Consider the following 57,671-nt stretch of genomic DNA (forward strand, 5'->3'; position numbering starts at 1 on the left):
TGCCATTTTTTTCTCCTCTTTTTATGTTCTTATATGCAAAAAACCCTGATGACCACATACACGTGTGTGTACGCGGCCTTCAGGGTTTTGATGGGTGACAGCCGGTGTCCCATTTTATGGTCGTTAATTCATTTAATGCTTTATAATTCCAGAGCGCCGTGGCGCTCATAAAAACGCCGCAGCGCTCCGATAACCTCTGGGTCGTACTGGCCGCCGCTCTGCAGCTCCAGTCTGGCTAATATCTGGCAGGGCCTCAGCCCGTCCAGCGCCAGATGGTCCCAGATGTTGGCCACAGCGCATACCCGGCCTGCCAGAGGAATATCCCTCCCTTTGGCCGATTCATGCTGGCATTCGCCATAATGGTCATGATGATAACGGCAGATATCTGCCGCGATGCTTGTAAAGATGGTTGCCTGGCCGCTTTTTTGGTTAAAAAGCTGATGCAGGCGTTTAAAAAAAATCTCGCCAATCTCAGTGTGGCCTGTCCCATATTCGCCGGGAATTTTTCCCATATCGTGATAATTCAGGGGAGACAGGTCTCCCCAGTTCCAAAGGTCTAACAGGTCCTGCCTGTCCATTTCCTTTAATATTGTCTCCATACGCTGACCTGTCCGCAGGCTATGGGCCCGGATTTCTGGGTCCATAGCGTTTGCGGCAGTTTCAAGGGCCTGGCGCAGCCCAAGATAAGCTTGGTTCGTTTGCTCCATTATATTTCCTTTTTAGCTGTTTATTCCAATTTCCCAACGGGGCGCTTTGGCTATTGCCGTCTGTTTTTGCGGTACCATATCAGGCTGACCATAAACGCTGCCGCGATGGCCATTAAACATCCGGCCAATCCCAACAGCTGCCCAGCTGTAAAATACAGTCCGGTCACAGGGTTCACTACTGTTGTCACTCTGGTCAATGGATTGTCACTGGTGATGGTAAACCGCACACGCTCCATTTCGCTCAGCTCGCTGACATTTCCGGCATGGTCCCACACCTTAAAGGAAATGTCATAGGCCCGCGCGTCCTCAACGGTGATGGTATTCTCACCCTTCTGATTCCAGAGCTGCGGCTCCGTCCAGGTTTTGCCGCCGTCAAGGGTGTAGGACCATGCCTTCAGGCCGCTGGTCTCAATGCCCTCGATACTGTCATTTGCCAGGACGGTTAATGTCTGCGGCTCCAGAGCTTCCCCGTTTTCAGGCGCTCCGGTGATGGCCAGCCCCTTGGGCGCTGTCTGGTCAATTTTTATAAAATCCTCTCTCTGTGTCTTATTGCCTGCATTATCGGTAATGACATGCAGCATTTGATGAACGCCGTCCTCGCTCAGCTCTCCGGTCACACGGTATTCCGGCACAAGGCCCTCTGCAAATACCGCTTCCCCGAGCATCACCGGCTCGCCGTTATCCATGGTCTGTTTAATGCTGTGAATCCCCGCCTCCGGACAGCTGACAAGGAGCTCGTAGGAAACCGGTTGGTTATACCAGCCGCCGCTTGCTGCCTCGCCGTTGATCCAAAGGTTCGGTACTTCAATTTTGCGGGTGAGTACCCACTGGCTGCTCTCTTTGCCGATGGCAAACAGCCCGGTCTCATTGCCGGCCGTGTCCTCTGCATGGCAGGTGACCTTGGCGTCTGTGTCCATTGGGATTTCAAAGCTGGCTTTTCCATCCTTCACAGGTGCTTGTGCACTTTGGCCGCCAATATTGTAGGTAAGGGCTTCGCAGCCGCTGGCCGCATCGGTTACCGGTACGGTTACCTGGACAGCCTCGTTATAGAAATTGCCAAAGCTGAGCCAGTGGATAAGTTTTTCAATGGGCTTATTGCCTATGTCCTTAAAGCTGGCTTCGCCGATTTCCGGCGCTTCTGTGTCAATATAGAACACTTTTTCAATATAGTTTTGATCCCCTTCCTTCGCTTCATTTCCGGCCGCATCCTTCGCGTAGACGCGCAGGATGTTCTCGCCTTCTTTAAGCCATTCTCTCAGCTCAGTTTCACTGTCAAACACCACTGGCTCACCGTTGAGGGTGAAGGTATGGGTCACCGGGGCTTTTCCTGCCGTTTCCATTTCTGGAACCAGGCGCACGCTCGGTTTTCTGTCCTTGTACCAGTGCACGTTTTCGTGCACATTTCCGTTGGCCTCGTCCATCTGGACGGCCGCAAAGGCTGGCGCTTCACTATCCTTTTTGATGGATTCATAGGGGCTTTCCTTCTGGTTACCAGCCATGTCCGTCACACGGACTGCAATGAGGTTCTGCTGTCCGGCTGCTCTTGCCGCCTGAGGCTGGCTGTAGACGCCATCCTCCTCAATTTCAAGGATATTTTCATCTCCCCATGCTTCGGGGGCGGTCCAGGTCTGGCCGCCGTCCAGGGTGTATTGCCAGGTGTCGATGTCGCTTTCACCCACTGCCATATTGGCCTTGAGCCTTACGGTTTCCTCGCTGCGCCAGCGGTCCGGGTCCACCGGGTCGCCGCTAAGCTCAGTAATATAAGCTGCCAGCTCCTGACCGTGGTCCAGCTTAAAGCTGTAGCTGCGTTCTGCGGTATTGCCCGCGTTGTCGGCGGCTTTCACTGTCAGCGTGTTTACGCCGTCCTCGGTAATGTTTATCTCAATATTTTCACTGTCCTTTCGTTCATGCTCAGACGGCATGACCGTCTGCTCGGGTTCGTCATTTAACTGCCAGCTCACAGCCGCCAGGCCGCTGTCCATATCCTCGATACGGACGCTGACAGGAATATCCTGGGTGTACCAGCCCGCCGCGTTGGCAGTCACGCTGGTGACAGCGTCACCGATGATGGGGCCGCTGTTTTCCGTTGTCCACTGGGCGGTTTCTCCTCCGCCCTTTACCGGCAGCGTCTCAGACACATTGCCTGCGATGTCTTTGGCCCAAACCGCAAGGGTCTGGTCCTTCACACCGTTCACCGGCAGGGTAAAGACAGCTTTGCCATCGTTCGCCACTACCTCTGTGGAAATGCCGTCAACACTGTAGGCAAGCGAATGATTACCGCTCATGGCGTCCTCGACGGGCACCGTAACACGGATGGTGTCGTTAAAGAAATTGCCAAAGCTGAGCCAGTGAATAGCCGCCTTGACCCAGTTGTCCACGCCCTTTTGCTGTTCAAACAGAATATCCTGTTCTTTTACTTCAGGAGCGGTCTGGTCTTTTCTCACCTCTGCGGCGCTGTCGAGCTGCGACAGATTGCCGGCCGCATCCCAGACCCTGAAGGTAACAGCATAGACGCCGTCCCCGGCGATCGGGATGTTGTTTTCACCCGTGCCGTCCCAGGGAATATTGGCTGTCTGCCACGTGTTTCCGCCATCGAGACTGTAGTTCCATTCCTTCAGGCCAAAGCTGATGACTCCCTCTGCCGGGTCGGCCGCGTGCACTTTTAGCACTCGGTCAGCCTTCCGGTTATCCCAGGCGCTGTCCACCGGGCTCGTCCCGTCGGCCTCTGTAATACTGAGATTGATGGGCGCGGCCGTATCGGTGACATGCACGCTTTTGGGTTCACTGTTTACGCTGGTGTTTCCAACCAGATCCGAAACCCGGACCACCAGACTGTCGGTATCCAGGCCGCCCTTGCTGGCTATCACCCGGCTCAGGCTTGACGCCTCACTGCTGATGGAGTACTGCTCACTCCATGTTGCCCCGCCATCCAGGCTGTACTGCCAGCTGGAAAGCGGCGACGTCTTCTTTTTATCGGGGTTGGTCTGGTTTTCATTGGTCTCGTCTGGAATCACTGTCAGGGTTATATCTTTGTCGGTTCTGCCATCACTGCCCAGCTCACCCTCGCTTGTTGTCAGCTTAAGACCCGGCTTGTCCGGCGGGGTCGCATCGTTTTTGAACTGCCATGTTGTTTCTGCGCTGTTGTCCCATGCGTCGTAGGCGGTTATCCTGAGGACAAGGTCCTCACCTTCGCCGGTGATATCCGTGATTGGGACATCTGTCTCGGTCTGTCCGCTGTTGTCTGCCCGGGTATAGTCCAGTGTGACCATCCGGTTGTCGGGATAGGTGACATTCACCTTGGTAATGCTGTTGGCATCCGGGTAGGCCTTGAGGACATTGCCGGAATCATCTTTAATGTCCTCTGGCTTACTGCCGCCCTCCACGGTGATGTGCGCATTGGCTGTCAGCGGCTGGTCATGATACCAGCCTGCGATGGTGGTCTCACCAGGAGTGATCTGAAGCTCTATTTTTGTCAGGTTAATATTTCCTGGGATCGTTAAATCAGGAATTCCCGTCTGCTCGATGCCGTTTCCCGCCTTATCATAAACTTTTTTTATTTTTACACGGTCCCCTGCTCCAAGGGTATTAACATCCAGTACTGCCTGGCCGGAGACATCACAGCTCATAGTCTGTGACGGTCCCTCTGCACCGTTTTTGGTAATCGTATAGTCAACACTTCCTCCGCCGCTCAGGGCATCATTAACCAAAACCTTAAGCTTCAGCCTGCCGTTGTCCATGAAAAAGCTGGCATTTGTCTGGCTGGCATCCGGTGGTGTTTTGTCTACCATTACCTTCTTTTCACAAATATTTTCTGTATCCTGAAGCCCGCTGTCTTTCTGCCGGCCCCAGGCTTTAACGACATATTCTCCCTCCTCTGTAAAGTCTGCAAGCGCCACGGACTGCCCGCTCTCTGACGGAGCGATGGTTCCTGTTCGGCTGGCGTCCGCTGTGCTGTCTTTATAGGTCTGGTATTCATATTCTGTGGCCTGCCGCACACCGGCGTCGTCGCAGGACGGCACCAGCACCGTGGCGGTCTGATCCTGGTTGCTCCAGGCTTCATTCATTATACTGCCATTCTGGTCTTTTACCTCAATGGCTGGCGCGCCCGGCATTTTACGGTTGATGACCACTTTTTGCGGCGCTGTGGCCGCGGACACATTGCCTGCGTTGGTCACAAGCCTGAACTGGTAATCGGCGTTGGTCTCTGAGCTGATGACGTGCTTTTTACCCAGCGCGTCGCTCACCGAGGACCAGGTGCTGCCATGATCGGTGCTCACCTGTAAATCCTCAACACCCGAAACGGGCTCCTCATAGGTCAGCGCTGCGCAGACGTTATAGCTGGTGGCGTCCGTGTAAGACGTGTCTGCTCCATCCATGAGGGTGAAGCTTACGCCAAGGGCCGGCGCCGCGGTCTCGACCTTAAAGGTCTTTTCCACGGTCTGGGTGTTGCCCGCCCGATCCTTGGCCTCAACCGTCACCCGCTGGGCGCTGCCGCTCTGGGTGATGGTGCTGTTGTACTGCTTTGTATTCTTGCTGTCTGCCGCGTCCACGGTGTCATTGGCGACCACTGTCTCGCTGCCGTTTTGGTCCATAGCTGCCCTCACGGTTTCCAGGCCTGCGTCGCTGTCGCGGGCAGTGACGGTATAGGGCAGAACGCCCTTATACCAGCCCTTGTCGTTGGGTGCAGTCTTTGGTGTGATGCTGACCTCTGGCTTTTCAGCCTCCAGCAGTAAATTGTCAATGGTTACTGGCGCGCTCTCACGCCCGGCCAGGTCGGTGGCTGTCAGCTTTAAGCTGGTATTCAGCGGCACGCCCTTTTTTGGTGACAGCCGGAAGCTCACGCGTCCGTTGCCGTCTGCGGTTAATGTCTTCTGTGCTGCGTTGTCATTTCCCAGCTGATACGTGATTTTGTAAACGCCTGATCCCACATCATGCGCGGTCACAGAAACCTCAATGGTGTCGTTGAACAGTATGCCGCCCAGCAGCCCAAGGGTTTTTCCTCCATTTACATCCCGCACTTCAATGTCATTATCGGCAATCGCCGGGTCTTTTGTATCTACCTTGACTGTTTCTCTGGCAGTCAGATCCGAGAGATTGTCCGCAGCATCCCTGCTTCTTGTCATGAAATTGAATACACCCTCCCCGTCAAGGGGGATGCAGCCGCCTTCCTTCCACTCCGCAGGAGCGGCAGCTGTCTGCAGGCTTCTCAGGAATTGACCGCTGCTGGCAGCCTGAACAGATGAATTGGATAACTGATATTCTGTTTTCACAGCGCTTCGCTGCTCATCGTCAATATCCAGCCCGGCGCCTGCAAAGCCATTCTCTCTGACGCTTATTTGCGGCCTTGTAATATACCAGCCGTTTTCGCCGTCCGGGTTTTCAATGTTTTTGGCCAGCACGGGCTCCTTAGGCTTTTCACCGTCAATAAATGCCGATTCCGATACGATACCGGACTCATTTCCAGTTCCTGAAACCGCTTTAAATTCATAGGTCTGTCCTGCTCCCGGGGTTGTCTTCCGAATAGTCAGACTATCGCCCGCCATTTTTTTCCACGGATCACCGCCCCCCTCACGGTAGTAATAATCAATTCCTGAAGGTGGTGCAGCGCTAAGGAGCTTTGGTGTAAAGACAACATCCTTGCTCCATTTCACACCGTCAACAAGATCAGAGTTAACCTCAATGTCAATTTTTGCTTCTGTATCATCCTTCCACACCTCAAAGGTCTTCTCATCGCTGGCAATGCCGGCATTGTTGACGGACCGGACCTTCACGAGGGCTTTTCCATTATCGGTCACATCATATTTTACATTCTTCCACAGGTGGTCAATACCCGGATTAATCCGGTCTGCCTCGGTAAAGTCTACCCAGGTGTTGCCGCCTGCATCGTAGTACTGATATTTTTCAAAACCGGATACAGTGTTTTCACCGCCGTTAACCTGCAGGGAAAAGCTTTCCTTTGCCCATTTCTTCTGGGACTTGTTACCGGCCTCGGTGATGGACACGCTGGGCTTTTCGCTGTCCGCGCAGATTCTGGCGCTGACGGTTTTTTTCTGACCCGCGTTGTTTTCAACCTCTGCCTCAATGGCTCCCTTAAAATTCTCAATTTCCACTGGCCCTGTATAACGGGTCATCTCGCCATAGCGCAGCTTTGTGCCTGCATCGGGTACTAGCTTGAATTTCAAGCTGTTTTCCTTAATGCCTACCCGGTCATCCTTTGCGGTGATGGCCGCGTTAACGCTGCCCGCGTAAACCGGTGTATTGCCTTCCGCCAGCGTCTTGACCACTGTATTGTCAAAGCTGATTTCCAGCACAGGTAAATTATCAGCCTTAGCGTAGTTAAAAACCTGCTTGGCCAACGGCGATGTGTTTCCCGCTTCATCCTGGGTGTAGGCCTCTATAATCCACGTGCCGCTTTCTTTAATGAGTGCGCCAACGCTGGCCTCTGTGCCTGCTGCTGTGATATAGTCCGGAACGCTCACTGCGCCGTTATTGTAGACACGGTAATAGAGGGTTCTGGGGCTGGCTTCTCCTGTCTCAGTCGTTTTGTCCTTAATTTTAAGGGTGTCCAGCACACTGTCGTCGTACCATGTACCATTGTCCAGACTTTGCTCTGTGCCATCCTTGTATAAAGACATTGCAGGCTGTTCTGGCGCTTTCTGGTCAAGGGCAATTTTATAGATTCCACTCTCCTTCGTCTGTTTTGATTTATTTTCTGATTTAAACCGATAGGTTGTAATGCCGTCCTCTGTGACGGTGATGGTCTTATGGGTTTTATCATAAACAGTATACGCTTCCTGACTCTTTTGGCCAGACAACTTGACGCCGTCGGTGGAGACCTCAAGGGTCACTGGCTGGCTGCTCCATACCAGCTGTGCGTCAGCGCCTTCACTGCATCTGCCATTGGCCTCTACAGAAAGTGATGGCGGGGTTTTTTGAATATTAACGTTCACCATGCTCTCAGGGCTTTCATGACCAGCCTGTGAGACCACCTTAAAGCAGACATTGAAACTGCCATCATTGCTTCCGTCGATGTTAGCGGTAATTGCAACACCACTGCCGCTATAATCCTGCCAGTCTTCCTTTAACACACCGTCCTTGTAGACAGCGTACTTTATACCCGTTGCTCCGTCATAGCCGGAAAGGGGCGCGGTTGGGTCATTCGTGGCCGCGGTGATGGTGACCTCTTTATCGGTCCATCCTCCGTCATAGGCTGTGCCGCCTGCTGTTGCTGTAAGCACAGGCGCCTTGGGCGTCATGGTGTCCACAATAAATTTGCTGGCGGCAGTGGCGCTCTGGCCCGCGCCGTCTGTGGCCGTAAACTCAAAATCATATTTACCATCCTCAATTACAAGAGGACTGGTGTAAGGCTTGACTGCGCCTCCGCTTGTCAGCTTATAGGTCTGGCTTTTCAGGCCGCTGGCAATGCTGCCGCTTACGCCGTCGATTAAGCCTGTCTGAGGATCATCTGAAGCGGTCACGCTCAGGGTTGGCTGCTGGCTGTAAACTGCGTAGTTGTCGCTGTTTGTCAGGGCGCTGGCAATATCCATCACTGGCATTTCAGCTGTTGGGCTTTTTTTGTCTATCTTAATGCTGACTGCTGTAGTCTCAGACACGGTTTTGCTGTCTGTTCTTCCGTTAATGGCTGCCCGGAACATAAAGTTCTGGCTGGTGGGTTTATCAAAGGTCAGTATCTGGGTTGTACCGCTGACAGCTGAGGCAGTGAAGACACTGTTATTATCGCCCACACTGATATCACGCCAGGTCGTTCCATTGTCAACAGAATACTGATATTTACTGAAGTTTCCTGACAGCGAATTGCCACGGCTGTCTGTTTTAATATATTCCAGACTTACGCTCACATTATCTTTTGACCAGTCCCCGTCATAGGGCAGGCTGTTTTTGGTGGCAGTGGCCTTGACCCGGGGCAGGGTTGAATTGATTATTATCCCGTCGGTACTCAGCTCTGTGGCGTTTCCGGCCCTGTCCGTCGCCGTAGCGCGGACATAGCCCTGAAAGTCCGGTGTGACGCTGAAGGTCACTTTTTCTTTTCCACTGACACGCTTGGTCTCGACAGGGGTTCCCTCGTTCGCGCCTGGGTCTGTATTAGCTTGATCTGTCTTATAGACCGTATACTCAATGCTGTCAATACCACTGACGTCATCGCCCGCCTCCAGCACCACATCGGTGGTTTTATCAAAGAACAGGCCAAAGGTAAGGCTGTGCAGCAGCTCGGTAAAGGTGTTGTTCTCAACACTGGCGCTAAAGGGCGCCGGACCGCGGGTATCCACCATAATGGTCTCTTTAACCATTCCCGAAGTGTTTTGCCCTGTCCCGTCAACCCTGGTGGCCGCATCCTTTGACCAGGTCTCCAGCGTGTACACGCCGTCCGCCGCAATCTCAGGATCTTTATTGGACATATAATTGGTGCCCGCGAAGCTGTTGGCTGTGGTGGCACAGGTGTTAATGCTGCCATTGTTCTGTTTTCCGACAAAACCAGCTGCCTGCTCCGTTGGTATGATCGCTCCTGGCGCTGCGTAGCAATTCACGATGCTGCCGGCGTTTTCGCCCACTGCGCCGCCCATGACAGGCGCGCCGCTGACGTTGGCCGTCGTTTTGGAGTCATTGAACCCACCGGCATTGCTGCCCGTCAGTCCTCCCGCAGCCACACTGCCCGTTACCGCGCCGCTGTTGATGGTGTTTCGGACACTGGCGTCTTTTTCTACCACCCCGGCGATACCGCCGGCTGTTTTTCCGCTGACAGCACCGGTGCTCTCACAGCTGCTTATGCTGCCCGACTGTATTTTACCCGCGACGCCGCCCACATTGGCGCTCTCCGCCGCAGTAACTGTCATGGCGTTTTCGCAGTCTGACAGCGCTTTGGCGCTGTACAGGCCCACGATCCCCCCTACACTGTCAAGGCTGTTTGCAGCAGTCAGGGTTCCACTGGTTTTACATCTTGTCAGGCTGCCGGACGCTGTGCCCGCAATTCCGCCGATATGGCCGGACGCGCTGGCAGCTGTGGCTGTAAGAGTGCCGCTGTACTCACAATTCTGTATGGCGCCGCTGGACTGGCCGGCAATGCCGCCTAGATTGGCGCTGGACGAGCTGATATTTCCTGTAACCTTACAATCCTGAATGGTCCCTGTGTTGGTTGGGGTGATCCCACTGTCTGTTAAAAGTCCTGTGGTATTCAATGTGCAATAGGAAATACTGCCTGAGTTGCTCACACCTACCAGGGGCCTGGTTGTCGCTGTGCTGCTGCAATGTGTGATCTGTCCAGCGTTGGCGCCGCTGACCAGCTGGCCGCCGCTGATGTCAAAATTCATGAGGCGTGCCGTCTCTGATGTATTGGCGAACAGCGCTTTTCCAGCAGCCGCACCACTGAGGGTAATTTTATAGCCGCCGCCGTCAAAGCTGCCCGCAAAATTGCTGATCCCGCTGAAGGACCCATCTGTGATGGCAATGTTGTCGCCCAGAACATAGACGCCATTCTTATCCGCAGGGTAAGAGGGATCGGTACCGATTGCCTTAAGCTGCTCCTCGGTACGGATAATGGCCGTTACCGCCTGGGGCTCCCCTGTGGTAGTGGTAAACTGTGAGGTTGGCTTTTGGGCAAGGCTTACCATCGTATTGACTAAAAGCTTCTCCTCCTCGGTTGTCGCATAGCCTGTGGTATGCCCCACCTGGGACATACCGACGTTTCCGCTGGTGGTCAGGTAAAAATTGCTTGTTCCTTTCTCACCTTTATACTGCTTTAGCTCTTTGTCCAAAAGCTGGCCGCTCGCATCGTCTGCAAACTGAACCCATACGTCTCCCTTTGCAAACTGGTATTGATTATGCGTTTGTTTTATAGGGATTTTATCCGAAATTAAAAATGGAAAGGTTGTGATTTTTCCGGATTTTACCACCCTGGCTGTTGTTGTCCTTATGCTTGTATATTGAGCGAAATCCGGATCAACGTCCGAAGTGTCAAGATTGAAAGCTGGCGTAATGTTTGCCAGGCCCTGCATGGCCCTTGTTATATTTGGCGCACGATTTGAAAACGCGTCATGGCCTACCAGAAACCCATTTCCGGCATTCATATAATTCTGCAAAACGCCCAGTGTCCCTGTGGCAATATCCTGGTTTCCATTAGAGTCCGCGGCTCCCACATAGATAAGGTCATAGGCAAAACTTGAGCCGCCGTTTTTCAATACGCTGTCGGCATTTGCGTTAAAATCGCTGATTGACACCTGGGTAATATCCAGTGTAATCACCTCGCCATTATCTGCCTTAACCTCAAACTGAGCAGTGCTTGAATCCGCGTTTCCTTTTTTTACTGTCATCTGACTTTCCGCACCCGCCAGCTCGCACATCCATTTGATTAAGACCTTGCCATTATCCCCAGGATAAAGGTTAAGGACCTTTATATTCGGTTTATTCAGCTTATTGCTCTCCTTAAGGTCTGGCGCCTTGTAAGCACGCGCGCCCTCGGCCATAACGGCAGGGTCCGCGGGGCCGGGGCCCGCCGTGGCAGCCAGCTGATCCTTTTGGTTGTTTTGGTCCCTGAAAATGCCCGGAGCTGCCCCAATCCCCGGTGACGTGCCATCCTGATTAAAAGAGCTGTTCAGAATAGACTGCCCTTTGGTAGCCGTCTGTGCCTTACTGCTGTCATTTCCGGTATAAAGCTTATAAAAAATACTTTCAAGGGCTTTCTGCGGGTTTGTAGGACTGTCTGGAATTGTAATGGTGGGCCAAGCGCCCTTATACCAGCCGTTATTACCGTCTGGCACTTCTGTCCCACCGCTGTTTTTTATGCTGACAGCCGGTTTGTCCGGATTTGTCCTGTCGACCTTGACGTTGATCTCCGCCGACACTCCCTCTAATCCGGTTTCATTGACTGCTTTAAACCGAAGGGAAGCATCCGCTTCATCAGGATAGGTGTAGCCCACAGTTTTTTCTGTAGGCGTTTCATTGATCACCGTCCACGTATCGGGCTCCGGCGTGCCGCTTTTCCAGCTCCTGTAATAATAGCGTACCCCGGAGAGGGTGTGTGTTTTGCCAGCATCCGCCGGGTTTACGGCTTGCCTGGTATTTTTAATGGTCAGTCCCGGGGCCTCGTTATACCATTTCCCGCTTTCTCTTCCATCTGTAAAAACCGCCTCAATCTCAGGTGTTACATTATCTATTTTATAATTTTTTTCAATGGCGTCCGCCGCGTTGCCGCTATTGTCCTCAGCATCCAGAGTAAATTTTTTCCCTGTTCCTTTGTTAACGGAAGGCTCGTTGGAATGATAGGTAAAGGTAACTTCGGAATAAATACCGGAAGGTTCCTTTTTATAGGCTAAATTTTCAATACCCAGCGCTTTCCATTCTTCAGGGGTTTTTCCTTCAATCTCGGCAGCGAGAACCGTCACGTCATTGTCCGCCAAGACATGTATGAATTTAATTCCCGACTCTAAGTCGCTCACTTTCACGTTAAAAGTCACGTCGGTCTGCCATTGGCTCAGGTCCTCATTGGCGGTGACCTCGGTCATTGGCTTTTTATCATCCAGATAAAAGCTGGAACTATGGCTGTATTCACATCCATCCTCCGCGGGCGTCATGACCAGTCCGGCCTTATCTGTCACACGGATAAAAACATTGCCTTTAAATTCCGGCGCGAATACTGGCTTATGGTCCTGATCGTAAAGCTGCCAGACACCGTCTGCCGCAGGGGCTGTCTGGTCGATATCGCCGCAGATCTGGTATTCGATTTTATCAACGCCGGACGCTGTATCCTGGGCATTGATCTCCAGCTCGCCCTGCTGGTTAGCGTACCAGAAATAACGGGTTCCTGTTCCGGAAATCATTTCATCGGTCCAGGAACGCAGTTCTTTTTTATTGTCCGCGGCTATGATAAACTGGCTTGGATTCAGTACGGGTTTGGTTCGGTCAACCCGATAGGTATATATTTTGGCAACACTGCCCCGGCCGGAGTCTGTCTCGCTGTAAATCTTAAACTTGTAGATTCCTTCCTTATCGCAGGGGATCTCTGCTGTTGATGGCGCTGCTCCAACCTCTGTGGAAATTTGACTGTTCGCCACTACCTCAACCTGGCTTTCATCAGCGTCCTCTGCAGGCTGGTAAGTTACTTCATATTTTCCGGTTATCCTGCTCTCGCCATTGTTGGACAAAGACATCCCTATTTTGAGAGTGCGGCCAGCGTCTGTAAACCATCCGCTGGCGCCCGGCTCAGTTACCACGTCTGAACTGTCCGTCTTCAGGACATCCTGCGGCGTCAGCGCGACAATATCCAGCGGGCTTCTGTCAATCAGTATTTTTTTCTGGTAGGTGTCATTACATACCGCTGCCTCTGTAGCCGCTTTAAACTCGTACTGCCAGTTTCCATCTTCAGTAACTGTATAGTTTAAAGTCTCCGTAGGATTTAAAGCATCCTGATTGATCTTGACCCACGGAGCGTCATTGATATCATTGTCACGTTTGGCGCGGCGGTAATAATAATTAACCTTATTTGCAATGTCATTGGTTTTGTCGGTGTCGGTGTTGTTGGTAATCTGCAGGGTCACGGTCACGTCCTGGTCGCACCATTTGTCAAATCCATAAATATCGCCATCCACCGGCGCTGCCCACTGGGTATCGATGACTGGTGCAGCCGCTTCAATGCAAAGCACATCACTGGTGCTGGTAAAGCTGTTTCCAGCCTTATCAGTCAGAACAATATTTACTGCGTAGTCGCCCGTCTGGTTACAGGTAAGGATCACGCTGTCCTGCACTGGTCCCTGTCCTCCAGGTGCGCCAGATACCACTTTGCTTGCCAGCAGCTCATTATTGTCTGCTCTAAAAATTTCGGCCTTGGCGATACCAGATTTTTCTGCCAGGGTATCTTCATAGTTTATTTTCAAATCGACCTTATGATAGATGCTTCCCGCATGATAACCAGCGGGAACAGACTCGACGCTTCCACTGTCGGTCTGTCCCTTGTACCCTGTGTACTCAATGGACTGGATCATCGGCTGATGCTCCTCAAGCATGACTTTGTAAGATACTGTCACGTTTTTCCCATTAACGCTGGCGGCGTGAATATAAAGGGTTCCGTCAAAAGCTTCCTCTAAATTCATGGTAATGCTGTGGGGGTTCTGCTGATCCTCAAAATCAGTAGTTGCCCAGCTTACACTGGCCTCGTCGGCTCCAACCGGCACAAATTTATATTCCATACGGCTGACATACAGGCTGTTATCATTCATGGCCGCCTTTGCGTCAAAACGAATGTGCCGTTTGGCGAACATGCTGTACCCATCACTGCTGCCGCCCGTTAAAATGGTTGGCTCCTCGTCATTATCCTTTTGGGCAGTAACCTCTATATTAATGTCACTCTTATTAATTTTAATGTACTCTGTGGTTATGGATGAGGAATGGCCCTTTTTATCTTCCATACTGGCTGTGAGGGTTGTGGTGAGCTGCTTGCCTTTTTCCACATGCAGCTTAACCGTGTAATTGCCGGCTCCATCCTGCGTATACGCCTGCTCGTTACCATTGGCATCCTTGATGGTCACTGCCTGCATACCGCTGATCTCATGGCCCTCCTGGTCGACTGTATAGGGCGTGCTGTCGCAAAGGGTGTCATAATTGCCGCCCTTTGTAAAATCATTGATGTTAAAAGTGACCGTGACGTCCTGATCGGTCCACGCGCCAGTTTTATAATCCTTGCCTTCTTCATCGGTATAGGTAATGGTATTGCATACTGGCGCTTCTCTGTCCGCAATGGGGTTAACGATCATTCTGGCGTTGAACGGGTTGGCCTTTACGTCCGCCGGAGAACTGTCCACTCTGCCAAGATGGTAATCCCTGTTTTTTTCCTCAAATTCAATGTTATAGGTACCTGGCAGCTTGACGCTTTCTTCGCCTACCACTGCACCCTTGTCATTTTTATAGATGTAATCCCAGTCACGCCCTCTCTGCGTTTCCTTCCAGGCGCAGTTGACCGTGGCCTTCTGTACGCTGCCGTCATAGGTTCTGACATAATCACTTACTCTAAAGTTCAAAACCCCACGGGTATTGATCTCGGGGTGAATACCGCCGTTGCGCCAGTAATTGAGAAGCCTGTCCCCCTTAACCACGTAGTCGTTAAACTGGTCGGTGACAGGGTTCCAGCTATACGCGGGTATCTCCGTACTGCCGGGGGTGATGTTATTCTGATTATAAAGATCTAACGGGCTTTTACTGCTGTAAACATTTACGAGGCTGGGACGGTATTTTTCTTCCAGCGATGTACTCGGGTAGACACTCCCTGTTTTCGCGAAATTTTTAAAAAGATTACCGCCCACACACTGGAGCCAGGGAATGGTGTGAGAATTGGCAATAGTCCCTGTAAAACGAACAGAATAGCCGTCTCCCACAGTGCCGCAGGCCACAATTCCCCCGCCTAAAAGATACCGGTAAACATTTATCTTTTCCTTCTGCCATAAGAAAGCCATTTGATACTCGCCGCTGGCAAAATCATTATGATAAATCGAGTTGCCTTTAGTAAAGCAGTTCTCAATGGTTGCGTTTTCCCCCGCGGCTGCCATCTGCGCGCCAGCGGCGATAGCCACATTCGTCCCGGAAACCTTAGGTACCGAAACATAGCCGGAGCTTATTCTATGCACATTCAAATTTACAATGGTAGCGTCCTTTAAAAACCCAAAGAGGGCACATCCGTAAGCGGTTACCTGACCGCCATTTTTATCATAGGCCGGGATAGGCACATATGCTGTTTCCAGCATATCGTCTGTATTAACACGTTCGCCTCTGATTCTGTAACCGTCACCATCCAGCGTTCCCATAAAGGGGCGGCCCAGCTGGCCAATGGGCACACCGTCTGTAAACAGGTCGGTTCCCTGGACAGGTCTTAAACGCCAGTACTTGCCCTTGCTTGCTGTGCCCTCATATTTGTGCAGGTTCCACAGCTGCTGGTTGGTTGCGATGATATAAGGGTCGCGCTCAGTGCCGCTGCCTTCCTCAAAATCGGCGTTGGTTCGGATCATGGCCGCGGGCGTGGCGATGGCCGCCTCACTGGTGCGGGCCACCATACGGTAGCTCACGGGCTTACCGGCGGTTTCTGAGTCAACAGACACAGCCAGCTCTGTGCCGGTCGCGCCCGCGATATCGGTCCAGCCCTCATTATCCGGCTCGATGGGGCGTGTTTTTGCTTCTGCAATACCTTTTGCCTTATTCTGCACTGCCTCGGCAGCTTCGGGGCTTTCCTCACCAGTAATGCCGGTTAAATCAATGGATTCCGCTGCCTCCAGGCTGCTTTTTTTCTGTTCCAGAGCTTCATCGGTGCTCTGCGCCTCTACGCCGGCGTCGCCGCCGTTTTTAGCCTGCCACTGATAGGTAACGCCAGCAGGATCCTGGGCCTCAATATGGGCGGACAGCACCACGCTCTCCCCGATCTCTGCGTCCTTTGACTCTGGCGCTTCCACTACCCTGAGGGGGTTGCCGACTTCCATGATGCCAGACTCCTCCGGGAGGCTTTCAGGTTCTTTTTCCTCCGGTGTTTCGGCAGGGCTTTGTACTTTCTCTGCTGCCTGCTCTTCTGATGTTTTCTCCAGGGTCTCTGCCGCTTCAGCTGTTTCCTTGCCCGTTTCATGGTCAAGTGGCTTTTCCTGCTCTCCGCTGCCTGCATCTGTAACGGCTTCCTGTGGGGTTGAAGGTACAGGCTCTTCCTGTTTCTCCTGGATATTCTCATTCATGGTTTCAGAGGCCGCACTCAGACGCGCGCTGCCAGACGCCAGAACGCTGGCCGGAACCGACCCAAGCACCAAAGAACTGATTAAAAGCATGGCCGTTGCTTTTTTAATACGCTGAATCCATTTTTCGTTCCTTTTCATCTTAACTCACACTTTCCTTGTTAATCCTATTTTAGTCTTTCATTTCATTAAAGTTGTTTTTGAACAGATACATACAGTTTTAATCATAGTGCCTTTTACGCACCTTTTCAATAGTCCGGTATCCAATGACCATTCAGAGGTACGATAAAACCAAAGGCCGCCTCATGAGGCGGCCTTTGGTTTTATGTGTTATTCTTTGGATAATTGTCTGGAATAATAGATGGTCAGATGATCAAACACCGCGGCGTAGCGTTTAACCGGGATGGGCAGCTGGATATTCCCCTCCATGTTTACCTGATACCGGCAGCAGTCGATTACATAGTCCATATTAACAATATAACTGCGGTGGATGCGCAAAAAATTTTCCGGCAGCTCTTTTTCGACATCGCTGATCATCTCCTTGATCTCAAAGCTGCGCTTCAGGCATTTTACCTGGCATTTCCGGTGCTGAGCCTCAATATAGAGTACGCTGTTCAGATTAACATAGTGATCGCCGCGGGCCGCGTCCTTGAATTTTACACGCTGGGGCTTTTCCCGGTTTTGCCTGATCTTTTTGTTGACCAGCTCATAGGCTTTCTTTCCAACGGCAAAGGGGAAATCCTCGTTTTTTCCAAGCAGGTTATCCGCCGGGTTGGACACATGCATAAAGATGACCTTTAAACCGCCGCGCTCCTTGCGGTAGATGAAAGTACAGCGTTGGTCCTGAAGAAAAAAATAGTGGTTTATGCCCATATTGGATACTGTGTAGTGCCCATAAACGGTAGCTGTCTGCCCATCCTCACAGAGCAGACTGTAATGCTCATTGGTCACAATAAAAGGGATCCCTTGTTCAATCCTCAAAATCTCCCGCACATTCTCAACACCCGTTACATACTGGCTTCCAAGAGGGCCAATCCACACAACGTTTTCATCCATGTACTGAATAATTTCATCCAATTTTCTGTCATAGTGCAGACGAATAATATCTCTTGTCAAATTTACTGCGTTTTTCATGGTTCTGTGCTCCTGTCCTCTCCGTCAAAAACAGCGATGTTCCTGTTTTTGGGCGCGCGGAACCAAGCCTACAGACAATATCGTTTTTAACAGTAATAATGTTCTCATCCATACTCTCCTTTTAATGATTCATTATTCTACCTTTTACGTTAAGTTAGGAACTTAACGTCAAAACTGTCTAAAAAGCCTATTGTAATTTTCTAAAATACGCAGTAAATATAAAATTTCGAGTTGTTTGTAAAGTTATTTTGTTTATACTTGTTATTTTTATTTTAATATGCTACCCTTATTAATAGTTTTGCTTTTACTTTTTACGTTAAGTTCCTAACTTAACGTCATATTTATTCTATTTAAAAGCATTTGGCTATTTTTTCCATTTCCAGCCGCTTCTGCTCGGTCACGCTGTGTCCATAGGTGTTCAGGGTAAAGGCCACGCTGCTGTGGCCCAGCAGTTCGGACAAGGTATGGATACTGGCGCCCAGCTCCAGGGCTCGGGTGGCAAAGCTGTGGCGCAGGCTGTGGAAGGTGACGCCGGGCCGCAGCCCCAGCTCTTTTTTCACGGCCTGAAACCGGCGCTGGAGGGTGCGGGCGTCGTAGGCCCTGCCCTGTCGGTTGGCGATCAGGGGCTTTTCTTTATCGGGGTTTCCCATATTTTTCAGATAGTGCGCCAGCGCGTTTTTGAGCGCGGGATGCAGGGGGATGCTGCGGCAGCTTTTCTGCGTTTTGGGGGTCTGCTCCCTCACCGGGTAGGTGTTTGTTTTGGGATCGTAGATACGCTGGCGGTTGGCCCGCACATGCAGCACGCTGGCCCTGAGATCAACATCCTTTACCCTCAGGCCCAGCACCTCCCCTAGCCGCAGGCCAGTGGACATGGCCAGCAGAATGCCCATATCCACTGGCTTCTGGCTGTGCCTCAGTTTTTCGCTCAGAGCCTTGTGCTCCTGAAAATCCGGAACCTCCTTTTCACGCCATTCCACCGCTGTTTTCGGGGTTTTGATACACACCGTGTAGCCTTTCTGCTTCGCCCTTTTGAGGAGGGTGCGCAGATAGGATAAAATATCCCGCACGGTTTTATCTGCGAGGCTTTCACACAGCTGCTTTTTAAAGGCTCTCTGCTTTTTAGTTGTAATTTCAGCCAGATATAAATGGCCCAAAAAAGGGCGTATATGGACCCGCTCATAGCTCTTATAGGTTTTAAGGCTGCTGCCCTTAACGTCGGCCTCCTGCTCCCCGAGCCAGGTCTCTAAAGTGATGTCTGTCTTCACTGTAAAACTCCTTTATTCTGCTTTTCTCAGCTTCTATTGTACACCCGGATTATTATAATCTGTTTGATTTTCAAACACAAAAAACCCCCGGCTTAAAAACCGGGGGCGCTTGAAAGGAAAAGTATTGGGGGAGATTAGGTATTTCGCTTAATCTAAGTAAGAGGTATGTGTGTTCAGAACTATTTATACCCCTGGGCGGGGAGTTTAAACATACGCTCTTCTTTTTAGTCTCTTTTAGGCATGTCTTAAGGATTTTTGCATAACAGACGCAGATGTGGTATAATTAAAAAGTAATTAGAAGTCTAACGTTTTTCTCAGAGCACGGTACTACCCCTATCTTTTTTAGTAGACCGCAGCCATCTGAGACAAACCTGTTAGATTTTTATTGATGTCCAGCGCTGGCTGGTCTTTTTTTATGCCTGAAATAAAAAAAGCCTCCGGCTCTTGACCGGAGGCTGCTAAAAGGGAGAGTAAAATTTGGGGGAGATGTAAATTAAATTTGAGGTATGTTGTTCAGAACTATTTATATCCAATACAAAAGCATTTAAACATAAAGCCACTCTGGAGAGTGGCTTTATGGGGGTCCCGCAGGGAGACTGAGCTAAATGAAAAGAGGTTACCATACAAATTATAGGAGATTTGTATATGCTGACAAGAATATTTATACCCTTTTAAGGTGTTTTTAAACCATCTTATAGCAGTTAAAAAAAATTTCTTTTGGATATATTTATAAAAAAAACAAGGAGGCCTGTACATGAAACGATTAGCAGCTATTAAAGATTACATCATTGAACAAACCTTACACAAAACCTTTAATCCCAAAGGACAGTTAACGCTTTATTTTTCCAACTGTTGTTTACCGGACGAAATTGTCCTCGCGGCCAGGGAGCTTGGCTACACCATTCACTTGAAATCGGAACAGGCCAGTGCCTGGATATTGGAAGAACCGCCAACAAAAAAATAAGCCGGATTTTAAATCCGGCTTAAAGCTTTTTACAGCGTTTTATTTAGATAACAGATACGTTTGAAGCCTGAAGGCCGCGAGCGCCCTGTTCGATATCAAAGCTTACCTTGTCGCCTTCATTTAAAGTCTTGAAGCCGCCGCCCATGATTGAGGAAAAATGAACGAATACGTCATCGCCTTCTTCTCTTGAAATAAAACCAAAACCTTTGTCACTGTTAAACCATTTTACTGTACCATTATTCATTAATTGGTACCTCCTAAGATATTATATTATATTTGCAATCGTAGAATAAAAAAACACATATTTTTGCAAACCCTCTTGTCACCAAGCTTACATTGAACTTAAGTAGACAAAAACGACTTGCAAAAATATGTGAAATCAATTGATACTCTCTTAAATACACTCTTAGTATACCTGAATAAATATGCTTTGTCAAATTTTCTTTATAAGTCTGCAGAATCTCTTAAGAAAGCTCCAATCTCAAGCTGGAAATGCCTGAGCAAAATAAAAGCTGCATCGGCTCTTGTGGCGCAGTGCAGCTTTTATAAATTCAGGCTTCGCGTATTATTTTGCGACGGCCTTGTACCAGGTCTCGCCGTTGATCACACCGCGTGATGGGTAGTTTACCCAGCCGGTGATTTTATCGGTGCGGTAAGGGAAGTAGGTTTTCATGATGGCCAGGGCAATACCTGGGGCTTCCTGAGCGTTCATTTTCTGGATATCCTTGAAGGCTGCGCTGTACTCGTCGTAGTTTTTGGATTTCATCATTCCTGAGTAGGCGTCCAGATAGGCCGGGTCGGCGTAGGTTCCAAAATGCTGGTTGCTGGTCATGGTAATATCGGCAATGTAGCTGGCAATGCCTGTCCAGCTGGCAATGCCGACGGTGGTCATGCCCAGATAGATCTCATACGCGCTGTTGGTTCTCAGCTGTTTGGTATAGTCGGGGTTTGAAATGGTCTGCTCGTCAACGGATACCCGTATTCCTGCTTCTGCCAGGTTGGTCTGGATCATCTCTGCGATACGCTTATAGATTTCGGTTGATCCCTGGAGGGCGATTTTTACGTTCATGGGACTGCCGTCCGGAAGCTCGCGCATGCCGTCGCCATCTTTATCCACAAAGCCTGCCTGGTCCAGCAGCTCGGCCGCTTTTTTGAGATCCCGTTTGTTTTCCGGGAGGCTGCTGTCATAGCCCAGGCATGCCGGAGATACAGCGCCTTCATTGGCGATCTGGCCGTGGCCGCCGCCAATGGACTGCGCAAGAAGTTCATAATCCAGGGCATAACGCACGGCCTTTCTGAAATTAAGGTCATTTGTCGGGTATTGATTGAACCCGAAAACGATCTGATAGGTGGCGGAATTCAGGCTTTCTCCCGGGTCGATATTGGGGTCGCTTTCGATGGTTGGCAGCAACGTGGTGTCCAGTGAGGAGGAGTAGCCGTACATGACGTCGATCTCCCCGGACTGCATTGCCATGATCAGGGAAGACTGGTTATCAAAGCTCTTCAGCTCAACTTTATCTACGGTGATCTCTCCCAGCGGGTAATCGCTCACTGCTTCATAATAGGAGGTCTGGGCATCCGCGTCGGCTGAAACGAATTTATAGGGTCCGCAGCCGACTGCGGCGTTGGGCTCTGTATACTTTTTGGACTCTGTGACGTTTTCCCAGATATGTTTTGGTAAAATGTAGTAAGACAGGGTTGCCTCATTCATAAACGCAAAGGCTTCGTCCTCGTCAAAATTCAGACGGATACTGGTATCGTCAATCTGGTCGACAGAAGTGATCTTTAAGAACCAGGTCATGTTCTGCTGTTTGTAGTAGTCGAAGGTAAACAGCACATCTTCAATGGTCACGGGCTCGCCGTCATGCCATTTCAGGCTGCCCAGCGGGTCGAAATGGAGGGTAACCTGCCTGTTATCATCGCTGATCTCCCATTTTTTGAAAAAGCAGCCGTCTCCGGTCAGCTTTCCTTCCTCATCAAAACGCCACAAATTCAGCTGCGAAAAGGAATGGTAGTTGAGACGGCCATAGGCACTCTCGCTGTTCATGGCGCTGTAGCCATCGTTTTTGTAGGTTGTCCCGATGCGCAGCACCTCTACATGCCCTGATCCGTTTCCCTGCTGCTCCCCGCTGGAATTTCCACAGCCCGAAAGGGGCAGCACCATCATCACGGCCGCTAAACAGGCCGCAATCACTCTTTTAATTTTCATTTCTTTTTACTCCTTTGTAAATGGTTATTTTAAACAACAGCCGGATTGAGCTGTTGGTCTTTAACAATGACGCCCTCTTCAATGGTATATATCTTATCTGACACATAACGGCAGAGGGCTACGTCATGGGTAATAAAAAGATAGGACAGCTTTCTTTTTTTCTGCAGCGCGAGCAGCATCCGCATGACCTGCGCCTGCGAGATCACATCCAGCATGGACGTGGGCTCATCCAGTATGAGGATGTCGGGCTCTGGCAAAAGCGCCCTTGCAATGGCAAGGCGCTGGAGCTCACCTCCTGAAAGCTGTGCCGGCACCCGCTTCAGCTGCTCTGGATAAATACCAAATTGCCCGGCCATTTCACGCCGCGCTTCTGTGTTATACGCTTTACCGCAGAGCTTATAAACTTCTTCCATACTTTTATCCAGTGAAAGTCTGGGATTAAAGGACACCTCTGGGTGCTGGAAGATCATCTGGATACGCTTTCGCCTTTTTTCCCTGGCGGGCAGGGCCTGAAAGGGCTCATCATTATAGAGCACTTTTCCCTGTGCTGGTCGGAGCAGACCGGCGGCGATCTGTCCCAGTGTTGATTTTCCGCTTCCACTTGTTCCTAAAAGACCCACAATCTGGCTGTCTTCCAGTGTGATTGAAACATCCTTCAGGACAAAATCCTCCTGCTGGGGATAGCGGTGTGATACGTGGTCAATTTTAAGCCCCATAGAGATGACACCTCACATTATGCTGTTCTACTCTGACCATCTCCGGCGTTTCAAAGCATTTTCCGCTGGCCTGTGGACAATGGTTCGCAAAGGCGCAGGCGAAGCGTTTGTCAATGGAAGGCGCATAGCCGCCCGGGCAGTTTAATCCGTTTTCCGGCAGCGCTTCCAGCAGCATTTTACTGTAGGGATGCTTTGGTTTTTTAAAAAACGCTTTGGCGGGGGCCACCTCAACGGTTTTTCCGCCATACATGACACAGACGGTATCGGCGATTCTGCTGGCAAAACGAAGGTCATGGCTGACGCACAGCAATGTGCGGTCATCCATTGACAGCAAAAGCTTTTCCACCTCTGCGATCCTTTTTTCATCCAGGCCCTTTGTGGGCTCATCTGCCAAAAGGATTCTGGCGCCTCCGGCTGCGCCCATTGCCATGAGGGCGCGCTGGCGCATGCCGCCGCTCAGGGTATGAGGGTATGCCCTTGCCAGTTTATCGGCTGGCGTCAGGCCCAGCCTTTCCATCCACGCTTTTGCCTTTTGAAGGGCTTCGTCTTTTTTGAGGCCGCTGTGTTCAACAAGGGGTTCGGACACCTGCTCCCCGACGGTCATCAGCGGGTTCATCCCGTTTCCGCTTCCCTGCGGAACATACCCGATGACCTTTCCTCTTATTTTGCGCAGCTCACGCTCTCTGAGGCCCAGCACCTCGGTCCCACCGATTTTTATGCTTCCCCGCACTGCGGCGTCACTTGGCAAAATGCCTAATATAGCCGCCAGCGTCACACTTTTGCCGCTGCCGGATTCGCCCAGAATAATAGTGCGTCCTCCCTCTGGCACGGTAAGGCTCATATCCTCCACCACTGGCGGCTGTCTGTTAAATTGTATGGTCAAATTTTTGATCTCAATCATTGTATCACCTGATACTCCTCACTTTTTCCCAGGCTCTTGGTTCCCAGCCCATAATAGCCGATCAGCACAAAGGCAAAGATGCAGAGGCTGATGCAGATGATTGGCGGCACGTACCACCAGGTGTAGCCCGCCACGACACCGTTTTTATGGAAGGCGTAGTATAAAATGGAGCCCCAGCTTTTCTGGTCATAGACGCCGAGCCCCAAAAAGCTCAGGCTCGCCTCGGTTACCATTGAGGTCGCTACTGCCAAAGTTGCCCGCATCAGGACAATGTCGCTCATATTGGGTAAAATGTGACGCAGCATAATAACGCTGGATTTCTGCCCCATCATCTCCTCGGCCCGGACAAAGGGGAGCTGACGGACTTCCAGCACCTTTGCCCGGACGAGGCGGGCTGTGGTCGGCCACGCGGTCACGCAGATCGCGATCACAATGTTCCACATGCTCGGCTCCATAAACGCTACAAATACGATGGCGAAGGGCAGCTGCGGGATGGTCATCCCTACGGCTGTCAGGGACTGCAGGGCCTGATCCAGCCGGCCGCCAAAATAACCGCCTGCCAGACCGATGCCTGTGCCGATAATAATGATACACGCCGCCGCGGTGATTCCTGTCAGCAGGGTTGTCCGGGTACCGAGAATGAGCTCGCTGAAAATATCCTGCCCAATATCATTTGTTCCAAGCAGGTGCTCCGGGGACGGCCTCTGAAAGGGCGCTGTGAGGGCTTCCATCCCATATGGCATAAGCTGTTCTGCAAAAACAGCCACAAAGACAAAGAAAACCAGAATCGCCGTCCCGATCCAGACACAAAGGTGCACTCCTTTCAAGTTCTGTTTTTTAAGCTTCATGAATGACCGCACCGTCCTTTATTCTCGGATCAAATTTCCACGCGAGAATGTCCGCAATGAACTGAAAAAAGATGACACAGACCGCAATGAGCAGAAAGCACAGCTGAACGGTTGGATAGTCATGCTGGATAACACCGTCGTAAATAAGGGTTCCCAGGCCTTTCCATGAAAAAACAACCTCGATCAGCATTGAGCCTGCGAGCATATAGCCAAACTGCATACACAGCAGTGTCACATAGGGGACGGCCACGTTGCGCAGCACATGCCTGAACAGCACCTTGTGCCGGGGCAGCCCCTTGGCCTCAGCGGTGAGAATGTACTCTTCATCCCGAATCTGCGAGACAAAGCTTTTCATCATCAGAAAATTGGTCGAGGTTTTAAACAGGGCTAACACGCTGACCGGAAGCACCATATGGTAGAGCGTATCCGCAAATTTCGCCCACCCTGTCAATCCGCCCGAGGCCATGCCCCCAACGGGAAACCAGTGGAGGTTAAAGGCAAAGATCACCAGAACGATGAGTGCCAGGCAGTTGGCGGGTATTGTCTCGAACAGCAGAAAAACAAATGTCAGCGCCGAATCTGCCCGTCCGCCTTTATGGTACCCTGCAAAAATGCCTAAGGCACCGCCCACAAAGGAGGACAGAATAATAGCGGTAACCGACAGAACCAGGGTCCAGCGGAGCCGGAACAGCACCACCTGAACCACATTCTGGCCGCTGATATAAGATTTTCCAAATTGAAAGGTGACGGTATTCCAAAGGAAGCGGATATACTGCTCAAAAAGAAAGCCGTCCAGAGCGTACTGAGCTCTCACTTTATCCAGAATCTCCGGGTAATTGTAATAGAGTGTAAAATACTCTTCCTCTCCCAATATGTGCAGCAGCGGGTCTCCGGGCATCAGATGGACTAATAAAAAGTTCAGGCTGATTGCGACCAGGATTAATGCAAGGGCGCGGAGAAGATAATAAAGCACTTTTCTCATACAGTCATCTCCATCGCTGTTTCTTCTGATTTCAGCGAGCAGACTAAAACGCCCATAACGGTTTTCCCCTCGTTGATAAAACGTCCATCCTGTAAAGCGTCTTTTACATAAGCGCGGATCGCCTCACGCCAGTTTTTAACAATGATCCCTGTTTCCACGGTCTCATAATGGCGGATGAGGCGGCCTACTGCCAGAGCTTCCTCCTCCTCGCAGCGCCACTGGCACTGTACTGGCAGCACAACGGGTCTGTAGCCCATCGCTTTTAAAAGCTGACAGGGGTACTGCACGTGGTTGCTGCCGCTGTGAGTCAGGGTGTGACCAAGCAGGATTTCGTCTAAGGATTTACAGCTCCCGTTGTCTTTCTTTTTAACGGGCGTATCGCAAATACCCACATATACCACCAGATCCCTGCTGAGGCTCAGCATTCTTAAAAAGGGTTCTGGATGGTAAAGGCCCGGATTCATGCTTCCGATTACCAGATCATAGGCCCGCGTTTCAAACGGCAGCCGGTTAAAGTCGCCAGTCTGTACCTTCACATTAAGGTCCTTTTCCCGAGCTTTCTGACGGACAATGCGGTTCATCTCCGGCGAGCAGTCCAGGGCTGTTACCGCCGCGCCACACGCCGCGAGGGGCAGCGCGAAAGCGCCTGTCCCACTGCCTATATCCAGTATTTGTTTTTTCGATCCATTCCAAAAGCCCTGTCGTTTTAAATACCCGAGCAGGACATCTACCCGTTCGTTGCTGCTGCCCATACCCGCATCATAATAATCTGCCGTGGCATCCCAGCATTTACGTTCCTCTGGAAAGGTTTCCCGGTACAGAGATTTTTCCGCTGCGTCCCTCCAGCATTTCACCCAAAATTCTTCTCTTCGATTCACTGAACTCTACCTTTACTTTTTTATTGCACAACAAAAAAAGCTCAAAAGCCATGATTACAATCAAATCAACAGCCTTCAAGCTTCAATATTTTTTATTCACTTTTAAAATTTTTCTGTACGTTTATAAGCTATAGTATAGCAGAGATAAAAGGTTTTCACAAGCTTTTTTTGTGTTTTTACGCATACCTAATATCACCAGTACTTTTCGGATTGATTTTTACAGGGAAATAAGCTACTATAAATAGTAACCTGATAAAAGGGCAATTCTATAAAAATTTAAAGGGGGAACCCAACATGGCCGACCCATCAAACCCAAAACAAGCCCAGGATAACCGGGCCTTTAATGAAATGCTCAAGTCTGCAAAAAAGCGGCTGGAACAGCGTCCGCCGGATGACCTTGCCCGCAAAGCAGGCGTTATCTTTGCTCCGAAGGACGCGGTTTTCACGGTCCCCAGCCTTGGATGCACCTACACCATCACTTATCCAGGATTTGAATGTAAGGAGGCCATCGACGAGTGGTTTCACCTTGTTCTGCTCCACTATATGGATCTGGCGGACGAAACACCAGTTTCCGACGCCTTTGTTCCCTTTGCCGACCAGCAGGAGGGCCTGATCCGCGGCACTAAGTTTGACCACACTGCCGCGCAGGCCCTGCGCGCCTTTCTTACAGGCAGACGGCCTGAGCAGGTGAAAGCCGCCCTCCAGAAACTGGACGCGGCCTTTGTGCCGTCAAACGCAGACCTCTGCGCTGTCCTTCCATTTCTTCCCTTTTACCCCATCGCGCTAAAGATCTGGTTTGACGATGATGAGTTTCCACCCGAGGGTAAGCTGCTGCTGAGCAAAAGCGCCTCCCACTATCTGACCATTGAGGACGCGGTTGTGGCAGGTGAGTTCATTTTGAGGGAATTGGAGACTGCGTTTGTCTCTTAAATAAAAAGCGGATCGGGTTTGATCCGCTTTTTATTATGCGGCATCACGATAAGTATTAAACTCAAAGGTCAGGCGGGTTTTTAATTTTGAAGGAAAATCCAGGTGAAGATTCTCGATTATAACGCCATTCTCCTTGTATTTCCCCCTTTTAACCGCCGTTATTGCCTCATCCTTGGAAAAATTAGGTGCAACTGGCTTAACAATGTATTCAATGATTTGTGCTGCAATGTTCTGGTCTGCCTCAATTTTCTGTTCACTTTGGGCTTCTATTGTTGCCTCTACGATCAAACTTCGCTGGGTATTCCAGTCATTCTCAATTCCGCCATTCTTGATCGCAACCTGGTAATTGCTGACATTATCTCCCAGCACCTCGTTGGGCAGCAACAGGGATGCACTATATTCTGAATCAAATTTCAAAGCATTTTCTAAATACGCGTTGGGATAATACTGTTGAAATTGTTTTTGATAATACACGATGGCTATCTCTTTATTGGCCTCCCCCTGCTGAACCAGTTCCTGGTATTGCTCCTGCTGCTTTGCCTGCTTTCTGGGTCCAAGAATAAACAGGCTGACAAAAATAAACAGCATCAGCAAAAACACAATCCCAGCCAAAACATAGATACTGACAGCGAGGACTTTTTCTTTTTTCATTGCAGCAACCTCCAGTAAATTTCTTACATATCCTTGCCCGCGGTTCGTTTTGTCATTTTTCCTTTATGCTATTCTTTTTATGATTATAACATGATTTTCTTAGATGCTGGACTTTTTTCAAATATGTATATTTTGATTTTTTTGAAAAACTTAATGAAAACGGGTAAAAAAATAACAGGCTCGAAAGCCTGTCTGTTTGCTGTATATATGGCGTGCCACGAGGGATTCGAACCCCCGACCTTTCGGTTCGTAGCCGAACGCTCTATCCAGCTGAGCTAGTGGCACGCATTGTGAGCACCTGTCGTGCTTACCTTTCATATTATAACAGCTTTCCAAAAGATTGCAAGTCTTTTTTGAAAAAAGTTTTAAAAAATTTCAAGCAGCGCGTATTTTGCCGCTAAAATCCTTATGGACGTCTTTCGTCCTTTTCCTCCTGCATTTTCAGCTTGAGGGTGGTAGCCTTGGCGACGGCCTTTACGCGGGTCTCAATATAGCGCTCACGCCAGCCGATTTTTTCCACAATGTCATCGCAGAATACCTGGACGCTAATGTCTGGGGCGCCCTGCGCCTTCGCGGCGGCGGCGGCCCGGGCTTCGGTTTCCTGCTTCACAAAGTCTACGGCTTCGGCTTTATCTTTAAAGCTCCGGCACTGGCCCGCCACATGGGCCACATAACCGTCGTTTTCCTCGTCGGGGCGCACCAGTGCGGTCACGCGCTCCTCGACGGCGGCCATGGCTGCGCCCACAGCGTTGGCGACCTCGTAATGCTCTGGGACAATGACCGTGCAGCCTGTTTCCTCGTGAATTTTCTCATACCAGGTTTTGGCCGGTGCCCCGATGGCGATGATGGGGACCGGATGCGCCTCGTACAGGCTGAGCACCTCTGTCCTGATGGTTTCCAGTATCTGCGCTGCGGCCTCGTCGACGTAGGCGTCGGGGGCTTTATCGGTCTGGGCGTCCACAGCGCCGACGACCAGCTCACGGTCCCAGCCCTCAAAATCTCCGGTGTAGTGCAGCAGATCGGTGGGGGTCAGCCCATCTCTGCCGCCGCGGCAGGCTGGCAGGACGCGCCGTCCTGTCAGGGTCGGGTGCCCGTCCACTGCGATGATCTGCGTATCGCCGCCCAGGCCGCAGGTATTGATCTGGGCGGAGTCGATCTGAGTCTGCCAGTCGCCGACACGGGCGCCGATGGGCGCAAGGGTCAGGGTATTGTCTAAAACAATGCCGCTGTCGGTCGTGGTGCCGCCCATATCGACAACCACGCCGTCTCCGCAGCCTGCCAGACTCAGCGCGCCGATGATGCTGGCTGCCGGGCCGGACAGAATAGACTCGATGGGCTTTTCCCGTATAAAGGAAAGGCTGGCCAGATTGCCGTCGCCTTTCACCATATACACGGGCGCGTCAATGCTCTGGTCGGCCAGCGTCACCTCCACCGCGCGGATAAAATCCTCGAGGATGGGGATCAGGCTGGCGTTGAGGACAGTGGTGACGGTTCGATCATGGAAGCCCAGCTGACTGCTGAGCTCGTGGCCGCAGACCACTGGCAGGGCGCACTGCTTTTTGATGATATCCTTGACGGCCAGCTCCTGGCTGGCGTTGCGCACGCTCATCATTCCGGACACGGCAAAGGCCTGCACCTGGGGCGCGATGGCTGCGCAGGCCTCAATGACCTGCGCCGTATCCAGCGGAATAACTTCCTTCCCCTTGATATTGACCTTCCCCTTGACCTGGGCCCTGTGCGCGTCGGGCAGCTCGCCCTTTGGCAGCTCGCCGATGATGATCAGGCCTGTGGGGCGCCCTTCGCCCTCGACAATGGCGTTGGTTGCCAGCGTGGTGGACAGCACTACCTTCTCGATGGTATCTGCCGGGTCAAGGCAAAGGCCGCGGATACTCTTACCGATACCGACAGCCAGATTGTCTCTGGTGGTCGGTGATTTTGCTTTTTTCAGCACTTTCTTTGTTTTTTGTTCCAGTAAAACGGCGTCGGTATACGTTCCGCCGGTATCAATTCCTAATACTGTCTGCATCGAAATTTCCTTCCTGTCTTAAAACCTGTCTGTGATGAACCCATTATAACAAATATCCGCCTGGAAGTCTCTCCTGTTTCGCGTTCTTTCCACGCGCTTTTATCAGTGGCCTCTGGCCCTTTTCTGTGTTAAAATGATCTAAAACAAAACGAAAAGCAAGGAGTGCCTATGTATCCCACCATCCAAAATATTTTTCTGCTGCAAACCGGCGGCACCATCGGCAGCGCCATTCATGACGGCTGCATTGACGTAGACCCTGAAAAGGGCGACGCCCTGATCCAGACTTACCTGAAAAGCGCGTCCCGGCTGGTCGATTTTGAGGTCAGCCGTCCATTTACCATTCTGAGCGAAAACCTGGTGCCCGCCCACTGGTCCCAGATCATAGATGCCCTGAAAACCGTTGATTTTGACCGGTACAAGGGTATTATCGTGACACACGGCTCCGATACCCTGCCCTACACAGCGGCGGCTTTAAGCTACTTTTTTAATACCACACCCATTCCCATTGTGCTGGTCTGCTCGAACCATCCCCTGGGCCACCCTGAGAGCAATGCCCTGCCCAATTTCAGCGGCGCGGTAGATTTTATCCTGAACACCGGCCTGCCAGGCATTTTTACCGTCTATGAAAATAAAGACGGCAAAACGCAGATCCATCTGGGGACACGGCTTCTGGAGGCGGACTGGATCAACGACAATTTTCTGAGCTTTGGCGGACGTCCCTTTGCTGTCAATGACCGTCACTGCCTGTCTCACGGAAACGCGCGTCTTAGCCCGTCCATGGACGCCTTAAAGAAACGCGCGCACCACACCGGCTGGGTATCCACACCAGTTTTTACCGAGAAGGTGCTGGCTCTGCGCGTTTACCCGGGCATGGATTACCGTTATATTGATCTGGGCACCACGCCGCCGGCCGCGGTTCTCCACGCCCTCTACCACTCAGCCACCGGCAATGCTGAGGGCCCTGGCGGCGCTTCTCTGGCCGATTTCATCGCCAGCCATCCGTCGGTCGACCACTACCTGATCTCTTTTAAAAACGCCCAAGGCGACCTCTACGCCACTGGCCACGACCTGATCGGGCGGGGCGGCATTCCGCTGGAAAACATTTCCTTTGAGGCTGCGGTCACCAAGCTTTATTTTGCCTATAACCAGAAAGAAACCAATCCAGTGGCCTATATGCGCGCTGAACGCTTCTTTGAGTTCGTGTAAATTAAAATAATTCGCATTTAGCAAAAATTTGCATTTATCTTTTCTGTTTTTCGTTATAAAATAAGGATATATATTAAGGTAACGAATTTAGGAGGTAATATAAATGTACGATGTTGTCATAATCGGTGCTGGAATCATCGGAACGAGCATTGCCCGTGAGCTCTCCCGCTATGATCTCAAAATCGCCCTGCTTGAAAAGGAAAACGATGTGTCTATGGGCTCCACCAAAGCAAATTCTGCCATTGTCCACGGCGGCTACGCCGAAGCCCACGCCAAGCTCAAAGGCCGCGTGTGCTACCAGGGCCGCAGGCAGTTTGAAAAACTGAATGAGGAGCTGAATTTTGGCTTTGCGCCCATCGGCTCGCTGGTGCTTGCCTTTGAGGAAGAACAGAAAAAGGGGCTGGAGGACCTGCTTGAAAACGGACGCCTCAACGGCCTCCCAGACCTTGAAATTCTGGACCACGACGCCATTATGGAAATTGAGCCAAATGTCAACCCTGAGGTCAAGTACGCGCTGTACTGTAAGGGCGCTGGCGTCTGCTCACCCTACGAAATGGCCATCGCTCTGGCCGAAAACGCCGTGGCCAACGGTGTGGAGCTCTACCTTGAAACCCCTGTAAAAGCCATCGAACAGACCAAAACCGGCTTTGACGTCATCGCCGGTGACGACCAGGTCTTTAACACCCGCTACGTGGTCAACGCTGCCGGGCTGTACTCGGACAAAATCGCCGCTATGGTGGGCCTGAATGACTTCCAGATCCTCCCGCGCTCCGGCGAGTATCTGCTCATGGTGCGCGGCTCCGGCTCTGCCATCAACCAGGTGCTGTTCCAGATGCCGACTAAGATGGGCAAGGGCATTCTGGTCACTCCGACCTATCACGGCAATCTGCTCATTGGCCCGGACGCTGTCAATGAGGAGAGCGTTGACCGCGATACCCACGCCGAGCGCCTTCTGAAAATTTTCAAGGAGGCGACACTGACCACGGACAAGCTGAACATCAAGCAGTTTATCCGCAGCTTTACAGGCGTGCGGGCGGTCAGTACCACTGACGACTTTATCATTGAGGAAAGCCGTGTGCCGCATTTCATCAACGTTGCCGGTATCCAGTCGCCGGGTATCACCTCCTCACCGGCCATCGCTCAGATGGTCGCCGGGATACTGAAGGACGCTGGCCTTGCGCTAAAGGAAGACCCAAGCTTCAACCCCCACCGCGATCCCATCATCACCAAGAAGGAACTGGCGCCCATGAAGGAAATCCTGCCGCTTTTAGATTTGCCGCTGGGCGATCCAGAGCGCATGGTCTGCCGCTGCGAACAGGTTACCGAGGCGACCATTTTAGACGCCATGCACCGCGGTATTCCTGTCACCACCATTGATGGCATCAAACGCCGTACCCGTGCGGGTATGGGCTGGTGCCAGGGCACCTTCTGCCGGCCGCGTGTCGCTGAGGTTATGTCGAAGGAGCTGGGCTACGAAATTGACCCGGGCTTTGACATTGAGCACAGTGGGGTCAACCGCATCGGCAAAAATGAAATTGTCGCTTACATCGAAGCGCACATGAACGACGAATAAGCCTGCGTACAGCGCAGTGAAGCTTATATTATAAGTCAAAAAAACGGTACGGTCCAAAAGACCGTACCGTTTTTTGCTGATAACCTCTTAAACCATTAAACTCATGACAAACTGAAAAACAGAATCCTCATTTTCATCCCAGAAGGATTGCATGATCTCCGTGTTTTCTTCTTTTTCAATGCCCTTTTCCACCTGGCCTTCCCAGGATTTAATTGCTTCTGATTTAATTTCCATGATTTTCCTCCTATTTGTAAATGCCGTATTCGTGCACAAACTCGTTGACCGCGCGGAAGTTTTCTGCCTTAACGTCCTTGACGGTGAGCAGGGATTTATCCGTGGTAAAGAGGTAGCCGCCGTTCGGCGCTGCCTTGTCAATGATTTCCTTGGCGGTATCGACACACTGCTGTACGGTGCCGGTTCTCAGGATGCTGAGCGGCATATTGCCCATGATACACATTTTCTTGCCCAGTTTTTCTTTGACCACGCCCAGGTCATCCTCTTCAAAATAGCCGATAACGCCCTTTGGCAGATCCTGAAGGAATTCGTAATAGCGGGTCCAGTTCTTTTCAAAGAATACCTGAATGGTGTAGCCTTCGCCCACCAGCTCGTCGATAAGCGCTTTAAAGCTTGGCCAGTAGAGCTTCTCAAAGTCTTTTGTGCGCATGTAAGAAGGCATGTGCAGCGGCATGAAAATGGAGGCGCTGCCGCCCGGTGTCGGGTTGCTCAGACGGGCAAGCTTAGCCATGAGCGGTGTTGAAACCTCAGCCGCCTGGCGAATCTGCTCGGAATGCCGGCGGATATCCATGGACGCGCCGCTGAAGCCGCGCAGCTGGTCTGCCACAAAGTCAAAGGGCGCTTCGGTGATACCGCGCCGCAGGTTTGGAACCCCGTATTTTTCAGCCACCATGTTATTGCCTGCCACAATTTTGCCCATGATGCGGTTATTGGCGTTGATGGCTCTCGCCCAGTTCAGGCCGCCCTCCATACCTTCTGCCGCCAGCGCCGGGTACAGTCTTGGCACGACCTTGTTGACAATGGTTTTATAGGGATCAGCGATGTATTCGTCATATTCCTCCGCCTCAAGGCCCGATACCTCTGGATGCTGCACATAGCCGTTGCTGTCGTTGGGCACAAAGGATTTTGACTGCATGACTTTGTAGAACAGCGGAAAACGGCCCATATATCCGCCGCCGTCAAAATAAAAGTCCTCATAAACCCTGGAATAGGCCTCCGCGATGCGGTCCACGTTCCAGAGGGCTTCCTTCATGTCAAAGCCCGCGTACTCGATGGCAAAGGTCGGATCGACCTTACAGATGACCGGAATGCGGTCCGGTTGTTCAAGATTGACTGCCTTCTGGCATCTTTCCAAGCTTTCCTGATATTTACTCATTTTACACCTCTTAATGTTTATAATTATTTTTTTCCAAAATTGTCATCTTGTTTAAATTCATTCGCAGACATAAAGCTTGTTCTTTCCCGGGAAATATGATATTCTAATGAGACATCTTATGAAAAGGAGCCGCTTTATGTACGAAAAAGGGGTTCAAACCCGTAACATGATCTATCAAACTGCCAAGCAGTTATTCTATGACAAAGGCTACGAAAAGACCAAAATCAAGGAGATTGCGGACACCGCTGAGGTCCCCATCGGCCTTTTTACCTATTATTTCAAAACCAAGGATAAGATTGTTCAGCACATTTACTCTGAGTTTTTCACCCAGATCAGCCTCCGCATCACCGAAGCCACAAAGGACGGTCTGGACAATTCCATTCTGCGGCACGCCATTCTGTCCTGGATCTATTATGAGATTATCTTCAGCGATGCGAACAACCGCCGTTTTTACTATGAAAATCTCAAGAAAACCTCCAATTACCGGATTATGAACAAGACCGCGTCCCAGACCTACCGCCGCTACGTGGAGGACTTCAATGTCGTGATCTCCGACCACGATTTCCAGAACCTCCTGTACCTCGATTTTGGCGCCCGGCGGGAGTATTTCCTGAATTATTTTGAAAAGCCTCTGGACGACACCACCGATGATGTGATTTTTCTCATCAACGGCGTTCTTCCCAGGCTGCTCGGCATCGACCAGAACACCATCACCACCATGCTCTACAAAGGCATCAATACTGCTAAAACCATCCAATACGATGATATTCACTTCCTTGTATGAAGGAGGGCTGCCAAAGCAACAAAATTTTAAGAGACGGAGCCTTTTACCGCAGCGCCCGGACCTTTTTCCTTATCTGGATAAAAGGCGCAGTCTCGAGCCGCGCCACTTCTTTGATTGACCGCAGCCCGCCGGGCTGTTTTTTTATTCCTCGGCCTTTTTGGCGTTTTTGGCTGCCAGCAGGACCAGTATTCCCAGAAGCGGACCTGCCGCCATGGCGACCCAGACCGACGCGAAGCTGCCAGTGCTGTCCGACATGAAGCCGAATACCAGCGGACCGATAAGAGACGCCAGCTGGAACATGACATTGGTAAAGCCTGTGGCCGTGGCCGAAAAGGCTGCGCCGGAATAGTCAATGACAATGGCGTTGAGATGCGGGTTGGCCGTGTAAGAGAAAAAGCCAAACAAAAAGCCGGTCAGCATCAGAGCGCCCACGCTGGTCTGCAGCCCAAAGACAATGGTCATCACGATCAGCACCAGGTAACAGCCCATGATAAATTTACGGCGGTCCAGATGGAACTTGTCAACGATCAGGCCGGATACCACAGAAGCGATAATACCGCCCGCGCTGTAGAGCATCATGACCTGGCCGGCCACAGAGCTTTCAATCCCGAGAGAGCCCATATAGGCGTTTGCCCAGGTCGCGGTGCCAAGGGAAACCCACATCAGGCCAAAGCCTGCCAGACCCACAAGCACAACACCCTTATTTTTCAGAACATCGCCCAGGCTTGAGAAAAAACCAACCTTTGCGATCTGGCTTTTATCCACCTTTTCGCTTTTAACCAAAACAAAAACTAAAACGGCAATAATCATGGCGATAATGCCGATCACTCTGAAAGCGCCCTGCCAGCCCATGCTGCTCAGCAGAACTGGTCCAAGATAATTGCTTAAGAGTAATCCGGCTGTGGGGCCGACAAGCAAAATACCAAAGGCCATACTTCTCTCGTTTGGTTTGAAATATTTGCTGATCATTTTTCCGCAGCAGGCCATGATACAGCCCGCGCCAAGACCGGTCGCCACCCTCAGGGCAAAGCCCATCTCATAGGTTGTCATCATAGACAAGAAGAAGGTTGCCACGCCGCCAATCAAAAGCGAGATGGACATGACAAACTTGACGCCAAAGCGGTCTGCCAGCATACCGCCCGGAATCTGTGTGATCAGGTAACCGGTGTAAAAAGCCGACATATAAGCCCCTGCCTCGGTGGCCGACAGGCCAAATTCCTTACTCATGGTAGGAATGAGCGGCGACCAGATAAACCGCGTCATAAAGGTGACAGTAAAACTGGCCAACAAAATAAATAACATAAACCAACGGAAACCAGAGCTTTCTTTTGCTGCTTTTTCCATTTTCCCCTCCAAATTTTCTCACAATCAAATTTTATAAACCTCATGAAATTTACAATATTATTGTATTCGCTATCAACTGTTTTGTCAACTATAATTTTGTATTTTTTATTATTTTTATAATTTTTATCCTTTAAATTTTCATATTTTTTTTATTTTTTAGCTATTTAAAAGGCTTTTTAAGTTCTTTTAAGGCAGAGTATGGTCGTTATTGATTTTTTAAATTTTATAATTCATTCTATTTTTATAATATTATTTTTTAATTCAAAAAACAAAAAAGAAGCCAAAATCAAAGGATTTCGGCTTCTAAAAAGCGCTACCAGCCCATGAGCCCGCCAGCCAGCGGCACCCATATTGCTACCAGCGCCGCCAGCGCCAGCTGGATAAAGGCTGTGGATTTCGGCATGTCCATCATGGTGTAGTATTTGGTGGAATAGGTAATGAGCGGCACCGTATCCAAAGGGAAAAGGTAGCAGTTGTTGGCGCAGATCCCCATAGCCACCAGCAGTATAATAGCGCTCACGCCCGTGGTGCCCGCAAAACTGACCATCGCCGGCGCCAGGACCGCGATGAGCGCCGGTGCCACCGGTATGACCAGCAACATCAGAAATACAATGATGCTCACGGTAAACACCACGCCCGCGGTCGGCAGGCTCAGGGTGGCGGGCAGCACGGTGTCGATAAACCAGGCGCTCACGCCGTTGGCCACAATGCAGTTGGCAATGCAGAGCACTGTCCCCACCAGGAAAAAGGCCTCCCAGCTCACACTCTTCACAAATTCTTTCCAGGTCAGCACCTCAACGCCCGGCAGAAAGTAGCAGACAAAGCCAAACAGGGCGATGATGGTCACATCCAGAAACGGGAGCCAGGAGCTCGCAATCCAGAAAACCAGCATCCCCAGTGTAATGATAATGACCAGCGCCTCCTTTTTCTCGATCCTGTCCGGCACTGCAATGGTCTCCAGGTATGCCTGGATTTTCTCCTGCCCGACCTCTGCGGGCTTGTAAGCCTTGACGATGGCAAACCAGGCGATGGGCAGAAGGACAACGGCGATGGGAATTCCTACGAACATCCACTGCACAAAGGTAATGTTCATGCCTGCCAGCTGGTCTAACAGATCCATGGTCAGCAGATTCAGCGAGGTGCCCGCAGGCGTCATGATGCCGCCGATCATGCTGGACACTGGAATGGCGATCATGATGGCCTTTCCGGTACGCTTTCGGTCTGTCTCTGACTCAAAGATTTCCAGGAAGCCCAGCCCGATCCCCATGAAAATGGCAGTGGTAGGCACATTGGAAACCAGCGAGGAAATGGCCGCTGCGCAGATCATAATGGCGAGCAGGATCGTCTTGACGTTTTTGCCAAAGATCCGCATGAGCCCGATGAGTATGCGGCGGGACAGCGGTACCTTGGCTACCGCCTCCGAGATGCCAAAGGATACCAGCACAAAGTACAGAATCGGCGTAGTGTAGCCGCTGAGCGCGGTCTTCAGGCTGTCTGCCGCACCCAGTGCGGGCAGCAGCGCAAGGCAGAGAATACAAATAACGCCAATGGGAAGTGCTTCTGTCACCAGAAGCATCAGGAACGCCAGCAGGATACCAATGGTGGTAAAGCCTTCATCCGTCAGGCCCTGGGGCGTCTTTAAAACAAAAACGGCCACTAAAAGAGCAATACTCACTATCAAGCCCAAAAGCTGTCTTTTTTTCATCTTATTCCTCATTCTTATTTTATTGATGGTATAAAAAAAGAGCTCCCGAAAAAAGAGAGCTCCTATGTACTTTTCTATGAATACTTATTCTGCCGCTGCCTGATCGTCTGCTTCTGCTTTTTCAATGGCGGCTTTTTTGCGGAGGGCAATTTCGCCGTCCATTTCCATGACTTCCTTGTCGTCCAGCTTATAGAACAGCAGCGGGATGATGGCAACCGCGATAAAGATGGCTGGAACGATAAAGCACATGATGGTCGCGCCGCCTGCCAGGCTGTCCGTAATGGCTGCTTCGGCAGAATAGCCGATAATGCCAAGACCAGTCGTGATGACCAGGCCTCTGAGCACAATGGACATCTTAATGGAGAATGAGCACAGACCCATGATAAAGCCTTTGGTGTTTTTGCCGGTCTTGTACTCGCTGTAGGTGGCACAGTTGGTGTAAAGGCTGGTGGTGAGTCCGTAAGCCACGCCAAAGAATACCTGGCTCACAAAGATCAGCACGATCACGGCAATCTGGCTGCCTGCAAAGAAGTAGGCAATGGCCGTAAAGACAACACACCCTGCCATACCGATGATGGTTGACATCTTTGTTCCGAATTTGGCGACCGCGTGCTTGGAGAGCAGGGAGCCGACCAGTGTACCGAGGTTAAAGGCCAGCAGAACATTACCGGTTACGGCTGCTGAGCTTTCCGGGAACATAACCTTTGAATAGTAAGCTACAAAGGCCATGAGCGCATAGTAACCGATGAGACGGATAAAGTCACAGAACACTGTGGCTACCAGCGGCGGGTTGGCGAACACGCCCTTAAGCATATCCAGCACCGATACCTTTTCCACTGTCGCCAGCTCTGTTCCTTTTTCTGCCTTTGGCTCTGGCAGGTCGTAGCCGTTTGTAATAAAATAGTGCACATAATAACCAACAAGCATCAGCGCCGCGCCAACGAGGGCTGTACAGGTATAACCCCAGACAGCGCCGCCGCCAAACAGACCGGCGAAGGCAACCGCCATGAGCGGAACAAGTTTCGATGCGAACAGTTTACCAATACTGGAGCCTGCTGAGATACGGCCGGATAAGTGGGCGCGCTCGGTCGGTTCGTCGGTCAGGGCGCCAACCAGTGAACGGTTAGCGGTCCAGGCGATATTCCAGATAAAATGACTGATGATGAATCCTAAACAAATGACAATCGCGGCGGTGAGATCCGTCCCGACCTTGGTAAACTGGAGTGCGAAAAAGACAATGACAAAGGGTGGTCCGTAGAGCAGCCAGGAACGATATTTACCGTGCTTCAGGTTGCATTTATCAACGATAGCTCCGGCAACAATGGCGGAAACCGTGTCGCAGACACCGGTCAAGGTTGAAATAATAGCCGCCCAGGCCAGTGGCAGGTTCGCGACGTCTGTTAAAAAAATGAGGAAGAATGACGTTTCGACCGTGGTCATGAATGAAAATCCGGCGTCCCCCAGGCCAAAGAAATTCTTAATCTTACTGTTAATACGCTTCATAATTTTACTCCTCTTTCCCCTGTTTTGAAGCTGGAGCCGGCCTTACCCGGCTCCGTAACATTTCCGTGAGTGAACTTTATAAAAACAACTGGAACACAAAGCGGTAGATGGCTTCCTCGTAGGACTGTACGACCTCAGCCTCCGCAATCTCCTCTAATTGAGGGCGTTCCTTGACATATTCTTCCCAGGTTGTGTAGTATTCGCTGTTCATGATTTTCTCTCCTTTAAATTCTTAGTAAACCCCATAGGTTCTGACGGTTTCGATGACGGCCTTCAGGTTGTCGGCAATTGGCCCTGCCAGTGAGTACAGGCTCTTGTCTGTGTTAAAGATAAAGCCGCCGCCTGGCGCCAGAATGTCGATGAGCTCTTTGGCCTTGTCCACACATTCTTTTTCGGTTGCGGTCTGGAGCATGGTAATCGGGAAGAAACCAGAAATAATGTGTTCCTTGCCCACCTTTTCCTTGGCAAGCTTTGGATCGCCGAACTCAAACTGCATTTCGACGCGGTCCTTGAGGGAAGCCAGATAATCAATCTTCTTCATCCAGTCTTGCTCAACAAACAGCTTGACGCCTGCGCCGTGGTCGGACAGGTACTGCATCAGCTGTTCAAAGGTCGGCCACCAGAATTTGGCAAAGTCTTTTTCCTTCATGAACGGTGCCATGTGCAGCGGAATAAAGGTTCTCGCGTAGCGTGAGGAGGCTGGCACAATCCCGATTTTTTCCATATGCGGCAAAATGGCCTCAACCGCTGCCACAACCTGCTCCTTGTTTCTTCGCATATCCTTGATGATCCCTGTGAAGGAACGGATAAAGTCTGCCATGAAGTCCAGCGGCGCTTCTGTCATACCGCCCTTTGGCAGTGCAGCAAATCCGTACTTGTTGGTCATTTCCACCGCGACGCCGCCCATGGCCGCGTCGATATCGCATTTTGCCTTATAGCCCTTGGCAAAGTTGAGCGCCGCGCGCATGGGTTCTGTGTCCAGCGCTGCGAACAGACGCGGCATCAGCTTTTCAACCATACATTTGTAAGGGTCAGCGATGAATTCATCGTATTCTTCTACTTCCAGGCAGTGGACCTCAGGGTGCTGCATGGTACCGGTATTGCTCATGATAATGCCCTTCGCGCCTAAGATTTCGTAAAATCCAGGTGGGCGCAGCGTAGGGGCGATGGGCGCTTTATCCGTTGGGAACTCCGCGCAGACCTTGTCGAAAAAAGTCTCGAAAGTTTCAGGATTCCACTGGGCTGTTTTCATATCCATACCCGCGTACGGAATGGCCGCGTCCCACGTAATAGACAATTCGATGGGCACACGCTTTGGCTGCCTGCCATCATAAACATCTTTGAACAGCTGGGTTCTTTCCTCTTGCAGTTGTTTTACATCACTCATTTTAATTCCCTCTCTTAAAAACCAGTACATCGCTCCGGATCAATGTACTTTTTAGTATAATCTTTTTGCTTACTGTTTTTTCAGTAAATTTCTTTTTGTTTACTGAAATGATAAACCTTTTCAGATTTTTTGTCAAGGATTTTTTTATTAAATATTTTATTTTTTACTGTTTTAACAGTAAAAAATAACACTTTTCCTGAAAAAAGGCTGTATCCAGCCCTTTTCAAAAAAAGTGCTTTTTCTCTTTTCTTAAGCTATTGCAGCAGTCCGACGACAAAATTCATGAACGCCGCTTCATCACCCTCCCAGATTTCGCGCACAAGTGCTTCCCTTTCCGGGTCAAGGGACATGGTTTCCTTTACATCCTCAAAAGGGAACAGCCCTGTTTTTACATTGGTATCCATTCTGCACCTCCTAGTATTTTCCATACTCACGGACATAAGCGTTGACCGCGGTAATGTTTTCCAGGTTAATATCCCGCACCGATGTGGTGATCTTGTCAAAACCGAAGGCATAGCCGCCGCCCGGCGCCAGAATATCCATCAGCTCCTTGGTCTTATCGATACAGGCCTCCTTTGTCCCCTGGGCAATGGTCGTCACAGGGAAAAAGCCCGTAACGCTCATGATCTTACCAAGGCGCTCCTTGATGATCCTGGGGTCTGCGTACTCAAAACGCCCCAGAATCCGTCCGACAGGCAGCTCCTCCAGATAATCGTAATAGCGGGTCCAGTCGCCCTCAAAGAAAATATAGAGATAATGGCCTCTTTCCACCAGTGCTTCAACCATTTTTTTAAAGGTCGGCCACCACAGCTCGCCAAAGACCTTTTCGCTGAGGTACGGCGGCATGTGCAGCGGCATAAAGACCATCTGGTCCACTGCCGGGGGTGCGACACAGGCCTTCTGAATCATCAGCGGCAGCAGGGCTTCGCAGGCTTCTTTTACCTCACTCTTATGGCGGCGTACATCCTTTGAAATGCCCGTAAAGCTCCTGAGCAGATCGGCCAAGAAGTCAAAGGGCGCCTCCGCTGATGCGGAAGTGATAAGCGGCAGCCCGTTATCTGCAAGTATCTGTCCCACCGCTGCATTAAACGGCCCGAAGGTCCGGTTAAAGGTCATCATGCCTCTGGCCAGCGCCATACCGCGGTAAGGCTCAGGCTTGTCAAAGACCTGATAGAGCCGCGGCAGGCATGTGCCCGCCAGAAAGGCGGCCGGATCCGCGATCAGCTCTGCGTATTCCGTGTCCTCCATGGCGTGCACCTCCGGGTGCTGGACATAGCCTTCCTTGCTCTGCACAAAGGATTTGGCTTCCAGTGCGCTGTAATACCGCGGTGAACGGTAAAAGGTGCTGCGGATAAAATCGCCGTCATAAGCTGGAATGGCTTTACCCATCGCGTCGATAATGAGGCTGGTATCCCAAAGCCCCTCAAACATAGGATACCCTGCGTACTCGATTGCCAGCTCCGGCGTGACCACGTGCTCAATCGGCACATAGTCTGGTGTTTCCAGCGCCACAACCTTGCGGATATTTTCAATCCGCTTTTGTTTTTGATTCATTTGATTACCCCTTTCTCTCACTTGCTTTTTAATGCCTCATGGGCTTTTTCCGAAAAAGCCTTTGATTGATTCGTATTATAGGGCTTGTTTTAGTAAAAGTCAAATATTTTATTTATTTTTTATTAAATTTTATGAAATTTACTGTTATTTCATAAAGAACTTGAACTTCCAAAGCTTCATTCAAAAATAAAATCCCTGGTCTGAAATCCGAGCTAATATTTACATTGACACGTCAAAATTCTGCCCAATTCAGCAGGTTTATCCCTTGTCCTCCCCTAAAATCCATGTTAAAATTTGGGTTAGAACTTTTTTATAAGGAGCCCATCTATGCGAAAAATGACAAAAGGCGAAATGACGAAGGAGCGTATTCTCGCGAGCGCCAAGGAGCTGTTTTACGAGCAGGGCTATGACGCAACCACCATCCAACAAATCGCTGACCGTTCTGGTACAACACTTGGCTCTATGACCTACCATTTTGCGACAAAGGCCACCTTTGTGAGCCGTCTGTTTGACGACTACTTCACAAATCTTGACGCGGCCATTCGCCAAAAACAATACGAACCGTGGAATTCCTTTGAGAGTCATTTTCGGCTGACCATGATCTATTATCACAACCTTTTATCAGACCCGCACACGCGGAACTTTTACTATGAGGTTTTTAAGAACGATACGCTTTTCAGCTCTCTGCACGGAAATATCAGCCAGATCTACCATGATTTTATAAGAGACTACAGCCTGCGCATTCGCCCCATCGAGTTTGACGCTATTGTGACTGCTGACTTCGGGGCCCGCCGCGAATGTCTGCTGTCTTATTGTGAGGAGCGCCTGAAGATGCCCATCGAGGATTTCGGTATTTTTCTCCTGACCAATACCGCCCGCTGCATCGGCATTCCCGAGGCTGCCATCTATAAAACCAGCTATCAGTCTCTGGTTTTTTACAGAAGTCATGATTTCTCAGACGTTCAGCTTTTAAAATGACATTCTTTCCTGAACGGGGGTCAAAAAATACAGAAAAGTCCAAAACGCATTTTGATTTTGGACTTTTCTGTATTTTTTATGGCTTATTTGCGCGTGATACTGCTTAAAAATTCCTTTGTCCGGTCATTTTTCGGGTGCTCAAAGATGTCCTCGGGCTCGCCCTCCTCCAGAATGATGCCGCCGTTCATAAAGAGGATCTTGTTGGCGACCTCTCTGGCAAAGCTCATTTCATGGGTTACCACGATCATGGTCATGTGTGCCTCGGCCAGCTGCTGCATAACGTTCAGAACCTCACCGGTCAGCTCTGGGTCCAGAGCGGAGGTAGGCTCGTCAAAGAGCAGAATGTCCGGGTTCATCATAAGCGCCCGAGCGATGGCCACACGCTGTTTTTCACCGCCGGAAAGGGTGGACGGCATGGCGTCGATCTTTTCCAGCAGGCCAACCTGGGCCAGGTGCTTTTCACAGCGCTCATCCATTGCCTCGCCCTTTTCCTTTTTGACGACCTTGGGGGCAAGCTCGAGATTCTGGCGGACGGTGAGGTGCGGAAAGAGATTAAAATGCTGGAACACCATCCCCATTTTCATGATAATTGCCCGGATCTCGTTCTGTGAGGCGTAGACGCCATCCTTCATCAGGTCTTTGCCCTCCATGGTGATCGTGCCGCTGTCGGCCTTTTCAAGGTCGATCAGACAGCGCAAAAGGGTCGATTTCCCAGAGCCGGAGGAGCCGATCACAGCCACAACATCGCCCCGGTTCACCTGAAAGGAGATGCCCTTCAGCACATGATTGGTGTCAAAGCTCTTGTTCAAATTGGATACATTGATGATTTCTTTCATGGCAGTCTCCTAAAATTCATATTTCTTTTCCAGCTTTTTAAAGATAAAGGTGAGCACAAAATTGATGACCAGATAAATCGCTGCTGCCACCACAAAGGCAAAGGGGTTGGCGTCCCGGTTCACCGCTGTTTTGGCATAGTGAATAATTTCCGCCACACCGATGGTGGTGACCAGCGCTGTATCCTTGAGCAGCGTGATGGTCTCATTGCTGATGGAAGGCAGGCAGACCCTGATCATCTGCGGAATCACCACGCGGGTCATGGTCTCAAACTTGGTCAGCCCCAGCACCTTAGACGCCTCATACTGCCCCTTGTCGATGGCCAGGAGCCCGCCTCTGAAAATCTCGGCAAAATAGGCAGCATAGTTGAGTCCAAAAGCGATGCAGGCAGCCGAAAAGCGGTCAAACACCAGAAATTTGCCAACGCCCGGCAAAAGCGGCAGGCCAAAGTAGACAAACATCAGCTGTAAGAGCAGCGGCGTCCCTCTGAGGATATAGATATAGACTTCTGCAAAGCCCCGCAGTACCATAATCCTGCTTCTGGACATCAGGGTAAACAAAAATCCCAGCGGCAAGGACGAAATGATCGTTACCGCAAAAACAGCCAATGTCACCAGACACCCCTGGAGCATTGGCGTAAGCACATTCATAAAATAGGTTGAATCCATAATATCTCCCGTAATTATCAAATGGAGAATGGAAGGACCTTCCATTCTCCATTACTATTTAGTTTCCTGTATAGAAAATATTTTCGCCGAACCATTTCTTGGAAATTTCAGCCGCAGTGCCGTCAGCGACCATGTCGTCGATGGCTTTCTGAATTTTTCCCTGTAATTCGGTGTTGCCTTTCTTGACGGCAACCGCGTAGGTTTCCGGTGACAGGCTTTCGTCAAGGATGACATAATCGGCGTTTTCACTTGAGATGTAGTAGCGCGCGACCACAGAATCCACGATGACTGCATCAATACGGCCAATGCCCAGATCCTGAAGAGCCGATACATTTTCAGGGTATTCGTTCATGCCTGCAACCTTGGTGTGGATATCGTCCGCTTCAAAGGCGTCATAAGCTGAGGAGCCCTTCTGGAGGCCGACGTTCTTACCTTCAAGGTCTGCCTTTTTAGTGATGCCAGAGTCTTTTTTAACCACGATCACCTGGTCGTTTTTCAGGTACGGCTTGGTCATCAGCATGGCTTCCTCGCGTTCCGGTGTGACAGACAGGCCGTTCCAGATGGCGTCGATGTTGCCGCTGTCCAGTTCAAGCTCTTTGGTATCCCAGTTGACTACCTGCATTTTTGGTTCCATTCCCATACGTTTGGCGGCTTCGGTGGCTAAGTCCACATCAAAGCCGACAATGTTGTTCTGATCATCGCGGAAGCCCATAGGCGGGAAAGAATCGTCCAGACCAACCACAAAGGTCGCATCGTCATTGGCACTGTTTCCTGCTGCCTGGTTGTCGTTTCCGCCGCTACTGCTGCAGCCTGACAGCATGGCCAGGGCCAGAAGCGCAACGAAGAGTAAGGTCATCATACTTTTCTTTTTCATTTCTCTCTCCTTTTAAATGACAGTATTCATATACCTGTATTATACACTTCATTACAGTAAAATGCTACTACAAAATACATATTTTTTTATTATTTATTTGTTGCGCTTATTGATTGGCCATTAGCCTCAGAGTGCCTTTTCCTCACAATCAATCCTCGCCGTTTAGGGGCGAGAAGGCTGAAACCGCCTCGTAAAGCTGCTTCTCGCCACACTCCGGGCAGATACACGCTGTCAGGTCAATGGTGTCGGGATCAACCGCTTCAAGCGTTTCACCGCATTCACAAATATATTCCGGCATGGTTTTCTGTCCATCGGCTTTCTCCACCGCATAGGCAAAGCGCTTGTGAAAAGCGCCGCAGGCCGGGCAATGGTAAACGCCATAGCGGTAGTCAGTGATGAGGGTGCCTCCCTCCTCGGTCACCATGCGCTTTATCCGGGCCAGCGCCTCCGGATCCCGGACCAGCCTCGGCAGCACAGCGTACTCTGAATCAAAGTCCGGCTCCCCAAAGTGGAGCAGCCCGACCCCAAGATAAAAATCTTTTTCATAGCCGCATTTCCGGCAACTGATTGCCAGCGTATTTTTCATATAATGTTCCTCCCGTGTTTTTATTTAAATCAATGTCAAAAACAGGTCATCCATTAATTTTTTTAATAAACAATTTGATTACCACAGACATTTCTTTACTTTTATGGTGGTGAAGATAGTGTCCACAATCAAAAATTTCGATCGCTGCATTATTGGCTTGTGCATATTCCTTCTGGGCTGAAATCCAAAAATCGCCCACCTCTTTTCCATCAGACGAAAACATGATGATCGGGCAAGAAATATCACCATTGTTCTTGACCGTCTGAGCATTGTCATATACCGTCTTCCCCTCAACTATATAATCGATATTCACAGCATTGCGGTACGCCAACAACTTTTGCTGGTATATTTCCTCCTCGCTAAGACCCTTTTGGTTAAGAGGATAAACTCCTGGAATTCTTATTAATCCAAGTTTTGCCGCCATATGCCCAAGTCCAATCATCTTCTCAACTTTGCTGAAGTCAAAATTATCATAACAGCTGGGCGTCGCCATATCCAACCCTATGATACCAGAAACCTCAGTGGGAAATTGCTGGCTCCAGTATATTGCTTCTAGCCCAGACATCGAATGCGGTAGTAAGACATATGGTGGATTCACACCGGCCTTTCTTAAAGCTGTTCTAACCTCATTAACCATTACATTGACATCACGTTTAACTTCAAAAATATCAGAATAGCCGTAGCCTGCTTTTTCAACAACCGCTATTTTGTATTCATCAGAAAGCTGCTTATACAATGGCTTAAAATCATACACAGGCGCAACAGTAGCTGAACCGGATAAAAGCACAAGTGTCGGAGCATTCTGGCTTTTACCTTCTGTATACACATGGATTTTATGCCCCCCCATATTCACCATCTGGCCTGGTGGAGAAAGCCTGTCCGCCTCAACTTTCAGCCCAATCTGGTTATATGCAGCGAGAACAAAAATTAAGACAGACAGTGTTCCAAAAAATACTGCTAATATTTTTAAAAAATTTTTCAACACCTTCATAGCCTTTCTCCCATCCAGCAAAGAAGTAATCTGCTTGACATTGTATCTTTGTTTAGCATATCATAATCCTTAAAATTTTTCTATCTTTTACAAAGCAACAAAATGATTCTTCTCTTTCCAGCATCTGCATTTTCGAAATAATATAAAAAAACAGGTGCGCCTGTTTCGCGGCGCACCTGTCTGCTTTTTCGTTCTCTTACGGCATATGGTTGTAGAATACTTCCAGAATTTCTGCGGAGGATGCAGCACCCGGGTCCAGATGGCCGATGGCACGTTCGCCGAGACGCATGGCTCTACCCTTGGTTGCAACGATGTTGCGGGTCGATTCCAGGCCGTCCTTGCCGGCTTCTACTGCCTTCGCCATGGCTTCCTTCGGAGCTGCGCCGCCTTCATAGGCGGATTTTAAGGTTTCTACAGCTGGTACTAAGGTATCCAGCATTGTTTTTTCACCAGTAGTGGATTTCCCACGTTTTTTAATAATGTTGACGCCGGTTTCCATCATTTCGATGAATTCTTCAAAGGTTACGCCATCATCCGGGCCCTTTGTCTTGACCGGCAGGCCAAATTTCATGAAAAAGCTGCCGTATAACGGTCCGGAGGAACCGCCAACCTTGTCGAGCAGCGCGGTGCCGACTTTTTTGTAAAAGCCGTTTACGCTTTCCTTCTGCCATTCGTCCAGGTTTTTATCAACTTCTCTGAAGCCGATGGACAGGTTCATACCGTGGTCGCCGTCGCCGATGGCAGAGTCCAGCTCGGTAAAGTATTCCTTGCGGTCCTCCGCCAGTTTGATCAGATCTTTGATGACATCTACAAAATACTGTTTATCTAAAACATATTCGCTCATTTTATGGTCTCCTTTTTGTTCTTATTTCACCAAATGCGCCCTGTCCTATCGATAGGGACATAGGACAGGACGTACTTTGTGAAGTAAAGAATCCCGGACCCCGCAAAGGGCCCGAGACACGGTTAAAATTTATTCTCTTAATGCGTTAACGTCTTATTATTTTACCTGTGTGAAGTAAGGTGTGTCACATGGGTAGTCTAATAATTCTTTCAGTTCGTCATCCAGTTTACATAAGGTAACGGACATACCAGCCATATCCATGGAGCATGCGAAAGGACCAACTAAAGCTCTGTGAACCTTGATGCCTTTTTCTTCCAGGATCTGGGCAACGCGTCTGTAGCAGATATGTAAGTCAAGAACTGGCGTTGCGCCTAAGCTGTTAACCAGTACATAAACTTCATCGCCAGCTTCGTATGGCAGGTCTTTCAGGATTGGGTCCATGATTTCGTCAATAACTGCGTCAGCCGGTTCGATCTTGCCTCTTCTGACACCAGGTTCGCCGTGGATACCCATACCGATTTCCATGTCGCCGTCTTCCATGTCAAAGATTGGGCCGCCCTTAGATGGTAAGGTAGCGGAAGACATTGCAACGCCCATGCTGCGGGTGTTGTCATTACATTTTGAAGCAGCAGCAACAACAGCGTCCAGGTCTGCGCCCATAGCAGCTTTTGCGCCGGCAGCCTTGAATACGAAGAAGTCACCTGCAATACCACGACGGTCAGGGATATTTTCTGAGGAAACAACGTCATCTGTTACCAGAACGGTTTCAACACGGATATCGTCTTCTTCATCGGCCTTTTCTGCGCCCATGTCAAAGTTCATAACGTCACCTGCGTAGTTACCATATAAGTAGATAACGCCTTTGCCATTGTCAACTGCTTTAGCGGCTGCATAGCATGGGTCCGGAGAAGGAGAAGTATTGATATTACCAATTACAACGCCATCTGCAAAATTTTCACCGACATAACCGATGAACAGCGGTTCATGACCGGAGCCACCACCAATAACAACACCAACTTTGTCTTTTGTTCCAGCATCTTTTGCCACAACGACACGGCCCTGTGCTTCTTCAAGGTCACACATTTTTACATAACGGTCATGCGCTTTGACATATCCTTCCACCATTTCTTCCACTACGTCGTAGGGATCGTTGATCAAACGTTTCATTGTCATGATAAATTTCCTCCTGAAATTCTTTATTTTAACGGGTGACTCCCGTTATTAACATTTACACAGCTCTTTGGCTGATTTGGACACATTCATGATTTCTTCCGGGTCATCGGTGATAGTCGCCTGTACCACACCAGCGAAAGCACCCTCCACGATAGGGCAGTCCACCATATGAACTCTTTCCTGTAGATCATCATCGAGCATATCGATGGCGGTTTCCGCACTGATGATCGAGCTGCCCATATCGGCGTAAATCAAAATGTTCTTGCAGTCCTCCAGGGACTCGATGGCGTCCTGAATCTTAATCGCGCTGGTTCCGATTCTTCCGCCGTCAGCACCGCCTGCCGCGATTACCTTTACACTACCATCATTCATTTCTTCGACAATTTCTGCCAAACCTTCTGCCAGCTTTGCGCTGTGAGAAACGATTACAACACCTGTACCTGCCATAAATATCCTCCTAAAATTTGATTCACTTAGCCATGAAGCTTCTTTCGCGCCTGCTGGGCACTGCCAAATAGGCACGCTGATTATATAACGCAAGATGCGTGCCAAAACTTATATTAACGCTTATTTTTATGTTAACCCATATTTCTTAGCTTTGGCTGAAACCGTCTTGTGGTCAAGGCCAAGGGCCTCTCCGGCTTTTCTGAAACTTTTATATTTAGACAGGGCTGAAGCGATAAGATCCCGCTCCATTTCTGCAAACGTGGGTATTTTTTCCCCACTTTCGTCCGAAGCGCCCGAAAATCCGGGGATATTTTCCCCAATCGCTCGGACGTAGGACGGCAGGTCGTCCACACCGATCCACTCACCCGCGCTCAGGGTAACCCCACGCTCGATAATGTTCTCCAGCTCGCGGACATTTCCAGGAAAGACATAGTCCTCCAGGCACTGAAGCGCAGGCTTTGTTATGCGCTTTGGCGGCAATTGGTATCGCATACATATTTTATCAATAAATGCTTCCACAAGCAAGGGAATATCACCTTTTCTTTGCCGCAAAGGCGGCAAAATGACCGAAATAACATTCAAACGGTAATATAAATCCTTGCGGAAGCTGTTATTTTCCATTAATTTCTCAAGGGGCGCGTTGGTGGCTGCGATAACCCGCACATTAATCTTGACAGGCGCAAGTCCGCCGACCCGCTCAACCTCCTGTTCCTGAAGCACACGCAGCAGCTTGGCCTGCATGGCGCGGTCCATATCTCCGATCTCGTCCAGGAAAATGGTGCCGCCGTCGGCCAGTTCAAATTTCCCCGGCTTCATGCGCACGGCTCCCGTAAAGGCGCCCTTCTCATAGCCAAAAAGCTCGGCCTCCAGAAGGTCGGCTGGGATGGCCGCGCAGTTCATGCTCACAAAGGCCGCATCTTTCCGAGTGCTTGCATTGTGAATGGCCTTGGCGACCAGCTCCTTGCCGGTGCCGCTCTCACCCCGGATAAGCACCGTGGCGTCGGTTTTCGACGCCTTAGAGGCAAGGGACAGGGCTTCTAAAAGCACACCGCTCTTGCCGATGATCTTTTCAAAGGAGGTGCCAATATCCTCCCGCTTTTCCAGTTCCTTTTCGAGCATGACCGTTTTAGCAGAAAGCTCCTCCACCTTGGCCGCCAGCTTGGTGATCTCAGTCAGTTCACGCGCCACGATGGCGTTGCCGCTAACTGCGCCGTCAACGGCGATAGGGCGGACATCCAACATGAATTCCCTTCCATCAGCATTGGTGATGACGGTACCGCTCTGTCCGTTAAAAAAACCATTGGGGATTTTTTCCCCGGAAAACAAAATGCTGATACTCTGTTCAGTAAGCTCGGACACTCTCTTTTTCAAAATACCAGTGAAAGCGTCGTTGGCATAGGTGATCCTGTGATCCTTGTCCACCAGGCAGATACCATCATACACAGCCTCCAGAATACTGATGAGCTTTCCCTCCAGTTCCTTTACGCTGCTCAGCTCCCAGGACAATGCCTCGATCTGGGTGATGTCCTGAAGCACAGCCACAGCGCCCACATTACTGTTTTCCACCACCACCGGGCTTTTATCGCTGATAACCCAGTTGCCGTTAATGGTTTCCTTCACACCCAGCTTTTCCCTGCCGGTTGTAATCAATTCTACTGCGCCGAAGCCAGGGATCAGGTCGTCCACCAGACGGCCGATGGCCTGCTCAGCGTCGATGCCAGTCATGGCCTCAGCGGCCGCGTTAAAAATCGTGATGCGCCCCGCGCCGTCCATGACAATGAGGCCATTGTGGATGCTCTCAAAAATCTTTTCGCTGGTCAGGGTATTCTTCTGAATAATGTTGTCAACCTCATCCTGATCCACCACACCGGCGCCATCCATGAACTCAGCCAGTGAAGACACGGCCTGTTCGCTCCGTGTGCCGTCGCCGAAGAGCTCAATCTGCTCGCCCTTTTTCAGCTTCATCCCCACCAGCGGCAGTACAGAATTACAGGGGACGATCAGAGCGTGATCCACCCGCTTGATGTACAGGCGACATCCAAAACGCTCCTCAAGCTCTGTTGTTTTCTGAACCACCATCGCGGCCACCCGGGTATGAATACCCTTCTCGTAGCCGATGGTCACTGTTTTTTGTGTTCGCAAGCTGCGTCCCTCCTTCTCTTTCCAATTGCATTCATTCTATCCTGTTTTTATGCTTTTTTCCAGTGTTTATTTTGTCGTGTTCCTGTAACCTTAATAAAACTTTGTATTTAGTTTAGAAATTAATTTCCGCTATGCAAATAATTAAAAATATGGCATAATAGACTTAAAGAAACTAATAAAATTCCAGGAGGATTTACAAATGAGAATTGCAATTGATTGTGATGATGCTGCTTTTGATTTCAAGGATGCGATCTACGAACATTTAAAAAGCGAAGGTTACGATATTACGGACTTAAAATATTCTGCTGACCATGACTGCGATTACCCGGACATTGCTTTTAATCTGGCTGAAAAAGTAGCAGACAAAACCTATGACAGAGGAATCATCATCTGTGGTACCGGCCTTGGCGTTGCCATGATGGCAAACAAGGTACCAGGCGCTTTCGCTGGCACCTGCCACGATACCTTTGCCGCAGAACGCCTGGCAAAATCCAACGATGCCAATATTATCACCATGGGTGCGCGCTGCATCGGTGTTGAGCTTGGCAAAATGATCGTTGACGCTTACATGAAGAGTGAATTTGCCGGCGGCGGTTCTACCAAGAAAGTAGAACGCATGCGCGAGCTCGAAAAAACTTACATGAAATAATCCAGGTTCCAGCATGAAAAAAATGTTTTTAGGAACAAACTGGAAAATGAATAAGACAACCGCTGAGGGACTGTCTTATACGGACGCGCTGACGGACATTATTTCAAAGTATCCGGAATTTGAATTTTTCATCATTCCGCCCTATGTCCAGCTTTGGAAAATCCGTGAGCTCATCGACTCTAAAAAATCCACATTAAAACTGGGCGCCCAAAATGTGCACTATGAGGACGCCGGACAGTTTACCGGAGAGATTTCTCCAACCCAGCTAAAGGAAATCGGCGTGGACATCCTGGAAATCGGCCATAGCGAACGCCGCCAGTACTTTAATGAAACAGACTACACCGTCAACCTCAAAACCCTTGCAGCCTTAAAGCACGGCTTTACGCCGCTCGTCTGCATCGGTGACAGCATGCAGGACAAAAAATACGGTGTGTCTAAGGAAGTGCTGGCCCGTCAGCTGAAGATTGCCCTGCACGATGTGCCTGCAGATGCCATCGGCAAATTCTGGGTTGCCTATGAGCCCGTCTGGGCCATCGGCGTCAACGGAATTCCTGCAGAGGCACCACTGGTGAACGACATCCACAACCATTTGCGGGACGTCACGGTTGAGCTTTACGGCGAAGCCGGACGCGGCATTCCGCTGCTGTTCGGCGGCAGTGTCAACATTGACAACGCCAGACAGTATGCGCCCTTCGAAAACGTCAACGGCCTGTTCATCGGCAGAAGCGCCTGGCAGCCGGACTCTTTCGAAGCCATCATGAAATCTTTACACGAAACCTTAGCATAAAAAAAGCCCTTCGGGGCTTTTTTGTTGTTTTAAACACAAACAATGCGAAAAATATGATATAATCCCTTTAATTATCTTTAAAGGGGAGGGGCCATGAAAAAAATTACCACGCGTCAGGTCATGATGACTTTTATCGGCATTTATCTGGGAGCAAGCTTTGTCTCTGGACAGGAAATCTATCAGTTTTTCGGCGTGTTCGGCGGCTATGGCATTGCGGGCATGGCTGTAGCCGTATTTGTGTTTTTCATCTTTGGCTGTATGATCATGCGTATTTCTCACCGCACCGGCATCCGGGATTTTGAGAAGCTGGTGGTCCGGGGCTACCACCCGGTTCTGCGCCTGATCTTCGGTGGCTTTACCCTGTTCTTTATGTTTACGGTTGTCATGGTCGTGGTCGCTGGCGCCGGCGCGCTCCTCGAACAGCTCTGGGGCTTTCCCGCTTTTGCAGGCAGCATTTTCATGGGGCTTCTGCTCGCCGTGGCCGGCACGACCGGCGCCCGCGGCATGGTCTCAGCCTTTGGTTTTGTGGTGCCCTTTATGGTAGCGGTGGGCCTGCTGGTCGGTCTTATGTCCTTTTTTAACCTGGAGCTTTCTCCGCTTGCCACATCGCCTGTATCTGGAAGCAACCCACTGGTTGGCAACTGGTTTATCGCTGCCCTGACCTTTGTCTCTTACAATCTGCTGGTGGCCATTTCTGTCCTTACCCCCATCGCCCCCTCGGTGGAATCGGATCGCGCTATTACCCAGGGAATACTCTGTGGCTCGCTCCTGCTGTTCGTCATTGCATTGTGCGTTCTGGTTCCCATCGCCCTGCATTTACCGCTCGTTCAGGAGTCCAGCCTGCCGATGCTCACCCTTGCTTCGGCTATCCATCCGGCGCTGGGCATCCTCTACGCCCTCCTTCTGCTTTGTGGCATGTTTGGTTCTGGCCTTTCCTGCCTATACGCGGTGTCCACACGGGTGCGCAAAATCGGCCCGATTCATGGAAAGGGATTACTGGTTGTCATCATGGCTGCCGCTACGCTCGGGAGTATCGCCGGGTTCAAAAATCTTATCGCCACCCTTTTTCCCCTGTTTGGATACTTTGGCCTGCTGGCGCTGGCGAGCGTTGGACTTCATTACTGGTCAGTGCGCAAAAAGGAAAAAACAAACCATTAACACACGCAAAGCGGAAAAGCCTGGCTTTGGCTTTTCCGCTTTTTTATAAGTGCATAAAATCATACCGGGATGCGCAGGACGGTTTTCAGGCGCTCTGGCTTTGCCCGGCGTGGGTCGGAGAGATAGATTTCATGGTGCTTCTCCTCCCAGCCCGGGCGGCGGGACAGGCCCTCGGCTTCCATAAAGGCGGCCAGCTCATCAAAGGATCGGCCCTCGTCCGCGTATGGGCCGACATGCATGATCTGGACGCAGTCGCCCTCATCAAAGGTCTGGAACCGGACCCCCTCAAAATCAATCTCTGGCTTTTTCTCCCTGCTTTCCAAAAGCACTGCTTCGTACAGCGCAGGCGTTACAAATTCGGGCTGGCGTATCATGGACGTCCATTGCCAGTCATCACGATTGTCCGAAACACCCCACCAAAGGCCTTCCAGAGGCGGCACAACATATTCAAAATAACCCTCTGGCAGATCGCCTGACATTTTTTTCATCTTGATGCCAAAGCTGATGGCGTACAGCGCGCTGAGCGCATTCTGATAGCAGGCACTTTCTGGAGCGCCGGCGCCATCTGCCATAACAAAAGCAATCTCCGGCACCGTGACTCTGCCAGGCTTCTTTCCTGGCATGTATAAATCCTTGTATTCTTTTTTATAATCCATCTTGGAAACTGTCATCTGAGTATCCTCCTGTTTCTTTTTATCCTTAGAATAACCTCTCCCGCGCAGGGGAAGGTCAAGCTTTTTTAATGTATTTTTGGTTTCTTACAGGGCTTTGTGCTATAATTTAAAAAAGCATTGTCATAAGAAGGAGGCTTTTAAAATGATTTGTCATTCTCAGGATGCTGAGACATCCGGTATTTTGCACATCGCCCAGAGCATGTGTGTGGCTGCCCGCACAGCGCCAAAGGCCCGGGGCGTTGACCACATTGATTCCTGTTACCTGACCGGCGATGAAAAAGAGGCGCTGGCCGCCGAAATGGACCGCCTTGGCCGTGAGCAGGATCTCGCGTTTTTTATCCGCGATGCTGAAAATGTGCGAAACAGCACCGCCGTGGTGCTCGTCGGCACAAGCATTTCCCAGCGGGGCCTGAACGAAGCCTGCCAGTACTGCAATCACCAGAACTGTGCTGAGTGCGCCCGTGAAAACGGTCTCTGCGCCTTTGATCCCATGGATCTTGGCATTGCTCTGGGTTCTGCTGTGGGCGTGGCATCGGCGGCCCATGTGGACAACCGTATCATGTTTTCTGTGGGTAAGGCGGCCATTTCTCTGGGATATTTGGATAAAAAAATAACCATGGTGCTTGGGATTCCGCTTTCCGCCAAAGGAAAATCACCTTATTTTGACCGGGGATAGAGCATGAACGCTGGGGCCATTATTCGTATAATGCAGATGGTTTGCCTGCTCCTCATGCTGGCAAGCCTTTATTTCAAAGCGACATTACCCTTGATCGTCGCGACCGTTATCATGGTTATCTGTGTCGCACTGAGCTTTTATTTAAACGCTAAACAAAAACCGTGAAAGCAACAGGACAGCTCATCCGTCGGACGGGCTGTCCTTTTTTCATGGCTACACCATTTTAATATCAAAAACCGCGATCTCGGGCACAGCGCCAAGGCGGGCTGGAATCTGGGTACAGCCGATCCCTTTGTTAACGTACAGCTCTGTGCTGTTTTCAGGGTCGATGGTGTAAAATCCGCGGATATATTTCTTTCCGAGATCTGTCGTCACAGTGGGCAGCAGCGGCAGGCGGATCTGCCCGCCGTGGGTGTGGCCGGAGAGAATCAGATTCACACCGGTTCCCTGCAGGCGGTCCGCACCGTCGGGTTCGTGCATGAGAATGATCTGATAATCGCTGCCTGCTGTCCCCCGAACGGTCTGCTTTATATCGGGTTCTCCATAGAGCAGATCATCGGTGCCGCCAATGGCGAGGGTCCTGCCTTCTCCAGCAGGGAGGATGACCGCCTCGTTTTCCAGCAGGATAAATCCCGCCCGCTCCAAAACCGGCGCATACCATCTTGCCATTTTGGTGCAGTCGTGATTGCCCCAGACCGCAAATTTTCCCAGGCTGGCTTCAAGCTCTGCCAGCGGCTTTGCTGCGTCCTCCCGCCGATAACGGATAAAGCGGTCGTACAGGTCTCCGGTGAACACCACCACGTCGGGCGAGAGCCTGTTTACCTTACGCACCAGGCGGGCAACCTTGCGCCTGGGATAAAAGGGACCAATATGAATATCCGTGAGCTGGACGACCCGCAGTCTTTTCTGCCCGGTGCCCATCTCATATTTTTTAACCGCCAGACGGTTCGGTTCCACAAGGATACTGTAAGCCGCCAGCAGCCCGAGCCCTCCAAACGCAGTCATAATTGTTTTTTTCATCTGTTTTCCAGTCCTTTCAGGTCATCATTTCTTAGAGGTAAGGTACAAACAATGCCGAAAAGTCCGCCGTAAGACCTTTCGGCATTTTCTGTATGCTGTGTGAGGCTTATTGTAACGGATGATGCTTAAATTATTCAAAATAAGGGCCTTTGTGTGCTGTCAAAGCAGCGCTGCCGCCCGAGACTGCACCTTTATCCAGATAAGAAAAAAGGTCCAGGCGCTGTAAATAACAGCCAGAAATCGTGCCGAGCGGCCTGCACAGCCGAAGAAGCGCCATCTTTTACCTAAGCGGGAAAAGATATCCTGCGGCAAAAGTAACAATCCGAAACCACCTTTACTAAATTAAAAAAAGCAGATCATCCCTACCCGGCTGTTCCAGACAAAAGCCTCGATATCGGACCGTCACCTCAGCGTCTGGATTCTTTTCCTGTCTGGATAAAAGACAGCGCTTCGTCGCCCTTACCCCTGCTCTTCCTCCTCCGACGCTTCTCTGACAATATAAACCGGGCGCTCCTTGACCTCCAGGTAGGTTTTGGCCAGATACTGGCCGAGAATCCCAACGCACAGCAGTTGAATGCCGCCGATAAAAATCACGATACAGGCCATGGAGGGCCACCCAAAGGCAGAACCGCCGTAGAGCAGCTGACGGACGATGATAAATAAAATGGCGATAACCGCCACGCCGCAGAGGGCAATACCGCCGAAGGAGGCCAGCGCCAGCGGCGCGACGGAAAAGGCGGTGATGCCCTCCATCGAGTATTTGAACAGTTTCCAGACCGACCACTTGGTCTCCCCGGCCGCAC

45 protein-coding genes and 1 tRNA gene (1 of these 46 running past the window's edge) are annotated in these 57,671 nt (G+C 50.4%); 11 read left to right on the plus strand and 35 right to left on the minus strand.

Annotated elements, in window-relative coordinates; genetic code table 11:
• Positions 1–140: 140 nt before the first annotated feature.
• The 4 genes from BUC22_RS17435 to BUC22_RS17450 form a co-directional block, all read right to left on the minus strand.
• Positions 141–707 (minus strand): HD-GYP domain-containing protein, encoded by a 567-nt coding sequence (locus tag BUC22_RS17435; RefSeq protein ID WP_070081147.1) that lies wholly within the window; start codon positions 705–707, stop codon positions 141–143.
• 50 nt (positions 708–757) lie between these two features.
• On the minus strand, positions 758–16,558 hold the full coding sequence (locus BUC22_RS17440) for an Ig-like domain repeat protein (protein WP_070081146.1): 15,801 nt from the start codon (positions 16,556–16,558) through the stop codon (positions 758–760).
• Positions 16,559–16,747: 189 nt separating this feature from the next.
• Positions 16,748–17,551 carry a LytTR family transcriptional regulator gene (locus tag BUC22_RS17445; RefSeq protein ID WP_013382503.1) on the minus strand — a complete coding sequence of 268 codons (804 nt, stop codon included), beginning with the start codon at positions 17,549–17,551 and terminating at the stop codon, positions 16,748–16,750.
• A 350-nt stretch (positions 17,552–17,901) separates the two neighbouring features.
• Positions 17,902–18,816 carry a tyrosine-type recombinase/integrase gene (locus tag BUC22_RS17450; protein ID WP_013382504.1) on the minus strand — a complete coding sequence of 305 codons (915 nt, stop codon included), beginning with the start codon at positions 18,814–18,816 and terminating at the stop codon, positions 17,902–17,904.
• 754 nt (positions 18,817–19,570) lie between these two features.
• On the opposite strand from BUC22_RS17450, the gene BUC22_RS17455 reads away from it, so the two are divergent.
• A complete protein-coding gene (locus BUC22_RS17455; RefSeq protein WP_013382505.1) occupies positions 19,571–19,780 on the plus strand; it encodes a hypothetical protein in 210 nt (69 codons plus the stop codon).
• Positions 19,781–19,823: 43 nt separating this feature from the next.
• Here the strand turns inward: BUC22_RS17455 and BUC22_RS17460 are convergent, their stop codons facing one another.
• From BUC22_RS17460 to BUC22_RS17490, 7 genes are all read right to left on the minus strand, one after another.
• On the minus strand, positions 19,824–20,024 hold the full coding sequence (locus BUC22_RS17460; RefSeq protein WP_013382506.1) for a cold-shock protein: 201 nt from the start codon (positions 20,022–20,024) through the stop codon (positions 19,824–19,826).
• Between the two features lie 321 nt (positions 20,025–20,345).
• Complete coding sequence (locus BUC22_RS17465) at positions 20,346–21,989, minus strand: ABC transporter substrate-binding protein (protein WP_013382507.1); 1,644 nt, start codon at positions 21,987–21,989, stop codon at positions 20,346–20,348.
• A 29-nt stretch (positions 21,990–22,018) separates the two neighbouring features.
• Positions 22,019–22,705 carry an ABC transporter ATP-binding protein gene (locus BUC22_RS17470; RefSeq protein WP_013382508.1) on the minus strand — a complete coding sequence of 229 codons (687 nt, stop codon included), beginning with the start codon at positions 22,703–22,705 and terminating at the stop codon, positions 22,019–22,021.
• Complete coding sequence (locus BUC22_RS17475) at positions 22,695–23,606, minus strand: ABC transporter ATP-binding protein (RefSeq protein ID WP_013382509.1); 912 nt, start codon at positions 23,604–23,606, stop codon at positions 22,695–22,697. Before BUC22_RS17475 ends, BUC22_RS17470 begins: the two co-directional genes overlap by 11 nt.
• Positions 23,603–24,454, minus strand: coding sequence for an ABC transporter permease (locus BUC22_RS17480; protein ID WP_013382510.1), 852 nt, complete (start codon positions 24,452–24,454; stop codon positions 23,603–23,605). Before BUC22_RS17480 ends, BUC22_RS17475 begins: the two co-directional genes overlap by 4 nt.
• Complete coding sequence (locus tag BUC22_RS17485; protein WP_013382511.1) at positions 24,444–25,436, minus strand: ABC transporter permease; 993 nt, start codon at positions 25,434–25,436, stop codon at positions 24,444–24,446. The genes BUC22_RS17480 and BUC22_RS17485 overlap by 11 nt, the downstream gene beginning before the upstream one ends.
• The gene (locus BUC22_RS17490; RefSeq protein WP_143163947.1) at positions 25,433–26,314 is read right to left on the minus strand and encodes a class I SAM-dependent methyltransferase; all 882 of its coding nucleotides are present in this window, start codon (positions 26,312–26,314) and stop codon (positions 25,433–25,435) included. The genes BUC22_RS17485 and BUC22_RS17490 overlap by 4 nt, the downstream gene beginning before the upstream one ends.
• A 294-nt stretch (positions 26,315–26,608) precedes the next feature.
• On the opposite strand from BUC22_RS17490, the gene BUC22_RS17495 reads away from it, so the two are divergent.
• Positions 26,609–27,244 carry a DUF3786 domain-containing protein gene (locus tag BUC22_RS17495; protein ID WP_013382514.1) on the plus strand — a complete coding sequence of 212 codons (636 nt, stop codon included), beginning with the start codon at positions 26,609–26,611 and terminating at the stop codon, positions 27,242–27,244.
• Positions 27,245–27,277: 33 nt separating this feature from the next.
• Here BUC22_RS17495 and BUC22_RS17500 read toward each other — a convergent pair whose 3' ends face one another.
• From BUC22_RS17500 to BUC22_RS17510, 3 genes are all read right to left on the minus strand, one after another.
• Entirely contained in the window at positions 27,278–27,895 is a 618-nt protein-coding gene (locus BUC22_RS17500) for a hypothetical protein (protein ID WP_013382515.1), read from the minus strand.
• A gap of 208 nt (positions 27,896–28,103) precedes the next feature.
• Positions 28,104–28,180: transfer RNA gene (locus BUC22_RS17505), tRNA-Arg, on the minus strand.
• Between the two features lie 121 nt (positions 28,181–28,301).
• Positions 28,302–29,921, minus strand: a complete 1,620-nt coding sequence (locus BUC22_RS17510) for a hydantoinase/oxoprolinase family protein (RefSeq protein WP_013382517.1) — start codon at positions 29,919–29,921, stop codon at positions 28,302–28,304.
• 168 nt (positions 29,922–30,089) lie between these two features.
• Here BUC22_RS17510 and BUC22_RS17515 point away from each other — a divergent pair, with 168 nt between their 5' ends.
• Positions 30,090–31,127 (plus strand): asparaginase, encoded by a 1,038-nt coding sequence (locus BUC22_RS17515; RefSeq protein WP_013382518.1) that lies wholly within the window; start codon positions 30,090–30,092, stop codon positions 31,125–31,127.
• A 103-nt stretch (positions 31,128–31,230) separates the two neighbouring features.
• Entirely contained in the window at positions 31,231–32,700 is a 1,470-nt protein-coding gene (locus BUC22_RS17520) for an NAD(P)/FAD-dependent oxidoreductase (RefSeq protein WP_013382519.1), read from the plus strand.
• Positions 32,701–32,787: 87 nt separating this feature from the next.
• On the opposite strand, the gene BUC22_RS21955 is transcribed toward BUC22_RS17520, so the two are convergent.
• Together BUC22_RS21955 and BUC22_RS17525 are read right to left on the minus strand one after the other, a co-directional pair.
• Positions 32,788–32,934 carry a hypothetical protein gene (locus tag BUC22_RS21955; protein WP_013382520.1) on the minus strand — a complete coding sequence of 49 codons (147 nt, stop codon included), beginning with the start codon at positions 32,932–32,934 and terminating at the stop codon, positions 32,788–32,790.
• 10 nt (positions 32,935–32,944) lie between these two features.
• Complete coding sequence (locus tag BUC22_RS17525) at positions 32,945–34,090, minus strand: uroporphyrinogen decarboxylase family protein (RefSeq protein ID WP_013382521.1); 1,146 nt, start codon at positions 34,088–34,090, stop codon at positions 32,945–32,947.
• 136 nt (positions 34,091–34,226) lie between these two features.
• Here BUC22_RS17525 and BUC22_RS17530 point away from each other — a divergent pair, with 136 nt between their 5' ends.
• Positions 34,227–34,874, plus strand: coding sequence for a TetR/AcrR family transcriptional regulator (locus BUC22_RS17530; RefSeq protein WP_013382522.1), 648 nt, complete (start codon positions 34,227–34,229; stop codon positions 34,872–34,874).
• Between the two features lie 141 nt (positions 34,875–35,015).
• On the opposite strand, the gene BUC22_RS17535 is transcribed toward BUC22_RS17530, so the two are convergent.
• The 7 genes from BUC22_RS17535 to BUC22_RS17555 form a co-directional block, all read right to left on the minus strand.
• Positions 35,016–36,218, minus strand: a complete 1,203-nt coding sequence (locus tag BUC22_RS17535) for an MFS transporter (protein WP_013382523.1) — start codon at positions 36,216–36,218, stop codon at positions 35,016–35,018.
• Between the two features lie 313 nt (positions 36,219–36,531).
• Positions 36,532–37,923 (minus strand): SLC13 family permease, encoded by a 1,392-nt coding sequence (locus tag BUC22_RS17540; protein WP_073383293.1) that lies wholly within the window; start codon positions 37,921–37,923, stop codon positions 36,532–36,534.
• Positions 37,924–38,007: 84 nt separating this feature from the next.
• Positions 38,008–39,426, minus strand: a complete 1,419-nt coding sequence (locus BUC22_RS17545; RefSeq protein ID WP_073383295.1) for an MFS transporter — start codon at positions 39,424–39,426, stop codon at positions 38,008–38,010.
• Positions 39,427–39,502: 76 nt separating this feature from the next.
• Positions 39,503–39,637, minus strand: a complete 135-nt coding sequence (locus BUC22_RS22490; RefSeq protein WP_013382527.1) for a hypothetical protein — start codon at positions 39,635–39,637, stop codon at positions 39,503–39,505.
• A gap of 21 nt (positions 39,638–39,658) precedes the next feature.
• Positions 39,659–40,813, minus strand: a complete 1,155-nt coding sequence (locus BUC22_RS17550) for a uroporphyrinogen decarboxylase family protein (RefSeq protein ID WP_041689949.1) — start codon at positions 40,811–40,813, stop codon at positions 39,659–39,661.
• A gap of 254 nt (positions 40,814–41,067) precedes the next feature.
• Positions 41,068–41,217: a hypothetical protein gene (locus BUC22_RS21960; protein ID WP_013382530.1), complete on the minus strand. Its 150-nt coding sequence runs from the start codon at positions 41,215–41,217 to the stop codon at positions 41,068–41,070.
• 10 nt (positions 41,218–41,227) lie between these two features.
• A complete protein-coding gene (locus BUC22_RS17555) occupies positions 41,228–42,367 on the minus strand; it encodes a uroporphyrinogen decarboxylase family protein (protein ID WP_013382531.1) in 1,140 nt (379 codons plus the stop codon).
• A 327-nt stretch (positions 42,368–42,694) separates the two neighbouring features.
• On the opposite strand from BUC22_RS17555, the gene BUC22_RS17560 reads away from it, so the two are divergent.
• Positions 42,695–43,345, plus strand: a complete 651-nt coding sequence (locus BUC22_RS17560; RefSeq protein WP_013382532.1) for a TetR/AcrR family transcriptional regulator — start codon at positions 42,695–42,697, stop codon at positions 43,343–43,345.
• 83 nt (positions 43,346–43,428) lie between these two features.
• Here the strand turns inward: BUC22_RS17560 and BUC22_RS17565 are convergent, their stop codons facing one another.
• The 9 genes from BUC22_RS17565 to BUC22_RS17605 form a co-directional block, all read right to left on the minus strand.
• Complete coding sequence (locus BUC22_RS17565) at positions 43,429–44,181, minus strand: amino acid ABC transporter ATP-binding protein (RefSeq protein ID WP_013382533.1); 753 nt, start codon at positions 44,179–44,181, stop codon at positions 43,429–43,431.
• Between the two features lie 9 nt (positions 44,182–44,190).
• On the minus strand, positions 44,191–44,847 hold the full coding sequence (locus BUC22_RS17570; RefSeq protein WP_013382534.1) for an amino acid ABC transporter permease: 657 nt from the start codon (positions 44,845–44,847) through the stop codon (positions 44,191–44,193).
• 58 nt (positions 44,848–44,905) lie between these two features.
• A complete protein-coding gene (locus BUC22_RS17575) occupies positions 44,906–45,721 on the minus strand; it encodes an amino acid ABC transporter substrate-binding protein (protein WP_013382535.1) in 816 nt (271 codons plus the stop codon).
• Positions 45,722–45,869: 148 nt separating this feature from the next.
• The gene (locus BUC22_RS17580) at positions 45,870–46,307 is read right to left on the minus strand and encodes a hypothetical protein (protein ID WP_013382536.1); all 438 of its coding nucleotides are present in this window, start codon (positions 46,305–46,307) and stop codon (positions 45,870–45,872) included.
• 46 nt (positions 46,308–46,353) lie between these two features.
• Positions 46,354–47,298 carry an alpha/beta hydrolase gene (locus tag BUC22_RS17585; protein WP_013382537.1) on the minus strand — a complete coding sequence of 315 codons (945 nt, stop codon included), beginning with the start codon at positions 47,296–47,298 and terminating at the stop codon, positions 46,354–46,356.
• Positions 47,299–47,494: 196 nt separating this feature from the next.
• Positions 47,495–48,142, minus strand: coding sequence for a dihydroxyacetone kinase subunit DhaL (gene dhaL, locus BUC22_RS17590; RefSeq protein WP_013382538.1), 648 nt, complete (start codon positions 48,140–48,142; stop codon positions 47,495–47,497).
• A gap of 156 nt (positions 48,143–48,298) precedes the next feature.
• Positions 48,299–49,315, minus strand: a complete 1,017-nt coding sequence (locus BUC22_RS17595; protein ID WP_013382539.1) for a dihydroxyacetone kinase subunit DhaK — start codon at positions 49,313–49,315, stop codon at positions 48,299–48,301.
• 48 nt (positions 49,316–49,363) lie between these two features.
• A complete protein-coding gene (gene dhaM, locus BUC22_RS17600; protein ID WP_013382540.1) occupies positions 49,364–49,762 on the minus strand; it encodes a dihydroxyacetone kinase phosphoryl donor subunit DhaM in 399 nt (132 codons plus the stop codon).
• A 126-nt stretch (positions 49,763–49,888) separates the two neighbouring features.
• Positions 49,889–51,904, minus strand: coding sequence for a sigma 54-interacting transcriptional regulator (locus tag BUC22_RS17605; protein WP_013382541.1), 2,016 nt, complete (start codon positions 51,902–51,904; stop codon positions 49,889–49,891).
• 199 nt (positions 51,905–52,103) lie between these two features.
• On the opposite strand from BUC22_RS17605, the gene BUC22_RS17610 reads away from it, so the two are divergent.
• The 3 genes from BUC22_RS17610 to BUC22_RS17620 all read left to right on the plus strand — a co-directional run bounded on the left by BUC22_RS17610 (position 52,104) and on the right by BUC22_RS17620 (position 54,498).
• Positions 52,104–52,553, plus strand: a complete 450-nt coding sequence (locus BUC22_RS17610; RefSeq protein ID WP_013382542.1) for an RpiB/LacA/LacB family sugar-phosphate isomerase — start codon at positions 52,104–52,106, stop codon at positions 52,551–52,553.
• Positions 52,554–52,575: 22 nt separating this feature from the next.
• Positions 52,576–53,340 (plus strand): triose-phosphate isomerase, encoded by a 765-nt coding sequence (locus tag BUC22_RS17615; protein WP_227162948.1) that lies wholly within the window; start codon positions 52,576–52,578, stop codon positions 53,338–53,340.
• A gap of 93 nt (positions 53,341–53,433) precedes the next feature.
• Complete coding sequence (locus tag BUC22_RS17620; RefSeq protein WP_013382544.1) at positions 53,434–54,498, plus strand: YkvI family membrane protein; 1,065 nt, start codon at positions 53,434–53,436, stop codon at positions 54,496–54,498.
• Positions 54,499–54,557: 59 nt separating this feature from the next.
• On the opposite strand, the gene BUC22_RS17625 is transcribed toward BUC22_RS17620, so the two are convergent.
• Positions 54,558–55,169, minus strand: coding sequence for a GyrI-like domain-containing protein (locus BUC22_RS17625; RefSeq protein ID WP_013382545.1), 612 nt, complete (start codon positions 55,167–55,169; stop codon positions 54,558–54,560).
• Between the two features lie 145 nt (positions 55,170–55,314).
• Between BUC22_RS17625 and BUC22_RS17630 the strand changes: the two genes are divergently transcribed.
• Positions 55,315–55,848 (plus strand): ferredoxin domain-containing protein, encoded by a 534-nt coding sequence (locus BUC22_RS17630; RefSeq protein ID WP_013382546.1) that lies wholly within the window; start codon positions 55,315–55,317, stop codon positions 55,846–55,848.
• Between the two features lie 3 nt (positions 55,849–55,851).
• Positions 55,852–56,013 (plus strand): hypothetical protein, encoded by a 162-nt coding sequence (locus BUC22_RS22225; RefSeq protein WP_013382547.1) that lies wholly within the window; start codon positions 55,852–55,854, stop codon positions 56,011–56,013.
• Between the two features lie 48 nt (positions 56,014–56,061).
• Here BUC22_RS22225 and BUC22_RS17635 read toward each other — a convergent pair whose 3' ends face one another.
• Both BUC22_RS17635 and BUC22_RS17640 read right to left on the minus strand, forming a co-directional pair.
• Positions 56,062–56,868 carry a metallophosphoesterase gene (locus BUC22_RS17635; protein WP_013382548.1) on the minus strand — a complete coding sequence of 269 codons (807 nt, stop codon included), beginning with the start codon at positions 56,866–56,868 and terminating at the stop codon, positions 56,062–56,064.
• A 459-nt stretch (positions 56,869–57,327) separates the two neighbouring features.
• A protein-coding gene (locus tag BUC22_RS17640) for a glycosyltransferase family 2 protein (protein ID WP_013382551.1) crosses the window boundary here: on the minus strand, positions 57,328–57,671 show its final stretch. 604 nt of this gene lie beyond the right edge of the window; the window shows 344 of its 948 coding nt (coding positions 605–948); its start codon lies off the right edge, out of view — the gene reads right to left on this strand; the stop codon is at positions 57,328–57,330.

It is taken from the genome of Eubacterium callanderi (assembly GCF_900142645.1).
Lineage (GTDB): Bacteria > Bacillota > Clostridia > Eubacteriales > Eubacteriaceae > Eubacterium > Eubacterium callanderi.

Bases quoted from the DNA above. Each gene is read 5' to 3' on its own strand.
- BUC22_RS17435 (WP_070081147.1), bottom strand. From the start codon at position 707: ATGGAGCAAACGAACCAAGCTTATCTTGGGCTGCGCCAGGCCCTTGAA.
- BUC22_RS17440 (WP_070081146.1), bottom strand. From the start codon at position 16,558: ATGAAAAGGAACGAAAAATGGATTCAGCGTATTAAAAAAGCAACGGCC.
- BUC22_RS17445 (WP_013382503.1), bottom strand. From the start codon at position 17,551: ATGAAAAACGCAGTAAATTTGACAAGAGATATTATTCGTCTGCACTAT.
- BUC22_RS17455 (WP_013382505.1), top strand. From the start codon at position 19,571: ATGAAACGATTAGCAGCTATTAAAGATTACATCATTGAACAAACCTTA.
- BUC22_RS17460 (WP_013382506.1), bottom strand. From the start codon at position 20,024: ATGAATAATGGTACAGTAAAATGGTTTAACAGTGACAAAGGTTTTGGT.
- BUC22_RS17465 (WP_013382507.1), bottom strand. From the start codon at position 21,989: ATGAAAATTAAAAGAGTGATTGCGGCCTGTTTAGCGGCCGTGATGATG.
- BUC22_RS17470 (WP_013382508.1), bottom strand. From the start codon at position 22,705: ATGGGGCTTAAAATTGACCACGTATCACACCGCTATCCCCAGCAGGAG.
- BUC22_RS17475 (WP_013382509.1), bottom strand. From the start codon at position 23,606: ATGATTGAGATCAAAAATTTGACCATACAATTTAACAGACAGCCGCCA.
- BUC22_RS17480 (WP_013382510.1), bottom strand. From the start codon at position 24,454: ATGAAGCTTAAAAAACAGAACTTGAAAGGAGTGCACCTTTGTGTCTGG.
- BUC22_RS17485 (WP_013382511.1), bottom strand. From the start codon at position 25,436: ATGAGAAAAGTGCTTTATTATCTTCTCCGCGCCCTTGCATTAATCCTG.
- BUC22_RS17495 (WP_013382514.1), top strand. From the start codon at position 26,609: ATGGCCGACCCATCAAACCCAAAACAAGCCCAGGATAACCGGGCCTTT.
- BUC22_RS17500 (WP_013382515.1), bottom strand. From the start codon at position 27,895: ATGAAAAAAGAAAAAGTCCTCGCTGTCAGTATCTATGTTTTGGCTGGG.
- BUC22_RS17510 (WP_013382517.1), bottom strand. From the start codon at position 29,921: ATGCAGACAGTATTAGGAATTGATACCGGCGGAACGTATACCGACGCC.
- BUC22_RS17515 (WP_013382518.1), top strand. From the start codon at position 30,090: ATGTATCCCACCATCCAAAATATTTTTCTGCTGCAAACCGGCGGCACC.
- BUC22_RS17520 (WP_013382519.1), top strand. From the start codon at position 31,231: ATGTACGATGTTGTCATAATCGGTGCTGGAATCATCGGAACGAGCATT.
- BUC22_RS21955 (WP_013382520.1), bottom strand. From the start codon at position 32,934: ATGGAAATTAAATCAGAAGCAATTAAATCCTGGGAAGGCCAGGTGGAA.
- BUC22_RS17525 (WP_013382521.1), bottom strand. From the start codon at position 34,090: ATGAGTAAATATCAGGAAAGCTTGGAAAGATGCCAGAAGGCAGTCAAT.
- BUC22_RS17530 (WP_013382522.1), top strand. From the start codon at position 34,227: ATGTACGAAAAAGGGGTTCAAACCCGTAACATGATCTATCAAACTGCC.
- BUC22_RS17535 (WP_013382523.1), bottom strand. From the start codon at position 36,218: ATGGAAAAAGCAGCAAAAGAAAGCTCTGGTTTCCGTTGGTTTATGTTA.
- BUC22_RS17540 (WP_073383293.1), bottom strand. From the start codon at position 37,923: ATGAAAAAAAGACAGCTTTTGGGCTTGATAGTGAGTATTGCTCTTTTA.
- BUC22_RS17545 (WP_073383295.1), bottom strand. From the start codon at position 39,426: ATGAAGCGTATTAACAGTAAGATTAAGAATTTCTTTGGCCTGGGGGAC.
- BUC22_RS22490 (WP_013382527.1), bottom strand. From the start codon at position 39,637: ATGAACAGCGAATACTACACAACCTGGGAAGAATATGTCAAGGAACGC.
- BUC22_RS17550 (WP_041689949.1), bottom strand. From the start codon at position 40,813: ATGAGTGATGTAAAACAACTGCAAGAGGAAAGAACCCAGCTGTTCAAA.
- BUC22_RS21960 (WP_013382530.1), bottom strand. From the start codon at position 41,217: ATGGATACCAATGTAAAAACAGGGCTGTTCCCTTTTGAGGATGTAAAG.
- BUC22_RS17555 (WP_013382531.1), bottom strand. From the start codon at position 42,367: ATGAATCAAAAACAAAAGCGGATTGAAAATATCCGCAAGGTTGTGGCG.
- BUC22_RS17560 (WP_013382532.1), top strand. From the start codon at position 42,695: ATGCGAAAAATGACAAAAGGCGAAATGACGAAGGAGCGTATTCTCGCG.
- BUC22_RS17565 (WP_013382533.1), bottom strand. From the start codon at position 44,181: ATGAAAGAAATCATCAATGTATCCAATTTGAACAAGAGCTTTGACACC.
- BUC22_RS17570 (WP_013382534.1), bottom strand. From the start codon at position 44,847: ATGGATTCAACCTATTTTATGAATGTGCTTACGCCAATGCTCCAGGGG.
- BUC22_RS17575 (WP_013382535.1), bottom strand. From the start codon at position 45,721: ATGAAAAAGAAAAGTATGATGACCTTACTCTTCGTTGCGCTTCTGGCC.
- BUC22_RS17580 (WP_013382536.1), bottom strand. From the start codon at position 46,307: ATGAAAAATACGCTGGCAATCAGTTGCCGGAAATGCGGCTATGAAAAA.
- BUC22_RS17585 (WP_013382537.1), bottom strand. From the start codon at position 47,298: ATGAAGGTGTTGAAAAATTTTTTAAAAATATTAGCAGTATTTTTTGGA.
- dhaL (WP_013382538.1), bottom strand. From the start codon at position 48,142: ATGAGCGAATATGTTTTAGATAAACAGTATTTTGTAGATGTCATCAAA.
- BUC22_RS17595 (WP_013382539.1), bottom strand. From the start codon at position 49,315: ATGACAATGAAACGTTTGATCAACGATCCCTACGACGTAGTGGAAGAA.
- dhaM (WP_013382540.1), bottom strand. From the start codon at position 49,762: ATGGCAGGTACAGGTGTTGTAATCGTTTCTCACAGCGCAAAGCTGGCA.
- BUC22_RS17610 (WP_013382542.1), top strand. From the start codon at position 52,104: ATGAGAATTGCAATTGATTGTGATGATGCTGCTTTTGATTTCAAGGAT.
- BUC22_RS17615 (WP_227162948.1), top strand. From the start codon at position 52,576: ATGTTTTTAGGAACAAACTGGAAAATGAATAAGACAACCGCTGAGGGA.
- BUC22_RS17620 (WP_013382544.1), top strand. From the start codon at position 53,434: ATGAAAAAAATTACCACGCGTCAGGTCATGATGACTTTTATCGGCATT.
- BUC22_RS17625 (WP_013382545.1), bottom strand. From the start codon at position 55,169: ATGACAGTTTCCAAGATGGATTATAAAAAAGAATACAAGGATTTATAC.
- BUC22_RS17630 (WP_013382546.1), top strand. From the start codon at position 55,315: ATGATTTGTCATTCTCAGGATGCTGAGACATCCGGTATTTTGCACATC.
- BUC22_RS22225 (WP_013382547.1), top strand. From the start codon at position 55,852: ATGAACGCTGGGGCCATTATTCGTATAATGCAGATGGTTTGCCTGCTC.
- BUC22_RS17635 (WP_013382548.1), bottom strand. From the start codon at position 56,868: ATGAAAAAAACAATTATGACTGCGTTTGGAGGGCTCGGGCTGCTGGCG.